Raw genomic sequence first — 57,671 nt, forward strand, 5'->3', positions numbered from 1 at the left:
GTCGACGTCTAGTCCTCATTACGATGAGGACTTTTTTTATACCCTTATTTATAACCCAAAACGAGAGAAAATCAAATCAACATGCTGCAACATTTTATGCACATCAAAGCATGCTTCGATTTCATCATTATTCATTACAGTAGCAATATCAGGATCTTTCTTTAAATTTTCCAAAAAATCTTCCCCATCAATCCAACGTTTCATAGCATTCCGTTGTACCCAACGATAGGCTTGTTCCCGTACAGCTCCATGTTCTACTAACGTATTTAACAAAATCGGACTATAAATTAATCCGCCCGTCAAATTCAAATCAGCTTCCATCTTCTCCGGATATACTAATAGCTTATCGACAACCCGCGTAAAGGTAGTTAGCATATAATCTAAAGCAATCGTACTATCTGGTAATATAACCCGCTCTACCGAAGAATGCGAAATATCCCGTTCATGCCACAAAGCCACATCTTCCAATGCCGCCTGGGCGTAACCACGAATCAGCCGTGCCAAGCCACACATGCGTTCACACGTAATCGGATTTCGTTTATGCGGCATAATAGACGAACCTTTTTGTTTCGGACTAAAATATTCTTCTGCTTCTCGTACTTCCGTACGCTGTAAATGGCGAATTTCCGTAGCGAATTTATCAATAGAGCTGGCAATAACAGCCAACGTTGTTAAAAATTCTGCATGTCTATCACGCTGTAACGTCTGTGATGAAATCAAGGCAGATGCAATCCCTAGTTTACGACATACATACGTTTCAACAAAGGGATCAATATCGGCATACGTACCTACGGCACCTGAAATTTTCCCTACAGCAATCGTTTCCTTTGCCCGTTTCATACGTTCAATATCACGTTCAATTTCAGCTAACCAATTACATAACTTCAACCCAAATGTAGTTGCTTCTGCATGTATCCCATGTGTCCGCCCAATACAAGGTGTATATTTAAATTCTACCGCACGGCGACGTAACACTTGACGAAACGCTTCTAAATCTTCCAACAATACATCCGAAGCTTGTTTTAACATTACACCTAATGCAGTATCTTTAACGTCCGTAGAGGTCAACCCCAAATGAACATATTTACCAGATGCACCTATATTTTCAGAGAGCACAGAAACAAACGCTGCAATATCATGATGTGTTTCTGCTTCAATTTCATGAATACGTGCCACAGAAAAAGCTGCTTTTTCACGAATTTCTTCTGCTGCTTGTTGTGGAATATTGCCCAGTTCTGCTTGTGCTTCACTCGCCAATATTTCAACTTCCTTTAACGTGTTCCATTCATGTTCCTCTGTCCAGATGCGTCCCATTTCTTCTCGGGTATACCGTTCAATCACTGTAAATCTCTCCTTTGCCAGTCTATTGATATAAATACTTCGTTTTTTATTATACTCCATTCTATTTTATTTCGATAGTCAAAATTTACAACTACAAAAAAGGATAAGGTCTACATAACCTTATCCTTTTTTCATATCAACTATTATTACTATCGAAAACCGATGATTTAATTGCGATGAACACTATCCTTCTTGATGCGGTGTACGGCATGTTTTGCAACTGTAATATCCTGAAATAATGAGAACTACAATAATGCCAATAATCACAGCAATCTGACCAGTCGGAGTGGCTCCGCTTACGGTAGAAGATAAAGCAAAGTTTTCCGATAAAGCAGCACCTGTAGCCATACCGATAACGGTAATAGCTGCATCCGTATCCCCTTCACCGGAACGAACCAATTGACGAATAGGATCACCACCAATAAGGGTACAACCCCATCCGACTAATACCATACCTAAGAAATTCCACAATGCATCCGTATTAGCAAATGGTTGCATATCTACGCCACTATGAAATTGATGGGTGATACCATTTACAATGAATATCGCTACTAATACACCAATCCAACCTAAAAGCATCGTTACATTCTTTTCTAAAAACAGGCTTCTAAACGTATTGGCAAAGCAAAAACGCATTTGTTGTGCAATGGCACCAATAATAAGTCCACCGATAAGAGAAATAATAATACTAGCATGAATAGCGCCAATATCTTCGCCCGAAGAAAATACGATAAATGTCGGTGCGACCAGCACTAAAATCAATAAAACAATTTTTAAAATAGGCATAAATGCACTTTCTAATACATTTACTTCCTGAACAGCGGGCAACGTAAAGCCTCGATTCAAGAAATATGCCCCAATAGCAGCACCAACAATAAAACCAACCAAGCCAACAATAGCAGCCCAGTCACCACCGCCGATACGCATAAGCATCCGGAAGGGATCCCCCATAAAGACCATAGCACCGATAGCTACAAAAAAGCCTACAACAAAACGAACTAACGGAGCAGAGCCGCCACGTGCATGATATTGTTTACGCAAAACAGCCAAAATAAGTGCACCCCAAACCAAGCCAATCAATTCAGGGCGAATATACTGAGCACCAGCAGTTTGATGAAATCCTAATGCCCCCATCGTATCTCGTAAAAAACTAATGCTATCCAATCCCATATTTGCGGGATTTCCTAATGTAACTAAAATCGTAGCAATAATACCAATAATAAGACCACTAACAATGACACAAATTTTTTTATTTTCTACGTCCATTGTACTTCCCCCTTTCATTCATAACAAACGTAGGTGTCGGTTCCCGATTACACTTGTATTATATGCCTATCATTTATAAATGTAAATCACCTTTTAGGTATACTTTAAGATGATAAAATTTATTTTCATTATTCATTTATTTGCAACATTTTATACAAGGTTGTCACATTCTCTTTAATATATTATGTTTTATGTTGTTTTTATTATTTTTTTACTTATCCTCCCTACAACAAAGAATGCAAAAAACCGATAAGGATCTATATCCTTATCGGTTTGCGTGCAAATGGTGCGCCCAAGATGACTTGAACATCCGACACGCAGTTTAGGAAACTGCTGCTCTATCCAGCTGAGCTATGGGCGCATAAGAAAGTATGCGTTAGTATCATATCACATTCAAGAGAAAAAAGAAAGAGATAGCCTCTTCCTTATCCATCACTCATCAGGGAGATACCTTCTGTTTATGAAAATAATGTGGTGAGTCACCCCACTTGCCAAAGCCTACAACATCTCCAACAGATGCCACCCGTGCATTCAAACAATGCCGACATTGGTCGGGCTTATCTTCCACGCAAGGTTTATTATCATATAACAAATACTGCGAACGAAATTTAGGTAACGTAACAATAGGCATCAAGACATTCGCCCCCGCCTTTAACCCCAATTCCCGACCTAACGGATGTAACGCCTGTAACGCCGTGGTAGCGGCAATATTGACATCCGGTAAAAATAACCGCGTCACCGCAATCATATTAAGCCCCAAACGGAACCGTCGTTCTTTTTCTTTTTCTGAATCCAGCCCTGTTTTCAATACATATTGACCAATCGGGGTATCATGATGCACCACATAAGGTCCCATTCCAATCATATCAATATCAAAATCACGATAAAAAATAATATCTTCCGCTAAATCCTCTATCGTTTGTCCCGGCAAACCGATCATCACCCCCGTACCAACTTGATAGCCAATGCGTCTTAACATCATAAGACAATCTTTACGCCGTAACCATTCATGATGACCATCTTGAGGATGCAAGGTAGCATATAAGGAAGGATTACTCGTTTCAATCCGCAACAAATAGCGATGCGCCCCTGCCTCAAACCACCGTTGATAGGTTTCTTCATCTTGTTCCCCTACGCATAAGGTAATTCCCAATTCATCGTTGCTCAATGCCTTAATATCACGAATTAACCCTTCCATATATGTGATGAATGCCGGATCTTGTCGTTCTCCCGATTGCAACGTAATGGAACCATATTGATTATCATACGTCCATTTTGCCATTGCTAAAATATCCTTACGTTCCGTATCAAATCGTTCTACCTGTGTATTATCCTTGCGAATACCGCAATACTTACAATTCTTAATACACCGATTAGAAAATTCAATCAGACCTCTATAATAAACCACAGCTCCTACTTGTCTTGCCTTGACTGCATAAGCTGCATCATATAACTTTTTGCATTCTTCCGGCTCCGTAAGTGCTAATAAAGTCATTAAATCTTCTTTAGTAAACTGATTGTGGTTTAATACATGTTCTACCCCCGACATATCATCACCTCGCTTTTTTCTGCTTTGCTAATACTATGATATATCATTAAGCATAAAAAAAAAAGACGGATTTTCTAAGAAAATCCGTCAACACATTTTTTTATTTAATGATTATTAAGCCACTTAGCACGTTTAAATAGCAAAAAGATAATACTCAGTAACATCGCAACTACCGTAGCTAACCCCATACCTTTTAATTGCACCGGTCCCAAAACAATAGTCGCACCACTAAGGCCACTAATCATCGTTACAGCCGTCAAAATTAAATTCTTAGAATGTGTATAATCAACCCTTTTTTCTACTAACATTCGCAATCCTGAAGCCGCAATAAAACCAAATAACAAAATGCATACCCCACCCATTACAGGTACAGGAATAGCATGAATCAACGCCGCAATTTTTCCTACAAAAGAAAAAATAATAGCAAAGATAGCCGCACCGCCAATAACCCATGTACTATACACGCCAGTAATCGCCATGACGCCCATATTTTCACCATACGTTGTATTGGGAGTAGAGCCTACTAACCCCGATAACATATTAGAAAGCCCATCGGCAAATAAAGATCGATGTAACCCCGGATCTTTAATTAAATCCCTACCAACAATATCACTCGTCACAAATAAATGCCCTAAATGCTCCGCTAATACGACAAAAAGAGCCGGCATAATCATCATAATCGCACTCAGATGAAAAGAGGGTTTATAAAACGTAGGGAAAGCAAACCAAGGCGTATTCGCTACTTTTGACAGATCCACCACGCCCATAAAATACGAAAGAATATACCCTGCTACAACTCCCACCAAAATAGGGATAATACCTAAAAAACCACGCCCAACAACGCTCGTAATAATCGTAATCAGAAGTGTAAATGTCGAAATAATAATGGCCGTATGATTACTCATGCCTTGTGCCGTACCAATATATCCCGACATAGTCATCGCCAAAGGAGCTAACTCTAACCCAATAATAGCAACAATCGCTCCCATCGCCGCCGGCGGAAACAACACATCAATCCATGCCGTTCCTACTTTATTAATGATAACCGCTAAAATCATAAAAGAAATACCGAAAACAATAAATCCACCTTGTGCATCACCGTATGTCATCCCAGGTATGGAGCATACCGCCAACACAGGCGAGATAAAAGCAAAACTCGATCCTAAATAGGCCGGTAACCGCCATTTACAAATAAATAAATACAAAAGTGTGCCAATCCCATTCATAAACAATGCCGTAGCTGGATCCACATGCAATAAAAATGGTACTAAAACAGTTGAACCAAACATCGCAAATAAATGTTGCAAACTCAACGGAATGGTCGGTAATATAGGCAATCGTTCTTCTACATGAATAATACGTCTTTCTTCCATTCTATTTCCCCCTTACTTTCCTGGTATAAATCGGCTTTGGGTTTCCCTCCGCAGAGACGTAAAAACTGGCTTAACTGCTTCCCTTTCAAGCTTCAACTCCGCTTCATAACTCTGATGACAAACATTTAGCAACAACGCAGCCATTACAATATTCATCACTAGCGAAGTCCCGCCATAACTAATAAATGGCAAAGGTACCCCAATAACAGGAAAAATGCCACAATTCATACCAATATTAATAATCCCCTGTCCAGAAAAATACAACACAATCCCTAAAGCTAACAATTTACCAAATGAATCGCGACAATAAAAAACAATACGAAAACCCAAAATTAAAATAATTGCAAATAATGAAATCACTAATATAGAGCCAAAAATTCCCCATTCTTGTGCCAAAATAGCAAAGGCAAAGTCCGTATGGGCTTCAGGCAAATAATTAAATTTACTAATCCCATTACCCACACCTTGACCAAAAACACCGCCCGAACCAATAGCGATAAAACTTTGCGTTGCCTGATACCCTAATGTAGCTTGGTATTTCCATGGGTCAATCCAGGAAACCAACCGTTTCATGCGATACCCTTCGGAAGCAATTGCCGCGGCAATGCAAATAATACCCCCAACGAAAGCGGCCAACGAAAAAGGAGATTTTTTAATACCCACAACCATACCACTAATCCACAACATGCAGATAGGAATCCCCAAAATAACCATAGCCGTGCCGGCATCGGGTTGGATCATGACAAAGAAAGCCATCGAAAAAGACAAGATAATCGCAGGATGTACTAAAATAGGTAATTTTTTCCACCCTTTACAATGATGGCTCTTTTTATTTATCCATATAAGACGTATTTTTTCCACTTTATCTAAAGACGGTGCAATAACCTTAGCGGAAAAAATAATGCCCGTAATCTTGGCAAATTCTGATGGTTGAAAGGTAATACCAGCTATCGCTATCCAACGCCGTGCACCTTTAACCACAACGCCCGCTCCAAGCACAATAACTAAGCAAATAAACGTAACAATAATAAGGACGCCTACGAATCTACGAATATTTTTATAACTACTATAATATGCAAAAAATCCGCCTACAATTCCGCCAGCAATTAAACCAAGCTGCTTATACAAATAGCCATGCATACTTACCTTGCCTGGTGCCGTTACAAACGTAGCACTATACACATTTACCGTACCAATAACAATAAGCAAAGCAAAGCTAACTAATAACCAAAAAAAGTACTGTTGTAATCGCTTACTCTTACTCTTACTTTTCCTCTTCACCTGTCCTCACCTCGCATGGACAAAACGCAGCACAATGAAAAATTGGTTGCCCTTTAGCACTAAACTTTTCCTCATATTCCGTCATCGCTTCATTAAGGATGTTACTATGATGTAAATCATACGTAATTTCCGTCAGCTTCCATTGCCTTTGCTGAAATTCTTCTAAGGAAAAAATAAACAACCCTTCATTATCCGACTTGAAATCTAACCGCCCTTGCGGTGATAACAACCGAGCATATCTATCCAAAAAGCTACGATGGGTTAATCGTCTTTTCGCGTGCCGTTTTTTAGGCCAAGGATCGCAAAAATTAATAAAAAAACGATCCACTTCCCCTGGTGCAAACAATTCTTCTAAAAAAGCCACATCAAATCGCAATAACTGCACGTTCGTTGCCTCTACATCAACACACTTTTTAGCGGCATAATATAAGACGCCTAACTGAATTTCAATGCCGATAAAATTAACCTCTTTATGTAGCTGGGCCATGCGAGAAATAAAATTTCCCTTGCCTGTCCCCAATTCAACCCATAAAGGTAACGTCGGATTAGCAAACAACTCACGCCAATGACCTTTATACATCTCACCACCTTGCAATCGAACAACATGCTCATATTCCGTTATCGCCTGATCAATCCAAGGCTTTCTTCGCAACCGCATTACGTTCCTCCTCCACTCTCAAAAATAGGCTGATTTCATGTGAAATCAGCCTTATTACATTTATTATAAATAATAGAAAAAAGCGTGTCAACTACCACACCCTACCCGTTCATTCTACGTCCTTCCGCGAAACAATCTTCTTCACGGATTTTTCAAATTTGGATCGTGCTAACATCACCCGATGCCCACAACCACAACACTGGATCACAAAATCCACCCCAATACGCATGACATCCCATTCTTGCGATCCGCAAGGATGCGACTTTTTCATTTGCACCCGATCCCCTACATAATAACGAATAAACTTCTCCATACCTTATCTCCCTTACACCACACCTCATCAACATAGAAACACTTATATTCATTATGATAAACTACCTATCCCTGCAAATGCAAGTACTTATGGCACTTTCTTTTCATCTCTCTCTTGTTTACCTTTTTTTACTATGATAGTATAGAATAATAAGTACATTCTCTCCCATGGAAGGAGTGCCTATCATATGTTTATCTCATTACGCTTATTATGGCGTACGTATGCACATTGGTTTTGGTATACCCTCGGCACCATTGGTTCAGCACTACTGATTTGTTTTCTACTTTGGCTTGCCTATTGTATCGCCATAAAAGCAAAACCATTAGCAGCTATTCAACACATTCCCATAGTCGGCTCATTTCCTATATTCTTACTGCTACTTGTAGGTATATTATGTATATCCATTTTTGCTTGGCAACAAGGTGCCATTGCACACGAAAAATATCATTTTTTTATCAATGAAAAAAATAGGAGAACAAATGAAACAAAATGAATTTATAGACTTATTACGACACTATTTTCGCAATAGTGACCCAGCTGATCTAAAAGGAATTTTAGCTGATTGCGAAGAGGCCTTTAACAAAGGTAAAAAAAAGGGCATTTCTGAAGAAAAAATATGCCAAAAACTAGGTCATCCCCATAATATCTATCGCTTATATATGGGCGAAGAAATCAATCCTGAAGAAAATGCCCAATTAACCTATGTCAATCCTTATACGCCACCTACTACACCTTATGCGTATAATCAAACGACACCATCTACAGACAAGTCACAACGCTTTACCTCAGAACATTCCGGAAATATCGTTGGGCGTATCCTAGGTAGGTATATTGCTCGTTTATTTTATACCCTAACAGGTATCGCCATTCTCTTCGGGATCGTTTGGAATATGCTCCCGCCCTATTGCCTTAGCGAATGGTTACCTTTACCTAAAATATCATTATTCACGTTAATAGGTGTAGTACTATCTTTTTTATTCGCCGGCTTTACGGGTTCCTCCCTAGCTTACGCCTGCCGTAAACGCAGAAGGAGGCTCTTATGATTCGGACATTCTTATTACTCATTATCTCTCTATTTTTTACCAGTTTAACCGTTATCTCATTTTACATGACTGATTACCCTAATATAGTACGCTGGATATCATATTATCAAGAATGTAAAATCATGCAACGTGATGTAGAACGAGGGCATCTTTCTCCGGAGGAAATGTTATCACGGTTAAAAATAATGCTGCCTACACAAGCAGATGAATTAGAGCAGCGTATATCTCAAAAATATGGTATTCGCAACGAAATAACCCGACCTAACAAGTTTTCTCTTTATGATGAATCAAGTGACGATTATCCCCATACAAATGATGACGACGATAAAGAAAAAACATCTCCTGAACCCGATACAGACTCGCCTTCAGACCAACCCAAACAACCAAAAAAAATGGAATCTCTGACAAATTCGAAACGGCCTGGCAAAGCAAAAACAACCGTTCCTCATCGTACTGCACCTTCACCGCAAGATCCCGATAGTGACTTAGATACTATAGATTGACCCAATCATCTATACCATAAAAATCCTATATAAAGATATATTGTAGTGAATCTTACTATAATATATCTTTATTTTGTTTTTAATAATCATTCTCTTTAAAAATAAATTATTAAATAAAAGATATTTTCTATTGATATTTTATTTTTATTGTGTTATACTAAACATGTCAAGAGGAACAGAACTCCTCTTCCCCATATATTATTTACATAATGATTATATAGATGTACAAGGATAATACAGGAGGTATGAATCATGGAATTAAAAGGAAGCAAAACAGAAAAAAATTTACAAGCCGCATTTGCCGGTGAATCACAAGCACGTAATAAATACACGTTTTATGCAGAAGTAGCTGGAAAATCAGGTTATGAACAAATTAAATCCCTATTTGAAGAAACAGCTCGTAACGAAAAAGCCCATGCTCAACTTTGGTTTAAACTACTCCATCAAGATGAATTAAATACCATTAGCGATTTAGCTGATGCTGCTGCCGGCGAACATTACGAACGAGTAGATATGTATCCGACCTTTGCTAAAGAAGCACGGGAAGAAGGGTTTAATAAAATCGCTTTTCTCTTTGAAAAAGTAGGCGAAATTGAACACCGTCATGAACAACGGTATTTAGACTTACTCGAAAATGTAAAAACAGGAAAAGTATTCAAAAAAGACGAAGACAAAACCTGGATCTGTCGTAACTGCGGATTTATTTATGAAGGCAAAGAAGCCCCCAAAATATGTCCCGTATGCAGCGTGCCTCAATCATTTTTTGAAATTCACGAAGATAATTACTAATCCCTTAGTTTCAAACTTAACGAGACGATATATTCGTCTCGTTTTTTTGTCTATATAAAAGCTCTATATATTATATGTTTATTAACATAAGTCTATACACAACTCGTAACTTTTTCAGCAAGCATCTAATGTTTTCCTCTACTAACGCCCCTATTATACTATATTATAATAGTATGACAAGGTAATAATTATGTTATTTTTATTAAGTAATATAGTCATTACATCCCCAAACAATTACTACCTCAACATCCGCCTTCGCAAGCTTACCTCCCGGTGCTTATGCTCGCAACAACTAAAGGAACCGTTCCATCGGTTATGGATATTACCAACATCACAAATAAACTATCTTCAAACTAAAGATGAATCATTTTCTTGCCCCATAAACACCCACAGAAACCACAAAAAAAAAGAGATATCAATATTATTCGATATCTCTTTTTTGTTTCTCTGCTTATATCAACAAAAGAGAAAAAGAAATACCCTTTCACCTATTTACGCAAAAGGGCATTTTCTTTTTACATATATCTTATTTAGTCAGCAACTTAGCCACTTGTCTTTTCAACCATTCTACTTCTTTTTTCATTTCTTGATTTTCCTTGCGTATAGCCTGATTATCTTGTTTCAGTTGTTGACTTTTTTCTTCTTGCTGTTTGTTTTGCAACTTCAGCGCCTGTATTTCCCGTGCCATTGCAATGCGTGACGTGCTGATACCGTCCGACCCTTTGCCCGTTTTGAAGGACAGACCTACATTGACGATGTTTTCGCCACCGAAGGTACCGCCGAGGGAAACAAGGGTGCGTTCATTCGGTCGATAGAACCCGCCAAAAGCAAAGGTGTTGGCACTACGATAATTACTATATCCCACAGCAAAATCCCATTTATCGGCGGGATCGAATTCCTGCGGATGCAAAGCAGCCAGTGCCGCCGCTGATGCCGTACCGCGTTCCATCCGGGTGCCTAATTCCGAGATAGCTTGCCGGTTCTTTTGGGAAACCGCCTGAAGTTGATCTTCCGTAGCGGCTCTACCTGATACAACATGTTTTTCATCCCACGTTTTATTGGAAAGACCCGTCACCGTACCTTTCCCTTTTTCGCCATTGATCTGCACATCGCCGATAGAAGCCTTTTCTTTATTTTCAGTACCATCTATAGAAATATGTCCCACATCAATTTTCTTGTCGAGTTTTACTTTATAAACAGTCTTGTTTTCAGCTGCCGGAGCAGGTGTCGTTCCGCCTGTTGACGGTGTCGATGTATTTTCTTTCGGATTCTTTTCTACAACTACACCCGTCTTTTGATCGCCCACAACTTCCGGGAGGACTTTAATCAATTTCTTTTCCAAGGCTTTCAGCTGTGCCACGTTGACTGCATCCGTGTCTTCACTTCCGGCAGCTACTCCCGTAATCTGACGTGAAAACCCTTTCACATCATTGCCGACGGAAAAGGCTCCCAAATTGGATTTCCATGCTGAACCGGTCTGTCCGTTTGCCAAGTATCCTGCTACACCGCTTGCTCTTTGCGCCACACTAAAAGAACCGAAGGCCGCACCGTAATCTACCGTTGCCGAAGCACTCAAACCGCCCACGGCGGTGCTTGCCGTTCCTGTCGTTTTGGCTTCGCTGCCGATTGCCGCAGACCAACCATTTACCGTTTCCGCCTGGTATCCCATGGCTATACTGTTCGTTGCATGCGTTTTAGCTTCCGAACCGATAGCAACTGTCCAATCTCCGAAGGCATTCGTTCCGGTACCTACACTGACAGCCTTTTCACCTTTAACGGTATTATTACTACCTAGTGCCAAGCCCCATTGACCGCCTCTGTTATCACTGCCGATAATCTTATTACCGCTACCGAAAGCACGTCCTCGATCTTCCACTTCCAGATCGCTACCTACTGCGATACTGCCGCCGTTTGCCGTATTGCACATGCCGACAACTACATTTTGATCGCTTCCGTCTCCCGCGGTATATATCCATTTTCTATCATCATTGGGATCTTTGACAGCCGTATATCCGACTAAATTTCCGTTACCGATAACGGTATTATGTTCACCTTTTACCTTCGTCTCTTTTTGATCGTAATTTTCATAGTTGGTACCGACAACAATGTTATGTACACCGTCTACATTCAATCCGGTACCGATAACAACACTATTATTTTGATTATTTTTTATACCGGTCAGTTTGTTGTCATTGCCGACAACCACACCGTTGATACCTTCCGACGAGGAGCGTACACCCAGTACGATACTGCCTTTTGCTTTCGCACCGTCATTCTTATAGTTGGAACCTTCACCGGTTTCCGAACTCTTCACCGACAAGTAATGCACGCTACCTTCCGCCGCCGCATTTATTACGTCATTCATATCTACGTCGAAAGTAGTATTCGTATTCGTTGTAAAGGTAAGTTTCTTTGTGTTTTTATCGTACGTTCCGCTTGTAATATGAATATCTTTGGTGGCTACCGTTACGGTTGTACCTTTATCACCGGCTTTATTGCTTTTAATGGTGACGGTGGTAGTATTATCGTTATTTTCTTTTGTTTCAACCGTATAAGCGGTACTGTTTGCAGCTACTTTGTCCACTTTCGTATTCAATACTTTGAGCTGTGCCACGTTGACCGCATCCGTGTCCTTTGTACCGGCGGCAACTCCCGTAATCTGACGGGTGATACCTTTTTCTTCATTACCTACGGAAAAAGCACCATAGCCACTTGCCGAACGATACGCCCCGAGAAGAAGATTCTCTTTCTGTTGCACTGCTTCTAAAGCTTGATATGCCTTATTTAAATCTTCTTTCTTAGTTGTATCTGCAGCGTTTTCTTTTAAGGCTTTTTTTGCCTCTTCAACAGCCTTTTTCTTTGCGGTCATTTCCGTTTGCAAAGCGTCATATTCCGTAGTCTTACCGAGATATTCCGCTACGGCTGTACCGTCTACAAAGGCTGCTCCGTTTTTCGGATTATAACCGAATAAACCGCCTTCACGTTTTGCTGTAGAATCTCTGCCCAAGGCCACACCACCAACACTATCCGCCATAGCATACGCACCGATAGCCATCGAATTTTTACCGACCGCACCGTCATTCTTATAGTTGGAACCTTCACCGGTTTCCGAACTGTTCACCGACAAGTAATGCACGCTGCCTTCCGCCGCCGCATGTATTACGTCATTCATATCTACATCGAAGGTAGTATTCGTATTCGTTGTAAATGTAAGTTTCTTTGTGTTTTTATCGTACGTTCCGCTTGTAATATGAATATCTTTGGTGGCTACCGTTACGGTTGTACCTTTATCACCGGCTTTATTGCTTTTAATAGTGACGGTGGTCGTATTATCGTTATTTTCTTTTGTTTCAACCGTATAAGCGGTACTGTTTGCCGCTACTTTATCCACTTTCGTATTCAATACTTTCAGCTGTGCCACGTTGACCGCATCAGTGTCCTTTGTACCGGCGGCAACTCCCGTAATCTGTCTTGTCATTCCGGTTTCTTCATTACCTACGGAAAAAGCACCATAGCCACTAGCCGAACGATACGCCCCGAGAAGAAGATTCTCTTTCTGTTGCACTTCTTCTAAAGCTTGATATGCCTTATTTAAATTTTCTTTCTTAGTTGTATCTGTAGGGTTATCTTTTAAGGCTGCTTTTGCCTCTTCAACAGCTGTTTTCTTTGCGGTCATTTCCGTTTGCAAAGCGTCATATTCCGTAGTCTTACCAAGATATTCCGCTACGGCTTTACCATCTACAAAGGCGGCTCCGTTTTTCGGATTATAGCCGAATAAACCGCCTGCACGTTTTGCTGTAGAATTTCGGCCCAAAGCCACGCCGCCAACACTATCCGCCTTAGCATACACACCGATAGCTATCGAATTTTCACCGACCGCACCGTCATTCTTATAGTTGGATCCTGCTCCTTGTTCGGAACTGTTCACTGACAAGTAATGCACGCTGCCTTCCGCCGCCGCATGTATTACGTCATTCATATCTACATCGAATGTAGTATTCGTATTCGTTGTAAATGTAAGTTTCTTTGTGTTTTTATCGTACGTTCCGCTTGTAATATGAATATCTTTGGTGGCTACCGTTACGGTTGTACCTTTATCACCGGCTTTATTGCTTTTAATGGTGACGGTGGTAGTATTATCGTTATTTTCTTTTGTTTCAACCGTATAAGCGGTACTGTTTGCAGCTACTTTGTCCACTTTCGTATTCAATACTTTGAGCTGTGCCACGTTGACCACATCGGTGTCTTCACTGCCGGCGGCCACGCCCGTAATCTGACGAGTTATTAATTTATGTTCATCTTCAGTACTTCCTACAGAAAATGCCGCGTGTGTCGCTTTCCAAATGGCAGAGTTTTCCGTGCTTGCTTTTCCGGTAAACGGATCATATCCGAATACTCCTTTATCTATTGAAGCAATAGAGCCGATGCCCAACGCAACGCTTCCCTCTACCCGGGCTATTGCGCCATATCCTAATGCCATAGAAGAGTTCTCTTGTGCTTGTGCTCCATTTCCCAATGCCGTGGAATAGTCTTTTGCTGCTATTGCTCCATCTCCTAATGCCATGGAAAGGTTCCCTTGTGCGTTTGCTTTACGTCCTAATGCCATGGAATAGTTACCTTGTGCTATTGCTACAGCTCCTAATGCCATGGAATATTCACCTTGTGCTTGTGCTACAGCTCCTAATGCCGTGGAAGAAGCCCCTTGTGCTTGTGCTCCATTTCCTATGGCTACCGCATCGTCTCCTGCCGCGCCGTCATTATTCCAGTTGGTTCCGTCAGGATTTTCAGGTTTACCGGATTTCACCGAGAAATAGTGTACTCCGCCTGCGGTTTTCAGTTTATCCGTTACTTTATTGTCCAGTGCTTTCAACTGTGCTACGTTGACTGCGTCAGTATCTTGTGTTCCTGCAGCTACATTGGTAATCTGTCGGCTTTCAATAATTCTATTTCCTGCTTCGTCCGAACTGTCTCTGCCTACGCTGACAGCCGCTTTGGTGGCTTTCCATGTCGCTTCCAGTTTGCTCTTCTTTTCCAAAGCATCTAAGAATTCTTTATGATTTACTTTCCATGTTTCAAGAGCGGTCTTCGCAGCAGCTTTGCCACTTTCACTTGCGTTAAAATATGCGTTTGTTAATCTGTTATATTCCGCTTTTGATTCATCGATTTTATTTTTCCAGTTATTATATTCCGTTTTTTTGCCCAGTGCATTCAGTACATCATCAAAGGTCGTACCACCGGCAGATTCCAAATAGCCGACTGTTCCTTCTTTTCTGACGGCTACTGTTCCTTTACCCAAAGCAACGCTTCCATCTACCGGGGCTTGTGCTCCATATCCTAATGCCACGGAAGAGGCCCCTTGTGCTTGTGCTCCATGTCCTAATGCCACGGAAGAGCCCCCTGTTGCTTGTGCGTTATATCCTAATGCCGTGGAAACGTACCCTTGTGCTTGTGCTCCATGTCCTAATGCCGTGGAAACGGGCCCTTGTGCTTGTGCTCCATGTCCTAATGCCACGGAAGAGGCCCCTTGTGCTTGTGCGTTATATCCTATGGCTACCGCATCTTTTCCTGTCGCTCCGTCATTCTTCCAGTTCGAACCTGCACCTTTATCCGTGCTGTTGACGGAGAAGTAGTGTACTGCACCTTTATCTACTTTCGTATTCAAAGCTTTGAGCTGTGCCACGTTGACTGCGTCAGTATCTTGTGTTCCTGCAGCTACATTGGTAATCTGTCGGCTAATTCTATCTCCGTTTTCGTTCGTACTGTCTCTGCCTACGCTGACAGCCGCTTTGGTGGCTTTCCATGTCGCTTCCAGTTTGCTCTTCTCTTCCAGAGCATTTACGAATTCCGGATGCTGTCTTTTCCATTTATCAAGTTCGTCCTTCGCAGCAGCTTTGTCACTATCCCCAACTGCGTGAAAATATTCTTCTGCTAACATGTTATATTCCGCAATTGATGCATCAATTGTTGCTTCCCATTTAGCATATTCCGTTTTTTTACCCAGTGCTGTCAGTACATCATCAAAGGTCGTAACACCGGCAGATGCCAAATATCCGACTGTTCCTGCTTCTCTGCCGGCTACTGTTCCTTCACCCAAAGCAACGCTTCCATCTACCGGGGCTTGTGCTCCAGTTCCTACTGCCGTGGAATAATCCCCTAGTGCTTTTGCGTTATCCCCTAATGCCGTGGAAGCGGTCTCTTTTGCGTATGCTTCATATCCTAATGCAATGGAAGCGCCCCCTTGTGCTTGTGCGTTATATCCTAATGCCATGGAACCGTACTTTAGTGCTTTTGCGTCATTTCCCAATGCCGTGGAATAGTCCTCTTTTGCTTGTGCTCTAACTCCTATGGCTACCGCACCATCTCCTGTCGCTCCGTCATTCTTCCAGTTCGAATCTGCACCTTTATCCGTGCTGTTGACGGAGAAATAGTGTACTGAACCTTTATCTACTTTGTCATTCAATGCTTTCAGCTGTGCCACGTTGACCGCATCCGTGTCTTCACTTCCGGCAGCTACATTGGTAATCTGGCGGGTTGCAATAATTTTGTTCCCTGCTTCGTCCTCGCTTTCTCCGCCTACACTGACTGCCCCTCTACTGGCTTTCCATGTCGCTTCCAGTTTTTCGTTCTTCATCAATGCGTCTATGAAGTTCCCATTCTTTTGTTTCCATTCATTAAGATCATCAAGCGCTTTCTTCTTAGCAGCTTTATCACGTTCATCTGCCTTTAAATATGCCTTTGTCAACTCATTATATTTCTCAATTAATGACTTGTTTGTTGTTGTCCAGGTATCATAGTCCGCTTTTTTGCCCAGCGTTTTCAGTACAGCATCAAAGGTCATATCACCGGCAGATGCTATATAGCCGACTTTTCCTGCTTCTCTGCCGGCTACTGTTCCTTCACCCAAAGCAACGCTTCCCTCTACCGTGGATTTTGCTCCTTGTCCTAATGCCATGGAAGAGGCCCCTTGTGCTATTGCATATTGTCCTAATGCCGTGGAATCGCGCCCTGTTGCTTCTGCTACACTTCCTACTGCCGTGGAATCTTGCCCTGTTGCTTGTGCTCCTTGTCCTACTGCCGTGGAATAGACCTCATATGCGTGTGCTAAACTTCCTACTGCCGTGGACCATTTCTCTTTTGCTTCCGCTCCATTTCCTAATGCCGTAGAAGATAGCCCCGTTGCTTTTGCTTTATATCCATATGCCGTGGAATCGTCTTCTTTTGCGTCTGCTTGATATCCTACTGCCGTGGAAAATTGTTTTTCTGCTTTTGATTTAGCTCCTATTGCTACGGACTGTAGCCCTGATGCGACTCCCCCCCCATATACCGTGGACTCTTTCCCGTTTGCTATGGCTACCGCACCACCTGCTGTCACGAAGCACCCGAGGAGTGCCATGACAACTAACGATTTCAGACGTTTTCCGTTTCTTTCCGGCGAAGAGCTTTTCCCGTGTCCTTTGGCAATTTCAGAAACCACCACCCAAGTGTTTCTTACTTTGCTCCAGACCAGTTTATAGATTTTGTTCATAAAACCCTCTCCTTTAACAAAAAAAATGAAATATCCCGTGTGAAAGAAATATTCCGTATCTGCGATCAAATTTACCAATTATTAATTTTACTACTCTCAAATTGTATCTGCAAATATATTACACTAATTTATAATAAAATTTTCTTAATTTCTTTTCATTTTCTTACGTTCCGGTTCTTTTATAAGACAATTACAGGTCATTTTACGGGTTTTATCTCTTGTTATCTTCATTTATTGTCTCCCCCCCCGATTTTTCTCTGCGGTTATCGTTTTTCCTTTCCCGTCCTCTGTTTTCCTTTCACAGCTTTGTCGTTTATATCGTTTTTTTCTAATATTCATGCTTTTTGGTCATACCTCAAAAAATGGCGACATCAAAGAAAGCGTATACATGCAGATGTATATAAAAACTATACTTTCATTTGTAACCGTTGCTTTTTTCGAATCCGGTGGCAAGCCTGCATACACAGGGCAGAAGTTTATATTCTTTCGTCTATCATCACCCCGACGGGGACGGCTTTTTTATATGCGTCATTTCTTCATTTTGTTTTGACTATAAAAGGAATGCCTTGTGTATCTGTCATTCTATAAGAAATTGCTTTTTCTCCTATTGGTATGGGGCAACTTTGTGTTGACAACAAAAAAGAACGATCTCTTTGATGAGACCGTTCTTTCTTGTTGATTCCTTATGCTTTTGTCTTTTCCATCATTTTCAGCTTGCTCAGAATCTCTTGCATCTGTTTTTCTCTTTGTTCTTCTCTTTCACGCAGTTCTTTGATTTCTTGTTCTTGTGCCGTTATTTTTTCTTCCTGCTGCGTCAAACGGTTTGCCATTTGTACTTTGGAAAATCCCGCATAGGTACTGCCGCTTCCCAGTTTTACGGAAACGCCGGCATTCACCATGTTTCTGGAATCACCCATCGTCCAGCCCAGATTCAGCAGGGTTCTTTCGTTAGGACGATAGAAAAGTCCCACTGCGGCGGCGGTGGCATTTTTGTAGTTGCCTACGCCTGCGGCAATACCCCATTTATCTTCCGGCTCAAACTCTTGCGGGTGAAGAGCGGCGAGAGCAGCGGCGCCTGCGCCGACTTTATTGACTCTGGTGTCCAATTCGCCCACTTTCATTCCCATATCGTACATATTATTTTGCAGGTTGTCGATGGTTTTCGTGTTCCGCTTGACATCCTGTTCCACGCCGTAAAGCTGTTTACCATTCACTGCCTCAGTACTGTCTTCGGATATCGTTCCGTCTCCTACATTAGTAATTTTATTTTTATTTGCATTGATACCGCTCTTTGTAACGGAAGGACCGTTTGCAATGGTAAGTCCGGTGTTATTTACAATAACATGGTTGTCGCCTTTACCGATTGTAATTGTTTCTTTATTTTCATTACCGTCTATAGAAATATTTCCCACATCAACTTTCTTGTCGAGTTTTACTTTATAAACGGTCTTGCTTTCATCTGTCGGAGCAGTTGTCGTTGTCGTTACACCCGTTGGCTGTGCCGTTACACTCGTTGGCGGTGCCGTTTCGCTCGTTGGCGGTGTCGTTACCCCCGTTGGCGGTGTCGTTACACCCGTTGGCGGTGTCGTTCTGCTCGTTAACGATGTCGTTACGCCGCCTGTTGGCGGTGCCGTTTCGCTCGTTGACGGTATCGATGTATTTTCTTTCAGATTCTTTTCTACAACTACACCCGTCTTTTGATCGCCCACAACTTCCGGGAGGACTTTAATCAATTTCTTTTCCAATGCTTTGAGCTGTGCCACGTTGACCGCATCGGTATCTTGTGTACCTGCGGCAACTCCCGTAATCTGACGGGTTATTAAATTATTTCCATCTACAGTACTTCCGACAGAAAATGCCGCTCGTGTCGCTTTCCAAATGGCAGAGGTTTCCGTGCTTGCTTTTCCGGTAGACGGATCATATCCAAATACTCCTTTATCTATCGAAGCAATAGAGTCGCTACCCAAAGCAACGCTTCCATCTACCCGGGCTTCTGCTTTATATCCTAATGCCGTGGAATAGGCCCATAGTGCTTTTGCGTCATTTCCTAATGCCGTGGAAGAGAACCCTTCTGCGCTTGCTCCACTTCCTAATGCCACGGAAGAGACCCCTAGTGCGTCTGCTCTATGTCCTAATGCCGTGGAATAATCTTTTGTTGCTCTTGCTCCACCTCCTAATGCCGTGGAAGAGAACCCATCTGATATTACACTATGTCCTATGGCTACCGCATCTTCTCTTGTCGCTCCGTCATTATCCCAGTTCGAACCTGCACTAGTATCCGTGTTGTTGACGGAGAAGTAATGAATTTTATTACCGTCCGCTATTTTCTTGACATCTTCTATCTTTGTGCCGAGTGTATCTACTTTACCGTTCAACACTTTCAGTTGTGCCACATTGACCGCATCGGTGTCTTTTGTACCTGCTGCCACATTGGTAATCTGTCGGCTTTCAATAATTCTGTTTCCTACTTCGTCCAGACCGTCCGCACCTACGCTGACAGCCGCTTTAGTGGCTTTCCATGTCGCTTCCAGTTTGCTCTTCTTTTCCAGAGCATCTACGAAGTCTTTATGCTCTCCTTTCCATTTGTTAAGAGCGGACTTCTTATCAATTTGGTCAGTAGGGTCTGCGTTAAAACACGCTTGTGTTAATTTGTCATATTTCGTTTTTAATTCATTAGTGACTTTGTTTTTCCATTTATCATAGTCTTCTTTTTTATTCAGAGTTTTCAAGGCATCTTCAAAGGTGGCACTGCCTCCAAGTGCTATATAGCCAACTGTTCCTTCTTTTCTGACGGCTACCGTTCCTTCACCCAAAGCTACGCTTCCCTCTACCAGAGCTTGTGCTTTACGTCCTAATGCCGTGGAAGATTCCCCTAGTGCTTGTGCTTCACGTCCTAATGCCATAGAAAAGCGCTCTTGTGCTTGTGCTTCACGTCCTAATGCCGTGGAAGATTCCCCTGGTGCTTGTGCTCCATATCCTAATGCCGTGGAATAGTCCCCTTCTGCGGTTGCTTGATGTCCTAATGCCGTGGAAGAGTTCCCTTGTGCTTGTGCTCCATTTCCTATGGCTACCGCACCATCTCCTGTCGCTCCGTCATTATCCCAGTTGGTCCCGGCAGGATTTGCAGGTTTACTACTATTCACCGAGAAATAGTGTACTGCACCTTTATCTACTTTAGCATTCAATGCTTTCAGCTGTGCCACGTTGACCGCATCGGTGTCTTCGCTACCTGCGGCAACTCCCGTAATCTGACGGGTTATTAAATTATTTCCATCTACGGTACTTCCTACAGAAAGTGCCGCTTGTGTCGCTTTCCAAATGGCAGAGTTTTCCGTGCTTGCTTTTCCGGCAAACGGATCATATCCGACTACTCCTTTACCTATCGAAGCAATAGAGCCGAAGCCCAAAGCAACGCTTCCATCTAGCAGTGCTTTTGCTCCACTTCCTAATGCCGTGGAAGAGACCTCTAGTGCTTGTGCTTCTTGTCCTAATGCCATGGAAAAGTTCCCTTGTGCGTTTGCTTTATATCCTAATGCCGTGGAAAATTCACCTTGTGCATAGGCACTACATCCTACTGCCGTGGAAGAGTCTTTTTCTGCTATTACTCCAAGTCCTAATGCCGTGGAAGCGCCCCCTTTTGCTTGGGCTCCGACTCCTATGGCTACCGCATCTTCTCCTGTCGCGCCGTCATTATCCCGGTTCGAATTTTCACCTTTCTCCGTGCTTTTGACGGAGAAGTAGTGTACTGCACCTTTATCTACTTTCGTATTCAATGCTTTCAGCTGTGCCACGTTGACCGCATCGGTGTCTTGTGTACCGGCGGCAACTCCCGTAATCTGACGGGTTATTAAATAATTTATATCGCTGGTACTTCCGACAGAAAATGCCGCTCGTGTCGCTTGCCAAACGACAGAGGTTTCCGTGCTTGCTTTTCCCGTAAACGGATCATATCCTTTTACTCCTTTATCTATCGAAGCAACAGAGCCGCTGCCCAAAGCAACGCTTCCCTCTAACCAGGCTTGTGCTTGATGTCCTAATGCCATGGAATAGTTACCTTGTGCTTGTGCTCTCCATCCTAATGCCACGGAATGGTCTTTTTCTGCGTGTACGTCATCTCCTAATGCTATGGAAGATTGCCCTTGTGCTTTTGCTTGATTTCCTAATGCCACAGCATAGTCTTTTTCTGCTGTTGCTAGATATCCTAATGCTATGGACTGGTTCCCATTTGCTTGTGCTCCGCCTCCTACTGCTACAGAAAAACCACATTTTGTTTGTGCTTCTTTTCCTAATGCAATGGAATATATCCCATTTGCTATTGCTCCTTGTCCTACTGCAATGGACAGGTCCCCTTGTGCTTGTGCTTCCTTTCCTAATGCCGTGGACTGGTCCCCTTGTGCGTTTGCTTTATATCCTAATGCCATGGAATAGTTACTTTGTGCTTGTGCTTGTGCTCCTAATGCCGTGGACTTGAGCCCTGGTGCTTGTGCTCCATCTCCTACTGCCGTGGAAGCGTCCCCTTGTGCTTGTGCATAATATCCTAATGCCGTAGAATAGTCTTTTTCTGCTATTGCATTTTGTCCTAATGCCGTGGACCAGGCCCCTTTTGCTTGTGCACTAACTCCTAATGCCGTGGAAAATTCTTTTTCTGCGTGTGCATTTTGTCCTAATGCCGTAGAAAATCGCTCTTTTGCTTGTGCTCCTTGTCCTACTGCCGTGGAACCTTCCCCTAGTGCTTTGGCACTATCTCCTGCTGCTACGGACTGGTCCCCTGTTGCTTCTGATCCACTTCCCCATGAATAGGAATTGGTCCCATCTGCTTGTACTCCTTGTCCTAATGCCGAAGAAGTCAATATCAAAACAGCCACCAATGCCGCTTTAGTACGACGTGTCGAAGCACGACTGTGTGTGTGCACAATTTCCGACACTACACAATAGGCATGTTTCGTTTCACTCCAAATGACTTTAAATATTTTATTCATATCTTTTCTCTCCCCTTCTATTGCTATACCTACCAACATCTGTATTAATTTTTTCATTATAAATTATACACTGTATATAAATTATCAATCAAGATGTCCTTAGTTTTGCTCATATTTTGAAAAATTTTATCATACAAATAATTATTTATTCTCAAGAAATCATCGTAGTATTATTTCTATCATTTTCATCCTATTTTCAAAATATACATCATATCTTCATTCCCCTGTCAATTCATTGAGTATTTTTATCGCTATTTGGGTGGAAATATCACTAAACACAAGAACCTTCTCCGCACACGGCGAGAGTCGCAATTCCGAGAGAATTAACGGTAGAAGTAAACGTATGTGTAATAAGCTTTTTATCACGCCCATGGTAACAACCTGTTATCCATCAGCATTCTCAAAATAACTAAAAACATAAAAAGTAATAGACCTAAACCGGTACAACACAAATGAACAATAAATGTATTATCTATTCTAAATCAAGTTGCAAGTACCAAATTCACACCTACCGGATACTTCTCTCTTTATAGCCATAAAAAAACAGGTTCAACGCAATGTCGAACCTGTTTTTTAATCTTTTGCTATTTCTTGAGTTCCATAACCATCGCTGTCAAATGACGTATTTGCTCTTCTCGTTGTCCATCTTTTTCTTTTAAGGCTTGTATTTCTGCTTCCTTTTTCTTTTGTACTTGTAACAGCTCCTGCATTATCCGATCTTTTGCCGCATCTTTTTCTTTCAGTGCCTGTATTTCCCGTGCCATTGCAACGCGTGACGTGCTGATACCGTCCGATCCTTTACCCGTTTTGAAGGACAGACCTACATTGACAATGTTTTCACCCCCGAAGGTACCGCCAAGGGAAACAAGGGTGCGTTCATTCGGTCGATAGAACCCGCCAAAAGCGAAGGTGTTGGCACTACGATAATTACTATATCCCACAGCAAAATCCCATTTATCGGCGGGATCGAATTCCTGCGGATGCAAAGCAGCCAGTGCCGCCGCTGATGCCGTACCGCGTTCCAGCTGAGTGCCTAATTCCGAGATAGCTTGCCGGTTCTTTTGGGAAACCGCCTGGAGTTGATCTTCCGTAGCGGCTCTACCTGATACAACATGTTTTTCATCCCACGTCGTATTGGAAAGACCCGTCACCGTGCCATGCCCTTTTTCGCCATTTATCTTCACATCGCCTACAACAACATTTTCCTTATCTTTCGTACCGTCAATCGTCACTTCGCCGGCTTTAATTTTTGTGCCTAAACCAAGGGTATATTTCGTTTTGCCAGCCGTATCCGTCTTTTTATCTACGACAACAATCCCCGTATCATTCCCCTGAATGTCAATATCTGCACCCGTACCGTCTTTACCGTCCTTACCTTTTAACGAGTCAAGAAACTCTTGTTCACTCTTATCTTTATTCGGTTGAGTTCCGTTTTCTTCATGATCTCTCCAAATTTCATAAGCAGACTTTCCGTTTGTTCCATTTTTACCGTCAGTACCATTTGTACCGTTCACACCATCTTTACCTTTTTCGCCGTCTTTACCCGCTTGTCCGCTTTCTCCTTTATCGCCTTTGAAAGCTGGATCCCCTTTAAGACTTTCTTTGTCAAGGGTGATGAGTGTGTATTTCTTACCGTCTTTTTCTACTTGTGTTGCCTTCAACCCGTCACCGAAATCCATACGGAATTCGTTAAGCGGCATACGCCAATTTTCTTTCCCCGGTGTGTATATATTGTTTTCCACTTTTCCGCCGAAGTACATATTCATCGGTAACATAGCCAACGCTTTCAGTTGTGCAACGTTTACCGCATCGGTGTCTTCACTTCCGGCGGCTACTCCGGTAATCTGACGTGTTATGCCATACTCTTCATTTCCTATAGAAAGTGCTCCGCTGTTAGACTTCCATGCAGTTAATATTTTTTTCATTTCTGTAATTGCAGACATGAAATCCGGATGCTCCATTTTCCACTTGTCCAATTTTTCTTTAGCTGCCGCTTTCTCTGCAGATCCGCCTGCGGCTTTTTGGAAAGCTCCAACTAAACTCTTATATTCATCTTTCAAGGGATTTACAACGGATTCAAGCTGATTATATTTTTCTGTTAATCCTACCGATTCCAGTACGTTATCAATTGTGCTGTTATCTCCACCCAAGGAATATCCGATACGTCTGCCTTCTCTATCTGCTACCGAGTATGCTCCCAAAGCAATACCTTTTTTAGCTCTAGCTTTACTATTTACACCGATAGCCGTTCCGTTTTCACTATTTGCCTCTGCAAAAAAACCAACGCTTGTACCCCAAGTTCCACTTGCGGTTGCCTGTGCCCCTATAACGGTAGAAGTAGCACCTATAGCCTTCGCAAAATTACCGATAGCCACTGAATTTTCATTTTGAGCTTCCGCTCTACACGCTATAGCTACAGATGTACTTGCCTGAGCTTTTGCATTTTGCCCAATAGCAATTCCCCAAATTCCGGTAGCTTCCGATTGAACGCCAATCGCTATACCTGACTGGCTTTCCGCCCTTGCCTGCTGACCCAAAGCTATCCCTGATGCACCTTTTGCCTGAGAATTTCCGCCAATAGCGACTCCCCAGCTGCCGCTCGATTCTGCGTTAATACCCATTGCTATATCTGATATATTATTTGCACTTGCTTTATAACCTACTGCCACACCCCAATTACCGGGAGATTTTGCTTGAGCACCTACCGCAATAGAACTTGTTCCTGCTGCTACCGATGAATAACCGGCCGCTATTGCAAAATCTCCTGTTGCTCCGTCATTATCATAATTTGTTCCGGCAGGTCTTCCGCTGTCATCCGCTTTCACGGAAAAATAATGCACGCCACCTTTACCGACTTTTAAATTTAAATTATTAATTGTTTCTGTATTTGTATCTACTTTCTTGTTCAACGCTTTGAGTTGAGCTACGTTGACTGCATCCGTATCTTCACTACCTGCTGCAACTCCGATAATCTGCCGAGTAGCTTTTAGCGCCGAATTTCCCACAGAAACGGCACCGCTACCTGATTTCCATGCAGACTTAAGCATATCTCGTTTTTTTACATCAGCATCATAATCCGGATGTGCTGCTTTCCATGCTTCATATTTTTCGTGTTTTTCTTTCTTCTTTATCGGATTATTTTCATGATTGAAATCATCAACCAATTGATTATGCTCAGTAATCAAAGGGGCTAATTTCTTTACCAACTCGTCATATTCCGTACCGGCTAACCTGTCTTGCAAAGAATTTGCATTCCGATCCGGCGTATATCCCAATACATTCCATTCTCTATCCGCTAAAGAACCGAAACCTAAAGCAATGCCACCACTGGCCGTTACTTTTGAATCATTTCCCAAAGCGACACCACTGCCGCCGGTAACCTCGGCACGACTGCCGACAACTACGCCATGCCATTCTCTATCCCCCGATGCCTTGGCATTCTGACCGATAACTATACTGCCGCCATGGTGTTCCGATACTGCATCCTGACCGATAACTATACTTTGCTGGCCTGCCGCACGAGCTCCTTTACCGATTGCCATGGTTTCCATCCCCGTAGCACCGTCGTTAGCTGAATTATCTGATGAAATATTCGCCGTTGGCAAATTCTCCGTCTTCGGATTGACAGAGAAATATTTAATCCCGCCTTTTTCTACTTTTGTAGTGAGATTTGTAATACTCTTTATATTATTTTCAATCTTACTATTGGCCGCCTTAAGCTGCGCCACGTTTACCGCATCGGTATCTTCACTTCCGGCGGCTACTCCCGTAATCTGACGGGTTATGCCTTTTTCCACGTCACCGACCGATACGGCTTCATAGGTTGACTGCCATGCATTTTCGAAAGCTTTACGAGCTTTTACATTTTTAAGAAAATCAGGATGTGCCGCTTTCCATTTTTCTATTTCTTGTTTAGCTTTTTCCTTTTCAGGAGAATCTTTTGCGGCATTTTTAAAAGTCATAACTAATGCATTATATGCACTAACATCTTCATCCTTAATTTTCATTTTTAATTCGTCAAAACGTGCCTTGTTGCCCGGTGCTTCCAAAGCCTTGGTCAGTGTAGAATTATCCGCACCAAAAACATATCCGACAGCTCCGCTTCCTCTATCGGCAGTCGACTTGTTTCCTAATGCTACACCGCCGTTCTTGCCTACCGTAGCTTCGGAACCTATAGCTACTCCACCGTAATTATTTACTTTCGATTGGAAACCTATCGCCACACTGCCGACAGTATTTGCTTTCGCATATGCTCCTGATGCCATAGCTCCATAAGCGGTTGCTATCGAATTGTACCCTAAAGCTGTACCGTATGCTCCGGTAACAGTAGAGTAAAATCCCAATGCCGTACCTTGACTTGCTCCCACAGTGGAATGATTGCCTACTGCCGTAGCGAATTGTACGCTCTTATTCAAGTCCGCAATAATCAAGTATCTTAGTACAGCCTCTTGATTATGACCGTCCAACCCTTGTAACTGATTCTTGAATTGTTCCTTATATTTTGCAATTTTCGGATCGTTTTTCTTTATCAAATCACTAATATAATAGCCGGGTATGTTATTGTCATTTCCTTTTTCTTCGTTATACTTCGTATAGGTATCTCTGAATGTAGTGTCACCTATATATGATCGTTGTCCCAAAGCAAGCGATGCCTGTCCCAAAGCATAACTGTTTGTACCCATAGAAGTACTGCTAACGGCAGATAACGATTGATATCCTACCGCTGTGGAACCGTTCTGGATAGCCATGGCGTTATTTCCTAACGCTGTTGTACCCATATCCATCGCTTTTGCCTGATTACCGAAAGCGGAGGATTCCTCTCCTAATGCAGCGGCTTGATTGCCTACCGCATTGGAGTTAAGACCATAGCTGTATACCATGGTACCTAATGCCAAAGAATCTTGTCCCAAAGCTTTAACACTCCAACCTAAAGCCAACGTATTTTTATCTGCCGCTTCCGCAAATGCACCGATTGCAACGCTATTTTCTCCATAGGCGCCGTCATTTTTCGAATTGTCGCTACCTTTTGCCGGTTTCGTCCGTTTGTTATTATCCGGATTGACCGAGAAATAATGCACGCTGCCGCTGGCATCTTTCAACTTTGTTTCCAGGCCTTGTAGCTGACGCAAATTGACCGCATCCGTAGCTTCTGTTCCGTCAGCCACATTAATAAGTTGTCGCAGGAATGTTTTATTCCCGACAGATACAGCCCCCAACGTATTTTGATTGGTTAATTCAAATTCACTGAACGGGGCTTTTTCAGTTACTGTCCCGCGATCGGCTTCAGAAAATGCGCCCAAAGCCACGCCCCCCGTAGCCGTAGCGGTTGCCCCAAATCCCAAAGCCGTCACGTGATGACGAGCATCTTTTGATAGCGCCATATGCCAGCCCAATTTTTGTAGTACCGATTCCCATTGGGATACTCGCGTTTTGAAGGTCGCAAAATCAGGAATCCCTATCTTTTTGAAATACGAACTATATTCAGCAAATATTTGCTGCCCCATCCGTTCGCTGCGTTCTGTCACACTCTCATTCGGCTGCGTCTCCCCAAAAATATTAGGATAGGCTTTTTGTAATTGCTCAAAATAAGGTTGATATTCATATTTATTCCTACTTATATACTTTTGTATATCCGGTGAACCTGCCACTGCCATTGTACCGATAGCTACACTGCCTTGCCCCATCGCAACCGCACCGGCGCCAAAAGCGTTCCCCATATCTCCTGACCAAGCATCGGCACCGATAGCATTAGCATAACCGGCAAAATTCTCTCCGTATTTAATAGGAAATGTCGTAGCCCCCGTCCCCATAGCAATAGAGTTTTCACCGAACGCCGACGGTTGATATCCTACAACAACAGAATTCGTACCGAAGTTATTCCCTTGCTGACCTAAGGTTGCGGCCGCATCCCTTGTATATTGATGATTACCGCCATATACAGCTCGTCCTTGTATAGAGTTACTATCAACGGCATGATTATCACCACCGATAACTTGTGTATACGTAGAATATAAGCGGATATATTGGTCCCAAGCACTAATATTGTTAAAGACTTGATTAAGTGAGTTTTTTTCTTCTTCTGTCAACGCTCCTGCGTTGTTTGCCAATAGTTTTTCCCATGCACTTTTTTGTAATTCCTCCGGTGATGCCGCCGTAACTTGTGCTGTCATAGACGCCGTATGCACATACCCGCCTGTTAAAGCCATCACAGCAAGCAGTATAGCTACTTTTTTCCCGATTCGTTTCATAATGACCTCCTTATATGTATCCCAACCACAAAACTCATTCGAACATCGATTTATTTTTATTCTCTGTATAACCTGAAAATTACATGAGTTGTACCTGATTTTTTTACATTTTAGCTATATCATTACAATGATAAATATATTTTATCGTCAAGAAAATTGTATAAATACTTTATTTTACTATAACCTAATTTGGTTTTCTTTGTCAACCAAATTGTACTAATTAACACCATACTAATCACCCATTACATATAAGCATTCCCCCACTAATGAACGGTAAAACAAAAACCCATTCCTCCCTCTATCTCCTAGAGAAAGGAATGGGTTTCATATACATGATCTTATTTCAAGCGTGCCTCCAAGGCAGCCAATCGTTGTTCCAATTGTGCAATACGATCATTAGCTGCTTCATTTTGTTTCCGCATCACTTCATTTTTACGTTGTAATTCCTGAATTTCTTTTGCCATAGCCATGCGTAACGTGCTGATATGATTCAAATTGCCCTTACCGACTTTAAAACTCAGCCCTACATTCATCGCATCGGCACCGGAACCGATCGTGCCGCCGACACTGACCATGGAACTTTCACTCGGACGATAATACGCTCCCAACGCATACGCCTGATAATGCCCGTACGTGCCGTACGAAGCGGCTACATTCCATTTCGCATCGGGATCGAAATCCAGCGGATGCAAAGCTGCCAAAGCGGCCGAACCTGCCGCCGCCGCTCCGACTTTTCCGTCCGTTGCGGCCGCCGCTTCCCGCATCATCCGATACACCTGACCGCCGTTAACCGCATCCCGACTTTGGGCGGCAATACGTCCGTCAGCCACGCCTAAAATCTTATGATCGCCATTATGCAGGCCGTCATTTTTCAAGGATACAGTATTTTCTTTACCGTCTTTTTTGGTAGTAATCGTAATACCGGCAGCGGTCGTTTCAGTCTTATTGCCGTCTTTATCCGTAACCGTCGTTCCCAGGTCATTGATGACGGTGCTTGTGGTTTCTTCTTTATCACCATTTTGAACGGTCTTAGTAAACGTAGCACTTTCCAAACCGGTGAGATTCTTGTCCAACGCAACCGTATAGTCTTTGCCGCCGGCCGTATTCGATCCTTCTGTAACGACTATATTCGTTCCTTTTGTCACCGTCGTTTGTTTCGCCGATCCGCTTACTACCTTTTCCACAGCTGCTTTCAACTGGTCTTCCGTAGCGGCACGACCGCTGACAATGTTCGCGCCGTCCCATGTCGTATTGGAAAGTCCCGTAATCGTACTCTTGCCGTCTTTACCATTATCGGCGGACGCCTCTCCATTGATGGTTACATTTCCGGCTTTTATTGTATTTCCCAATCCCACCGTATACGTAGTAACACCTGTTTTGTTATCCTTCTCCGATTTTACCGTAATACCTGTATCACCACCTTTAATATCTACTTTCGAGCCGGCATTGTCGGCAACATCCTTAATTTTTGCCGCCACACGCTTCAATTGTGCTACGTTCACCGCATCTGTATCTTCCGTACCGGCTGCAACTCCCGTAATCTGGCGAGTTATCCCCTTTTCCACATCGCCGACCGATACGGCGGCAGCTGTCGATTTCCAGGTATACAAGCTGTTATTAATAGCGGTTTGTGATTCTTCGTATGCCTTTTGTTTCTCCGTTAAAGTTGTTTTTAATTTATTTAATTCGTGTTTCAGCTGAGTCTTCTTATCCGCATTTTCACCGGCAATACACATCTTACCGCATACTTTTTCGATAGCCTCAACTTCTTGCTGTTTGGCGTCAACAGCTTGCTTCGCTTGCTCATAAGCGGCTTTAGCGGCAGTATATTTTTCTGCCAACGGTTTAAGTGCCGCACTGTTGCCAAGGGCTGCCGCCGCGCCCGCTTCGTCAAGGACTTTGCCCGTTGCCACATCGTAACCGAAAGCGCCTTTATCCCGTTTAGCAATAGCACCGCTGCCCAAGGCAACGCCGCCTTCTTTTTGCACATGTGCATTATGACCGATAGCAACGACATCGGCTACGGTCGTTTCTTTTTCCGCATCTTGCGAACCGAGCAATACGCCGTGTTTGACCTTGGTCACTTTTTGCTTGTCACCCATGACCACGGTGGATTCGCTGTCGGTTGCCGTATTTTCAGAACCGATCATGGTTACGTGCGTGCCGTTCGTTACTGTATTTTTGTAGCCATCTATCATATTAAATTCGCTGACTTTATTTTCCGTACCGGTCACGGTATTATTGACGCCGACCAATTGTGAATGACGTACATAATCCGCTACGTTTCCGCCGCCGATAGCCAGGACGGCACCGCCGGAGTTGGAATCTTTAATCGACTTTTGTAATGTCGTTACCGTATCTTCCCATGTATTCAATGTCGTAAGACCACTGGGAGCGCTAATCGTAGTAACGGAATTGGTAATCTTATTTCCGGCACCGTACACCAAGGTACCGTTGGCGTTTTCTACCGTATTTGCCACACCGACAATACTGTTGGCAATACCGGATGAACCGCTATGTCCTTTGGAACGGATACTGTTCAACGAACCAACCACATTGGCGCCGAAGTTTTGCGGTCCGTATGTCACGCTATTAAATCTGCCCTCACCGGTAAAACCGCCGGTAATCACCGAATAGGCACCGTACATATTGGCAAAGGCGCCCTTGTTGTATGTATTCGTACCGATAGTCGTCATGCCGACAATATTCGACTCACTATCATTCGTCTTGTCAGTAATGTCGATACCGCCCATTTTGTATCCGACAAAGGTATGTGCACCGATTTGAATACTTCCCGTACGGGCATACGTATTCGTACCGATAGCGATACCGCCGGGAACTTTATCCGCATTTTTCGGCAACGTATTTCCGCTACCCAAAAATCCGGGTTTATCAAAATTATCCGGCGTAAAGCTCAAGCCCCGTTCCTGTTTACCGCTGCCGTTCAAAACCTTCGCATTCTTTCCGATAGCGATACTCGCCAAATCCAGCCCGTTCGTCGTAATTAAGGTATTATCACCGATGGCGACACTGCCTTCACCGTCAGTATTACCGCCGCTGCCTAAAATTTGTGCATTTCTGCCGATAGACACGGTACCGCCTTTAGCTGCCAATGCTTTTTCGCCGATAGCTACGGCACCTTTACCCTTGGCACCGTCATTTTTGTAATTGGAATCGTTGTCTTGGCTCTCGCCTTTCACCGAAATATAGTGAACGGCACCCTTCGTTACCATATTTGCAACCGCTTTCAATTGTGCCACGTTCACCGCATCATGATCCATAATACCGCCTGCCACATTGACAATGCGACGATAATTGGCTTTTACCTCCGTCGTATCTCCTACTTTATAGGCCGGATTCCCTACCGATACAATACCGGCCGCCGCTTTTACTTCTTCATTCGTATACAATGCCTTTCCGTCCATTGCTTCTTTCGCAATGGAATTGGCACCGATAGCTACACTGTTTTCATCATAAGCCAGAGCATTACTGCCTAACGCGGTTGATCCCTTTTTAAAGGCAATACTTTTGGCCCCCAATGCCGTAGCAAATTCATCCCGTGTATCCGCCCAATGACCGACAGATGTCGTTTCCTGTCCGTATGTACGGGCTTGTTTCCCTAAAGCAGTACTGTGATGCCCTCTTGCCACCGCCGCTACACCCACTGCGGTACTGTTCGTATCATGCGCTTCCGCCGCCGCCCCGATGGCCACATTTTGATAACCGAATGCACCGGCACGCATACCGATAGCCAACGAATTTTCTTGTGCTGTTTTGTTATGCACCGCCGGATTTGTATCATCATCTGTCGGTTGGAACGGCATAACAGGCTTCCACTCATCTCCGGGTTTCGGCATAGCCGTCCCTTTATGTTCCTCCGTAACAGGCCCTACATACGCCCCGTCACCGATTGCAATGCCCCGTGCAGCCGTATCCACCACACTACTGTTCGTACCGACAGCTATCCCGCGCTTGGCGGAAGAACCGGCATTCGTACCGATACTGAGAGCATATTGTCCCGATGCACTTGCCTGCGACCCGAAAGATATGCCATCCTCACCGGATACATTCGCATTCGTACCGATACCGATTCCTCTAGTATTCGTTACTTTTGCCTGCACACCCAGAGCCAGACCCTGTGCAGCCTCCACCTTTGTAGCATAGCCGATAGCCATACCCAATTGTGCCGTATTTTTAGCATCTACGCCAATTGCCATACCCCAACCGCCGGCAGAATTTGCTCCACTACCGATGGCAATGTCACTCGAATCGGTACTTTTTGCCTTTTCGCCGATGGCAATGCCTCCATTTTGCTTTGCCCCGTCATTTTTATAATTGGAATCATTGTCTTGGCTCGTGCCTTTCACCGACACATAATGAACACCGTTCTTTGCCAACTCCTGCAAAACCGCATTATATACAACTTGTTGATCTGGCGTTAATGTCGTTGCCGCCGGCGGTTCGGCCGCATACACGGTGCTTGATACCATCAATGGTAATGCCATCACCAAGGCAGCCACAAGGCGGACTTTTGTGTTATTAAGTCGCCGTTCTGCTTTATACGTGAGCGTATTCGTTCGATTTGTTACATCATGTTTCATTGCTTTCACTCCTTTATATGTATCTTTTTTCTCAGCATGCTATAGTATTTTTCGTATTATATAATAGTATTTTTCGTATTATATAATAGTATTTTTCATATTATATATTATCATATTTTTTATTAATAACATAGTCCTTACTTTTTATTTACCTTGTCAGTCTTCTTTTTTCGTGATACAATTCACATAGAGTGGGATGTAGGCTGAATGGTAACATCGGTACGATCATCATCCTATCATACAATTTAGCATCGCTTGGATCTCATGACCGGGACGAATCAAAAACGATATTCTGATAATCTAGTAATTAGGAGTTATTATGCGTTTAGGAATTATAGGCACCGGTAATGTCGGTGCCTCTTTTTTATTGGCGTTGCGGCCCATTCTTTCTTCTATCGGAATTGTCGCTTCGCATGCGAAAAAAACTAATTTACAAGCTCGGCAATGGCATGTCACGCCCTATACGTTAGAAACGATTGCCGCCGCTTCGGATGTGCTATTGCTTACAGTCCGTGATGACGTGCTACCAACGTTAGCAGAACAAATCAGTCATCATCTTGATGGGCATAACCCTATCGTCTTGCATTGTAGTGGTGCCTTGGATACAACCGTGTTGCAGGCAGTCCAACAAAAAAGCTGCCCCATCGGCTCGTTACATCCATTACAAACGGTGTGTCGACCGCAAGCGCAAATTTGGCAAGGTGTATATTTCGCAATTGACGGCATGCCCTTAGCACAACAAGCAGCACGTACCTTAGTCCAATGGCTCGGTGGCCATTCGTTCACGCTGACTGCGGCCGCTCGCCCTACTTATCATGCGGCGGCGTGCCTTGCGTCCAACTATATCGTCACCATCTATACACTGGCACAACAGTTACTCGCACCGCTCTTATCCACGGGCGATGCGGCGACCGCCCTTGCCCCCTTACTCAACGGGACGGTACAACATCTCTGTCAAGCCACAACTAGTCGAACCGCTTTAACAGGACCCATTGCACGTGGTGACATCCATACGCTAACGAAACATCTCCACGCATTACCGCCGGAATATATTGATCTGTATATCTCCTTGGGCATACCCACAGCGGCGTTGGCTTTACAAAATAAAACTATTTCAAGCGAACAATATCAGGCGATATTATCCATTTTCCGCAATGTGAAAGGAGCTAATCATGCAAAAAATAACACATCTGACCATTCGTAAACAAAAACAAGAAAAGAAACCCATTACCATGATCACCGCTTATGACGTACTCATGGCAAAAAATGTCGATGAAGCTGGCATTGATATGATTTTAGTCGGCGATTCTTTAGGTAATGTCGTCATGGGTTATGATTCTACTTTGCCCGTTACCTTAGACGACATGATCCATCATACGGCATGTGTCGTCCGTGGCACCAAACACGCCCTTGTTGTCGGTGATCTCCCCTTTATGAGCTATCAAGAAAGCCCTCTCCAGGCCTTACGCAGTGCCGGTCGCATGATGAAAGAAGCACGCTGTGATGCAGTCAAGTTTGAAGGCGGACAACACGTATGCGATGCCGTGTACAAAATCACCCAAAGCGGTATTCCCGTTGTCGGTCACCTTGGCCTAACGCCGCAATCAGTACATCAATTAGGCGGTTTTCGCGTGCAAGGTAAGGACGAAAAAACCGCCCAAACCTTGCTCGATGACGCCCTCGCTCTTGAGGCGGCCGGGGCCTTCGCTATCGTCCTCGAATGCGTGCCAACAACCGTTGCCACTACTATCACTAATGCACTAACTACGGCTGCTACCATCGGTATCGGTGCCGGTAACGGTTGTGACGGGCAAGTCCTCGTATGCACGGACCTCCTCGGTATGACAACGGGTTTTCGCCCGTCCTTTGTCAAGCCCTATGCGGACTTGCATCATGTCATTACGACAGCCGTACAAGCATACATTCACGATGTTACTGAACGCACCTTCCCTGATGACGAACATAGTTTCACATAATGCAGCAACAAGCGGTTACAGCAACGCAGGTAAAACAAACGCACCTTATCTATGCTAAAAAATTAAACGCTCGAAAAAAGCAACTCGTCCTATGGGCGGGTTGCTTTTTCGTTCTTCACACCTCTCGCTGTCTATGGTTTGTTCGCAGCGAAATAGTGTTGAATATAACAAGTCATCTTATCTATCGTTTGTTGCTCTGTTTTCGTATTACAGATACAAGCATCGCCATATTGGCGATATAACTCATATCGTTCTTTATATAAGGTTCGTAATCTTGTCTTACTTCCTTGTAATAACGGTCTATTTTCTCCTTGCAACGTCCGCATCAGTTGATATAACGGACGATATAGCCACAGAATATGCCCTGCTCGTTGCAATAAGGTCATATTCTGTGCTCGTAAGACAACGCCACCACCAGTTGCCACAAGGGTGTGTTCATAAGTAGACACCTGTTGACACGCCTTGCTTTCCCAATCACGAAAATAGGTTTCTCCCCGGGCAAATAAAGAGGGAATGTCATGGTGGCTATGTTGCTCAATCCATTCATCTAAATCAACAAAGGAAAGTTCCGTTTGTTGTGCCACTAAACGGCCCAATGTCGTTTTCCCAACGCCAGGCATGCCGATTAAAATGATATTATGTTTCACCATTAATTTGCTCCATCTGCTTGACAAGGTATTGAATATACGCGGTATGCCACGTTCGTTTTTGCCAGATTTCTTCTGCCCGTAGGGCCTGTGCAACTAACATGTACATACCGTTAATCGTTTGTTTTCCCTGTTGGCGTGCCTGCTGTAAAAGCCGTGTTTCTTGCGGACGATAAATAATATCGATAACGACATCACCCGTTCCTACCGGCAAAGTCATGAGTGGACTTGCCTCTATCTGTGGATACATACCGACCGGCGTGGCATTGACGAGAATATCGCAAGTAGGCCGGGCATATAGTTCCGCATAGGATTCAATATGTCCACCCCATTTTTCTGCATATAGGCAATCTGCTTTTTTTTGCAATGGTTGTCGCGAGATAAGACGGATATTTTTTGCCCCTTGTGCATGTAACAGGGCAACGATTGCTCGGGATGCACCGCCTGTTCCCAAGACGACACAGGTTTTGCCGGAAATATTCACCCCATGTGCCTGTAATGCCAGGTGAAAACCGTCATAATCGGTATTATATCCATACCGCTTTCCCGCTGCGAAAACAATGGTATTGACGGCACCAATAGTTTGTGCGGCCGGCGAAAGCTGATCTAAAAAAGGGATGACCTCCGTCTTATAGGGAATCGTCACATTGATACCTGCAAAACCCGCTGCTTCTATCTGCTGTAAAAGCACGTCCATATCGGTTGTGGCATAAGCAAGTAAGGTGTATGTATCATTTGTCCCCAGGTCATCAAATATATGTTGATGAATCTGTGGCGATAGGCTATGGGTATTATTTCCTAATAAGCCGAATTTCATATGTGCCCTCCTCTTATCCCCTCACTATCTTCCCATAGGTCTAGTAAACTCCACGCCAAAGCGGCTTCTAAAACAGGAACAACGCGAGGTACTATACACGGATCATGTCGTCCTCGTATCGCCAGGGTAATGTTCTTTTCGGCGTGTACATCAATCGTTTCTTGCACTTTGCCAATAGAAGGGGTTGCTTTGATTGCAACTTGGCAAATAAGAGGCATACCATTGGTAATACCGCCGTTAATGCCTCCATTATGATTGGTCCGCGTATATACAGTGCCATTTTCATAGTAGAATGAATCGTTGCTTGCAGATCCCTTCATCGTCGCCAAAGCAAATCCACTACCAAAGGAAACCCCCTTCACCGCGGGAATGGAAAAGAAGAAATGACTAAGAACGCTTTCGACACTGTCAAAAAAAGGAGTTCCTAGACCGGCGGGAAGACCGCTTGCCATTAGTTCGACTATCCCTCCTAAGGAATCGCCCTCGGCTTTCACATTACCTATGGCTTCTTCTATGCGTGGTCGTAGTGTACTATCTAGTAAGGGCAATGCTTGCGTTGTCAAGGTACGCAAGGTATCTTTGCTTTCACCGAGAGCTGAAAAGGGACGATCGCTAATGTTCCCCACTTGTAAAATGTGACCTCCCATATATACACCACGGCGTTGTAAGATTTGCTTAGCAATGGCACCGGCAAAGACGAGCGGTGCCGTTAAACGTCCCGAAAAATGCCCTCCGCCACGATAATCGTGGCAACCGTGATAGCGTATATATGCGGTATAATCTGCGTGACCGGGACGAACTACACCAGCTTGATAGTCCTGTCCTTGACAATCTTCATTGTAAATGCGTATACAAAGAGGTGTGCCTGTCGTCTTGTCTTGAAAATATCCGCTTTCAATCGTATAGGCGTCTGTTTCTTGGCGAGAAGTCGTCCATGGACCTTGTCCCGGCCGACGCCGTGCCATTTCACGTTGCACGGCTGCCCAGTCAATCGTTTCGCCTGGTGGCAACCCATCCAATACAGCCCCAATGGAAGGGCCATGTGATTCGCCAAAAAGGGTTAAACGCACACGCGTGCCAATGGTATTCATATGGTTTCCTCCTGTGTTAATAGACCTCCTACTTTCTGTATGTCCTGCCAAAAACAGGGATATGATTTAACAACGGCTTGGGCGTCTTCAATTTGTAACGCGTGCTGACAAAAAGGTGCTAATATGGCCAACGCCATGACAATGCGATGGTCACGACTACCCGATACCGTTCCGCCGCGGAGCGGTGTCGGACCGACAATACATAACTGATCGGCTCGTTCCGTCACCGTTGCACCTAATGTTTGCAAGGCCGTTGCCATGGCATGAAGACGATCGCTTTCTTTGTATCGCAATCGTGCCGCATGATAAAGTCGCGTAACGCCTGTCGCTTGTGTGCCTACGGCAGCTAATACGGGAAATAAATCGGGACAACCCGAAACATCTATGTCTATCCCCTGTAAATTCGATTGCCTAGCCGTAAGTTTATCCCCTTCCCAACCTACGTGTCCGCCCATTTGTTGTAAAAGGGCAAGTATCTGTCGATCGCCTTGCAAGGAGTTGCGATTTAACCCACTGCAAGTAAGGGTGCCACGCAAAACGCCCGCAGCCAACCAAAAGGCAGCTTGTGAATAATCTCCTTCAACGTGATAGGTACCAGCCCGATAGGTTTGACCGCCGCGAATGAAATAGGCAGCATTTTCTTTCGCTTGAATCGCTACGCCGTGTTCTCGCAAGCACGCACATGTCAAATTAACGTAACCGGCCGATTCAAGCGGCGTTGTACTTATAACCGTGGAACTTTCTTTTAGCAGCGGCAAGACGAATAATAAGCCCGAAAAAAATTGAGAACTAATGTCCCCTCGTAAAGCCATAGTTCCTGCCGTCCAATGACCTTGTACCGTAAGAGGGAATGTGTGTTCACTTTGTTGCCAATATATTCCTTGTTGCATACATAAGGCTTGATAAGGAGCCAATGAGCGTTGTGTCAATCGTCCTCGCCCCGTAAATAAAACTTGATTATCACTATATATAGCTAGAGGTAATAGCAATCGCAACGTTGAGGCCGATTCACGGGCATCACATACTATCGGGTGGGAATAGGACTGCATACCGCCCTGTACCGAATAGGTGTATCTATGAGGACGCACTTCCGCCTGTCGTTGGATGTCTACGCCCAAACTGCGTAAAACTTCAATGGTTGCTTCGATATCATCGGACGGTGTTATTCCCTTAATATAACTAGTATCCCGACTTAACGCAGCAGCAATCAAGTGCCGGTGCCCCATACTTTTCGAGGAAGGCACATCAATTTCACCTTGCCACCGTGCTGCCATAATTTGTAATTTCATATTGCCGTTCCTTTCAAATAAATTCCCACCGCGGAAAATAAAACAGGATATAATACGGCTTGTCCCATACGAGAAAGAACGACCAACGTGATCTTGTCACCTCGTCTTTTTTTATCTTGTTGCAAAAAAGGTGTCATTTTCTCCCACGGAATATCCGTGGTGATGGGCAAATGATATTGTTGTAACAGTTGTCGTAAGCGTTCGGTTACGCCTGCTTCGGTGAGGTGCAAGGTTTCTGTCTGTGCTGTCAAAAGGGACATGCCAATGGCAACGCTTTCGCCATGCGTATAGCACTGAAATTGACCTGCTCCTTCCACTGCATGACCAAGGGTATGACCAAAATTCAATAGTTGTCGTTCCCCTCGGTCGTAGGCATCATGTTGTACAATTTCCCCTTTTATTCGACAGCAAGTCGCAATAATCTCTTCCCAATGAGAATAAATACGTTGTTCATCTAAGGCCTCAAGCTGTGTAATTAAGCGTTCTTCACGAATACAACCGTATTTAATGACTTCCCCCATGCCATCACGAATAAACCGCTTCGGTAAAGTACGTAATAAGTCGGGATCAATCCATACACCATGAGGTTGATAAAAGGAGCCAACTTGATTTTTCCTGCCACATACATTAATCGCAACTTTTCCCCCAATACTGCTGTCAACCTGTGCTATAATCGTCGTTGGTATCTGGATAAAGGGAATTCCCCGTAAATAGGTAGAAGCAACAAAACCGCCTAAATCTCCCGTCACACCACCGCCTAAGGTAAGGATGCAATCTTGCCTTGTAATACCCGCATCCATGCATTGACGATAAATATCCATCGCCATATGCATGGATTTGCTTTGTTCTCCCGCTGGAAAAACAATCGGTTGTACGACTAAGCCCATGTTGTTAATACTACGTTCCAACCGTTTCCCATACCGGGCATACACATTCTGATCACTAATAATAACAACCGTCTTAGGTGCTAAGGACGTAGGAAAATAGTTTTCTACCTTATCGAGGATTCCCCTTTCAATATGAATGGAATATGTACGTTGCTCCGTTTTAATTGGAATCTCTATCATATGTGCCTCCTCTATCATCTATTGGCTATATTTCACGTCCTACTAACGGTGCTAACTGACGTAAATCATCAACTAACTGGCCAAAGGTTTCAGGTGTAATCGATTCTTCGCCATCGCACCATGCTTCTTCCGGCCGGGGATGTACTTCTACCATAATACCATCGGCACCACATGCAATAGCTGCCTTGGCTAAGGCCGGTACCATCCATCTTTTCCCTGAAGCATGGCTAGGATCAACAATAATAGGCAAATGACTTTGCCGTTTTACCGCTAGCACCGCACTGAGGTCTAAGGTATTACGCGTATACGTTTCGTACGTACGAATCCCCCGTTCGCACAATATCACATGCGGATTTCCCGCAGCCATAATATATTCTGCCGCCATAAACCATTCTTCAATAGTCGCACAAAGTCCTCGTTTTAAAAGTACAGGTACCTGTGTTTTGCCTACGGCCTGCAAGAGGTCAAAATTCTGCATATTTCTCGCACCAATTTGAATTATATCCACTTTTTTTTCCAAAAAGATATCAATCATATGCGGTGCCATGATTTCCGTTACAACGGGTAAATGGGCTGCCCTTGCCGTACGACATAACATATCAAGGCCTTTTTCTTTCAATCCTTGAAAAGAATAGGGCGATGTCCGTGGCTTAAAGGCCCCACCACGCATAACCGTTGCCCCTAACGTTGCCATTTTTGTTGCCAAATACTGCATTTGTTCCATTGTTTCTACGGAACATGGACCAGCCATTATAGCGAGTTTTTTACCGCCAATGGTACTACCATTTTTCAACGTAATAATCGTATCATCTGCATGAAAAGCACGGGCCGCTTGTGTATAAGGAACTTCTAGTGGAATAACTTGCTCAACGCAAGAAAATTGTTGCCACTGTTCGTAATTTCTTTGTTTTGTATTCCCCATAACGCGAAGCACCATTTTTGGTTTTTCTTCAATGCGTTCTATTTGTAACCCTTGTATTTGCAATGTATCTGTTAATCGTTTTATCTCCAATAAAGAACTACTTGATTTTATGATGATTATCATATTCCCTCCCCCTTATAACAAATGGTAAAGCAGACTCCTATGAGCCTGCTTTACCATTATTATAAGGTTTTTACCATAAACCATACTTGTATATCATCGGCTTAAAATGGATATAGCTATATCTGCTGTAACAACCTTATATTTTCATCCTATCAGTACATTCAAAAATAGAATTATATGCAATGCCCTGATATTTCGTTTATCATATGCTGTTTTGAATACATTTGTCAATATTTTTTTTACCATGCGGGAGGTATTGCCGGTGTAATCACCCGAAATGTATAGCCTTGCTCTTTAAAATAATGGATAATTTTCGGCAATACGGCCACCGTTTCACCATGCCCAGCGGAATCATGCATTAAAATGACTAAATGGGTATGTAAGTAGGGTTGCTGTTGTATTTGCGATACAATATTGCGATATGCCTTATCTGCCGTTTTACCCGTGCCGTCCGCATCCCCCGTCAAGGAATTCCAACCTACTTCAATATAGCCATAGCGTTTTATCGTATCCCAATAAGCTTTCGTAAAATGTCCAGCCGTACCGCCAGGAGCCCGTGTAATAATCGGTCGTACTTGTAAAATACGATATATGACATCTTCCGTCATCATCATTTCATCCATATAATTCTGCGGTGATGCATATAGTTTCTTATAATTGTGCGTATAAGAATGCAAGCCAATGGCATTTCCCGATTCAAAAATAGCACGCACGATACTAGGATGTTTGACAACATTCAAACCAACTAAAAAAAAGGTTCCCTTAATATTTTCCTGCTTTAAAATACGTAAAATTGCCGGTGTATTTTGTTTATCCGGTCCATCATCAAAGGTTAGATATACGACTTTTTTACCGTAATAATAATCTCGTTTTGCCCCATACGTAAGCGGTAAGCCCTTTTCTTGGCGTTGCCGTATGGTATATCTATCATAAACAGGTCGATTTTCATGCGGATCCGGAAGCGTAAAGGCATCATCAAGATAGGTTACTTGATCATTCTTAGGTGTAACAGGTTGAACCATCATGGGTTCTTCCGTAGGTTGTTCTTCTTTAGGCGTAATGGGCGTTTTTTCTTGTGGCGATGTAGCCGGTTGTGTTGAAATAACACGCTGTACTACTGATTCGTCTTTTAACCCCGATGTAGTAGATTCCTGCATAGCTTTTTCCAAATGGTAAAAAGCTAGACTGCCACTAATTCCCAATAAAATAATGACACACAAACTAATAATAATAATATGTTTATTTTTTCTCATTACTCATTCCTATCTCGACTCACACCATAACATACGTATTGTCGAATTATACATGTATCTCGATAACCATCAGCAAGTACGCTAGCTTCTAAGTCAAGATCTGTTAAATCGTCTAATAAAGCTGACGTCATGCGATGTTGTACTGCATTATACCCCGTGCAAAAAAGGATTTTCGCACAGGCGGCTCCACGAAATAAGCCACGTGGATGCATAAGCAAGGTTGCCAGCATCGACGGGGTTACGATAGCCCCGTGTGCACGGCCCATGATAGCGGTTGCCGTTTCAATGCCTGCAACTTTATCTGCCGTCAACGCCATACCCAACATTTGCAAATTGACTACGCCAATCACCAAATCGCAATCTACTGGTAAGGGAACATCATTAGGTAACGGTGCTTTGAGCCATTTATTTTGCGTATAATCCCCTTCAATGAGAATGTACCATGCCGGATGATGGTGTTTTATCTGATCAATAAGAGTAGGACTTAACCCTTCATAACAATCCTCTTCGTTTAACCGACTAAACCAAGCGGGCAAATGTCCCGTAGCAATGCGTTCCTCACAAAAAGCCATCCCTTTTTCTATATCGTCCGTACAAATCACATCAAATGGTTCTACATTATCTACTCTTGCACTGTCTACCGGCACGGTACTACTCACCAACAATGGATATTTATTTGCATGGCCAAACGTTCCCAAGCGTTCTAAAACAGTTGTTTTTCCTCCTGCACCTAAAATCATTGTAATCCCCGGTCTTAACATACGTAGCCACCGATTATCTGCTGTCATAGCTATATCTCCCTTCTATTCTACCACACGACTATATCCGTGCCATGCCTTTTGTACCAATGCTCTTACGATCTGCTTAATATATTCCCGACGTGTTTGCGCGGTGCATAACTCGTCATCGCTAACAGCCATTTCTTCTGCCGCCAAGTGGGCAACGTTTTCACAAACGGTAACCCCTTTTTCCGTCAATTCGATGCTCGCATTATGGGCTACTAATGCACCGCCCGGTCTTGCACCAATAACGACTCGCCAGCCTTCTTCTCGTACGGCCACCGCCGCTGTAATATAAGGTATTTGCGTTTTTTCTTGTCGTATCGCCGCATAAGCAGCATATACTTTTTCTTTAGCAATGCGTATTTCTAAAATATCTTCTCCCAAGGGTGGGCAAGATATATAATCACGTACACACATACGGCCTTTATGCCGTAAAACCACATCTACCTTTAAGGAAATTAAAAAGGGGATGAGCAACGATTGAGGATTTTTAGAGGCAATAACTTCTCCTATGGATAGCGGATCTGTTTCCAGTGTATCTTGTATATCTTGTAAAAATTGAACAAACGTTCCACCGGCTATATCTTGTAAAAGGGTATTATTTCGCAACACTTGTAATGTTGTATTCGCCCCAATGGCAATTTCTTCCACACAATCAGAAATATATACACCTGCTTCGCATTCGCTTTCACAAGGCGTAAGCACTGCTGCTATTTCCTGTTCTTCGTACATGTACGTATTGTGTCTTTCTTTCATAAGGATCGCTCCTTCCCTACTATATAAGAATAAATTCCATATCCGCTACATTCGGACGTTGCCGTTGTAGCTGAAAGGAATCATTATTACACGCAATGACCGACTCTACCAAGTCATCCGTACTAATATCTGATAATAAAGATAATTCTTCTTGATATACTAAAATAGGCATAAATAACTCTACCTTTCGACCGTCTTGCATAGTATATGCCGCCAGTTCACCAGATAGCTGCGACATGATCACACCGGATAAAGGCATTTGTTTCAAAAAGGGTACCGCCACTTCCCCCTGAGATAACACCCAGCCATTTGTCACCTTTACCTGATAACGATGAAAAAATTCAGCAAGACATAGCAGTAATCGCAACGGCCACGCCGCTGTATCATCTAATTTTATCGGAAACTTTGAAAAAGGCCATGACACCGTAACCATCAACCATAATTCAGCTCCGCCTATATCCTGATGTTGCCCCTTCGTCACCATAGAAGGGTGATTCATCCCAATAGTGTGAATGATATAAAATGGCTCTATGGCACAGGGATACAATACTTGTAAAGAAATTCCCGTATCCTTGCTTTTGTTCTCTATATATGCCGCTTGATGTTGAGGAAAACGAGCACGAAAAAATGCACCGATGTCTGCTTCATATGTACTTTTCTTTATATTTTTGCTGAAAAAAGAACCTTTCTTTTCCCATTTATTCTGCACTCGCATCATGGTTCTCCTCTTTTCTAGTATCTATGATTATTATACCATATACCTTTTACTTAGCCTATAAAAGGTATGTTAATATCCTTTTATCAGCCTCACATGTAAATAATCTTATCTATATTGTAAAGTTGTACATTCTATAGTACACTACTTGTGTAGAGAACAAAATCCTCTCTTTGACACCATAACAAAAAACGAGTCACTTCTATAAGAAGTGACTCGTTTTATCTTTTATTTTCCCCTTATGCATTCATCGCTTTTTCTAAGCGTGCCGCAATAGCTTTTCCCGTTTCCGTTTGTGCTAAGCCACCTTCGGATGTTTCTTTTAACGCGACTGGCATCAATCTACCAATTTCGCCCATCGCTTCAATAACTTCGTCTGGCGGAATAACACTTTCAATTCCAGCAAGTGCCATTTCTGCTGCCGTCAATGCAAGTACGGCATAACAGCCATTTCGTTTGACACAAGGTACTTCTACTAACCCTGCAACAGGATCACAAGCTAAGCCTAAGGTATTCTTCATGCACAAGGCAAATGCATGTAAAATTTGGGTCGTTGTCCCTCCACAGAGATAGGCCGCCACCGCAGCTGCCATCGCAGCCGCACTGCCACATTCGGCTTGGCAACCGCCGACAGCACCGGCAACGGTCGCTTTATGTGATACCACCGCACCGACACCAGCAGCAATAAACATAGCTTCGCCTTGTTCTTTCTTGCCAATATGTCTCTCTTCTGCTACGGCTAATAAGACAGCTGGCACAATGCCGCAACTACCCGCCGTAGGACAGGCGACAATTTTAAACATTTTCGCATTGGCTTCGGCTATGGCAACCGCATAACTAAGTGCTTTATTAGCTAAACTTCCCAGGAAAATAGCCGGATGTTGTTGTACCCGTGCCGCATCACCACCAACTAAACCGCTAACAGAACGGTCTGTATCGTTCAGACCGGCTTGCACGGATTCATGAAATACGACAATACGTTCCTCCATTAATTGCCGTATTTCGCCTTCTGATTTTTCCGCTTGTTCCATTTCATGACGAATAATGATATCTGCCAAAGTTGTTTGATATTGCTGTGTTAGTTTTACTAAATCTTGTATTGATTTATATTCGTATTGAAACATGTATCTCCTCCTACAACGGTAATAATGTAACAACGCTGTCAATCGCCTGAATTTTCCCTATCGCCTGTACCATTTCTTCCGGTACAGGACTATCTGTACATACAATCATCACGGCCATGGCATTTTTACCACTACGAAATACACGCATATTCGATACATTGATATTGCCCGTTGCCATAATTGTCGTGGCTTGAGCAATAATGCCGGGCAAATCTCGATGCACCGTAATGAGCGTATGTTCTTCTCCACTCAACGCTACGGCCGATCCATTAATTTCACGGATTTCAATTTTCCCGCCACCTAGCGAAACGCCCATAACTTCCATTTGTTTGCCCGATCGTCCCGTCATGGCAATCCGTACCGTATTAGGATGATTCGGTTCTATATCGCTACGCTGCAAAGTAATATCCACCCCTTGTTGAGCAGCAATTTCAAAGGAATTGCGTAAGCGTACGTCATCTGCCATAAATCCTAATAAACCTGCCACGAGTGCACGGTCCGTGCCATGTCCTTTATACGTTTTCGCAAATGAACCGTATACGGTAATCTCTGCTTTTATTGGTTCTTCTTTTAATATATTTCGTGCCATGAGGCCAATCCTTGCTGCACCAGCCGTATGCGAACTTGATGGCCCAATCATAACGGGACCAACTACATCAAATACACCCATATATCCTCCTTAAGGTACAATAATCGCTTGTTGTAAATAAAAACTAAATAAGTACATTTCTTTTACCCGTTTACCTGTAACTTGTTCAATCGCTTCTTTATAGATATCTAATTGTACGCGATATCGTTTAATAAACGCCTCTTTATCGGGTAGGAAATCATTTTTATAATCTAATAAAATCCATTCATCCTGGTCAAGAAACAAGGCGTCAATAATCCCTTGTACCAAAACAGCTTCGCCTTTTTCTAAGGAAGGCAAGTATGTATTTTGTTTCAATAAAACGCTAAAAGGATATTCTCGATGCACTTCTGGTGACCTTGCCATGCACTTACCTATGTCAGATTGCAAAAAAGCCTGTAAATGTATTATATCCACCATTTCACTTTCTTCACTCGTAAGATGACCTTTTTGCGTTTGCTCTACAAGATATGCCCGAATATCCGCTAAAGATAAATCAACTTGCAAGGGAATATACTGCATGGCTTTATGCATAGCCGTACCTCGCATAGCCCCACTCACACGGTCTTGTTGTAGACGTTCCCACGCAGGCGGTATCATAAAAGGATTTTCTTCCGTTAATGGCTTAATCAACGGTTCACTTAGTTCTTCATTGTCAGCCTGCTGTATTAGCGAATGTTGTCGTTTAATTTCCGATACGGAAATTTTCGCTGACATATGCACAGCTTCAGGAAAGGGGTATTGCCACCGTAAAGCAGAAAGCAACCATCTTGGTGCTGGTGTTTGGGTCAATATACCTTGACGAACCGCTTCTATCCGTGCGTCAGCGGTCTTAGCACATGCTTCCCCTGTTTCTGGTGAAACGGCACCACGAATTTGCACCTGCCATATATCGTCTTCCCATATTTTACTGTTTTCCAGCGATTCCATCAAGAAATTATCGACTTTATTTAATACGACCGACATCACCCAATCCAAATACGATTTTGCTTGTGCCGGATGTACCCGATGTCGCCAACATAACAAATCGTGCTTCATCTTATTCGTATGTCCTACAAGGATTAATTTATCTCTTGCTCGTGTCATTGCAACATATAAAATACGTTCTTCTTCAGCTGTACTCTCCCAAGCCAACTGCGTTCGCACACCATTCCATGCCAAGGTAGGATAGAGCATCCGCCAGAGTGAATCGTATTGTTTAATGCCGATGCCCAACGTGTGATGACATAAAATCAATTCATTCGTATCACGACGATTAAAGGTTTTGCCCATATCCGCAACAATAACGACAGGGAATTCTAACCCCTTACTTTTATGAATACTCATAATGCGCACGACATTTTCATGTTCTCCCAACACGTTAGCTGGTGCTAAATCAACGCCATCTTCTTGCATTTTTTCAAGCAACCGAATATAGCGAAATAGACCACGATACCCTACCTTTTCATAAGCTTGAGCCCGATCATACAAGGCCTTCAAGTTACCTTGTCGCACGCTACCACCCGGTAAGCCCCCAACATAATCGTAATATGAGGTATCTGTAAAGAGCCGCCAAATTAGCTCTGCAATACCATGTCTACGACCGTACGTACGCCATTCTTCAAATTGTCGTAAAAATTGTTGTACCCGTTTTTGCTCTTCTCCCTGTGCTATCTGACTAGCAAAATACGGCAAATTTTGCCACAAAGAACCGGTTTGGCAAGTCCGTAAATTAGCTAAGGCGATATCGTTTATCCCGACAATTGGCGAACGTAAAACAGCTGTTAAAGGAATATCTTGTTCAGGGTTATCAATACATTGTAGTAAGGATATCATAACCTGTACTTCAATGGCTGCAAAGTATCCACCTCGCTGTTCTGCCACAGAAGGAATACCAGCTTGTTGTAAACATTGGGTTAACGGGGCCGTTTTTCCTGCCAAAGAACGTAATAAGATAACAATGTGCCGATACGTCAATGGCTCTAATGAGCCATCTTTATTAGCAATTTTTTTACCGCTAGCAAGTAGTGCTTGTATACGTTCTGCTATAAGCGTGCACTCTTTTTCAAACGCCGTCTGTTCGGGCAAGAGTTCCTCTTCCGCCGGTTCTGCCAACCGTTTTTCCTCATCAGCATCTGTCACCAAAATATGTATTTCCGTCTTACCACCAACCCACGCTTCGTCATCCAGTTTTTCGCGTCCAGCATAAAGACGTTCTCGCGAACCATATGAAAGACCCGTTGTTTCTTCGGTCATTACCTGTTCAAATATTTCGTTTACCGCTGCTAATACACTCGGAGCACTACGAAAATTACGACACAAGTCGATACACCGTTCCGTTGCTGCTTCTTCTCGACTAAATTGGGTGTATTTCTGCAAAAAAAGCGTTGGATCGGCTAAACGAAAGCGATATATACTTTGCTTAATATCCCCGACCATAAAGCGATTATCTTTTCGCGATACTAATTGTATGATCGTTTCTTGTACGCCATTCGTGTCTTGATATTCATCCATTAAAACTTCACTATATTTTTGTTGCAGCTCTAACGCCACAGAAGAGGGAATAATCTGTTCGGGTGTAGATGCCGGATCCAATAAAATCTTCAGACACAAGTGTTCTAAATCGCTGAAATCAATCCATTGCTTTGCTTTTTTCGCCTCTCTATACGCATTAAAAAAATCAGTAGTGATGTCAACTAACCCCGATATAATGGGATACATCGTTTGCATACCCGCAAGCCACGAGTCTTCTGATACAGAAAAATAAGTAGGCACGGCCTGATCTTGAATATATTTCTTTATATCCGTACGAATTTTTTTACACTGTTCCCACACAGCTTTATCCACTTCATCCAGTTTACGAAATGAAGGCAAGCGTGAAAATTCTATGGCAACAAGGGCTTTTTGTAACCCTTGCCATGTCGTTTTAGATGCAGCCGTAATAAAGACTTGTTGTTCTTGCTGAAACAGCAATAATCCTTTTTCTAACGCCGGATATTCACTAAGTTTTTCAATAAGTTGTCCATATAACCGGATGTTTTCGCGTAGCATCCGTTGTATTTCCATGATAATAGGTTTGCTCCAAGCTAACTTATCTATACCTGTACCGTTCGGAATATCATAGGCTTTGGCCGCCTCTTGCAACCAATGCAAAGGCCAAGGCATGCTGATAGCATATTGATACAAGCGTTCAATCGTTTGCATACAAACATCATCACCACGAGCAGTGCCAAACATATCGACAATCGGATAGAGTATATTCGCCTTCGTTTCCGATTCATAATAGGATAACAAAACCTCTTCCATTACTTGTTTTCTAAGTAGACTGAGTTCTTCTTCGCCCGCTATTATAAAAGACGGATCTAAATCAATTGTATAAAAATAATTACGAATAACATCCTGACAAAAGGAATGTAATGTCGATATCGAAGCAGCCGGCAACAACGCCAATTGTCGTTCAATATCTGTTCTACCTGTCTTTTCTGCAACATCCGCCAAGGCAACGGCAATACGATCTCTCATTTCTGTTGCTGCAGCTTTCGTAAACGTAACGACCAAAACATCAGTAATATCCGGCGAAGACGGCGAGTCGATAATACGTTGTACAATCCGTTCAACCAATACAGCCGTTTTGCCTGAACCCGCTGCAGCAGATAATAACAACGTTTGACCACGGCTCATAATCGCTGCTTGTTGTTCGTTAGTCCATGCCATCTTCTTTTTCTCCCTCTTGGCGAATTTTATCTCGCACGACATCATTGCTTTCTTGCTGCCACACATGATAGGCATTGCCACATTGCGTGTCAAAACGGCAAACTGCTTGATATGGGCAATATACACAAGGCGATGAGATTCCTTGCCGTAACGGAGCAATATCTATATATCCATCCGTAATGCGTAATGCCGTTTCATATAAACGTCTGCGTACCATAGAAAGCATATACGCCCACCCTTGTTCTGTATACATTTGATTGCCTGCATTACTAAGCGTACCATCTTTTTTAAGCCGTAAATTAAGAAATGCCGAATAATCATGCATCGAAATATCTAAGGATTTCATAATTTCACCATCATCTAAAAAGAAACCATTCATTTTATTACTTTTATAAAATAAATCAGCCTTCTCCTCTTCCGATAGACAATGTTTCAACGATTGTTTATCATCTCGCACATAACAATACAATACGGCCGCTGGTAATGCATCCCCCTCCATTTGTAATAGCGCTACATACATATATGTCAGTAATTGTAACTCTATGCCCATAAAAACGGACTGCAATGCCAACTCTTTACGCCCTGATTTATAATCCATAACAACAAGATAGAATTTATCATTTCGTTTCATGACATCCACTCGATCAATTTGTCCTATTATAGCCGCTTGAAAGCCGTTCGACAAAGAAAGATCCAAGGATGGCCATGAATTAGGCATGCGCCCAAAAGATTGTTCTAAGGCATACATGTTAAAATCAGAGGTGCTACTAAATGCCTTCAATTGCTCTACCGTACGAATCAACGTACGAATAAGCCGTTCTTTAATATGCAAAAAATAAGCATTAGACATCAAAATATCTTGACGTACCAACGGAGCGACAACTTCTGTTGCTTGTCTACATATATCAGGAATCGCCGTTCGGTCTAAATCTCGCCATTGTTTCCCCTGCGTTAATAAATCATCACCGATATATTTCAATGCTCCGTGAACTAACATACCTAAATCGGGTGCGGCAAATTGATATTTTTGTCTTTCTTGCAGTTGTAACCCATAACGTGAAAAATAGGCAAAAGGACAAGCTCGATATTGTTCAAACTTAGTCACGGAACCACGCAACACGCCATCCGGTGCAAATACCTTGCGGACCATTTCCGGTGACAACGTGACAGGGGTATTCTGATGAAATAATCCCCGTACGATACGGCATACATCGTCATGATAACCGAGCAATATCGCTTGATCATATACGGCCCACCAAATAGGTGAAACGACTTCCCCCTGGGTCGACGGTTGCAATTGAGATGGCAATAACTGTAACGCCGCCGGAAAACCCGTAATGAGACGTTCTTCTTCCCCTTCTTGCAAGGTTCCATCCATATAGCGATATGTTTCTACATATCCCCGTTCTTTTAATTGCTTGATCCAAAGAGATGGTTCTAACGCACTGTTATCCGTATCAGTCAAAGCATACGTAAGATATATTTTTTCTTCTGCCCGCGTCAATCCCAAATAAAACAGAAATTTTTCTTGTAAGGAGCGAATTCTTTTTCCTGGTGCTAGTAAAAGCCCAGCATCTTCTAGTTGCTGGCGATCCCGTTCGTGAAATACACCTTCTTCACCATTACGTTTAGGAAATTCACCATCATTCATGCCACATAGGAAAACTACACGCCCTTGCATAGTATATCCTCGTTCTATAGAGGTTAAGGTGACGTGATCTAAGGTCGGCGGAATTAAACTAAATTGTAAAGTTTCAATTCCGTCTTTGATAAAAGTCAAAAATTCTTCTAACGATACGATATCATCTCCACAGAGAGTAACTAATTCATGCAAAAAGGACATCCACTTTTTCCATACTTGTTCATGCTCTTTGGCTTCCATTGCATGCCCACACGTTTGTTCTTCTTCTTGCCACTGCTGCAAAGTCTGAGGTACTTCAAGCTGCTGCAACCACTGATACAATAACGTACACCACTCTTGTAAGGTATGCGATGTCCGCGAAGCTTGCCAACAAGGCCATAAGCGTTGACGAATATCCTGACGAATAAGATTAATCTCTTGTAACGTTTCGTCAGCAATCCCTTTCGTTTTCATCCCATCTATACCCACGATGGCTCTACCATACGACCAATCTTTTTCTTCTAACCAATGATACCCTTGAATACCATAGGCCAAGCAATAATTTTCTAACTGATCAACTTGCTCACGAGCAATGGGAAATAAATCGCTTTTTAGCAATTGGAACAACGGTTCATACGCCCAAGCGCTCTGTAATACAGACAATAGAGAAAGTACCGTTTCGACAATGGGATGCGACGTCATCGGCCTTTGATAATCACTAAATACAGGCACACCATAGGTAGCAAAAATACGCTCTACCATTTCATTATACATTTCACTAGAGCGAACAACGATTAAAAAATCTTTATACCGATATCCTTTTCGACATAAAGATTGAATTTCTCCAGCAATACTAGCAATTTCAGTTTCTTTTGACGTACATTCCCATACAGATAACCCTGGAATTGTTTTGATTTGATTGCGTGGTTTCGCCTGAAAAAACGAATACACTAATTCTGATAATGCTTTTTTATTTATCGGAGATAAAACGACTGTTTCCGCATGAGGAAATTTCTTTTGCATATTTCTGTAATCGACATAAGAGCGATGAAATAAGGCTGTTTCTCGATGTTGCCAGGCCATTTGCTCCGGTTCCATCGGTAACGTAATCCATATATCAGATGCTACTGCTTCTAACGCCATTAATACTTCTATTTGTTTAGGTGTAAACCATTGAAACCCATCTACACCTACCCAAATATCTCGCAAAAAAGGGATCCCTTTTATTTCTCTAATGGCAGCGGATAATAAATCATCCGTACTTCCTAGATGTGCTTGTAAGAATTGTAAATAACATTCATAGATGAGAGCCATATCTTGTAATTTATGTTGTAGTAATGGCTCCGCAACATGGTTTGCCGCTTGTTGCAAATGGGTTGGCTCGATACAGAAAGAGCGGCATTCTTCAATAAACTGGCGTGCCGTATCCGCAAAATTAGGTTGTAACGCCGCTTTACGCAAAACAGAAAAAGACGCTTTCTTTTCACGCAAAATCCGTTGCAATGCAATTTTTTTTCCTAAATCAGATATGGATACTTGTGTTTTTCCTCGTTCTTGTAATATCCAATAAGCTAGCCGTGAAAAGCCTAGTACTTGAACTCCCATGTACCCCTGCTTGGGCATATATTCAGCAAAACGGCGTTCCATAGTATACGTAGCCTGATCGGGAACAATAAAAAGTGCTTTTTTACCTTGCTCAATATGCTTATGTAAGGCGTCAAAACAATATTGTGTTTTCCCACTGCCACTCCTTCCTATGATAATCTGAACTGCCATTTTTTACCTCCTATTAGTGCTTATTCTACACCATTCCTTATGCTACTGTAATGCCATCGTAATTTCTTTTGCCGTTTGCACAATCGCCTGTATATATCTCTTTTCGCCATCATCGGAAAAGCGTGCAATCGGGGCAGAAATACTAATGGCAGCTTGAATTTTTCCTTGTTGAAAAATAGGGGCCGCAACACAGGCCATACCCAATTTTACTTCTTCTTTTTCTACGGCATATCCTTGTTTTTCTATTTGTGCTAACTCGCGCTCCAATACATCCCAATCCGTACAGGTATAGGCCGTAAATTTTTGTAATCGACACCCCCGATAAGTATTTCGATAAGTCGGGGAATATGCGAGCAAGCATTTACCAGAAGCAGAACAGTAACTGGCTCGTATCGCACCGACAGGTGGTGCTAAATCAATCGTTTGTGGTGCTTTAATCTTTTCTAAAATTACATGTTGAGGATATTTCATGGAAATATGGGCAAAGGTGGTTAAATGCACACTTTCTCGACACGTTTCTACCAACGCTTGTGCATAGGGATATACAATATTCTGTAAGGTTGCTTTTTCTTTATACAACATCCCTAAAGAATACAACGGTAACCCTAGCCAATATTTTCCCGTAGCTTGTTTATAAACAAAACCACGTGCTTCCAGTGTTTCAATCGTCCGACTAACCGTGCTTTTTTGTAAGTCTAATTGACTACTGATGTCCGTAATACCCAATGGTCGTTCTTCTTGCAAAAATAATTGTAATATAGCTAATGCCCGATCTATTGATTCAATCATATGTGCCCCCCACTATAATTCCGTTATCATCTGCCATATCTTTTTTCATTATACGTATAATCAATATTCTGTCAATCTATCTTGAGATAAGAAAAAACGGCATGTTTCATGCCGTTTTTTCTTGCTGTGCCTCACATAGAGCCTGTGCCAATGTATCTAATATATCATGGCACTCTAAATTCTTCTTCCAATGTGCTGGCACTGCTTTTTCTCCATACAACGTACCGGCAATGCTACCACATACGGCACCACACGTATCACTATCACCGTCTTGATTGCATGCCATAATGACCGCTTCTCGTAAAGAATTATTTTTTAAAAGGCAATACAATGCAATAGATAGGGCTTCATCAGCAGACCATCCTAAGCCCAACGTTTGTATCGAATGAATCGGATTGTGATCCGATACGGCCTCATCCACAGCATGCAACAATTGCTTTAATAAGGAAACCCCTTCGGGCTTTTGTTGTAACAGTCTAAATCCCTCTGCTAAGGCGATACGCAATTCGCCTCCTTGTGCCAAAGAAGCGATCAAAGCACTCAAAAAACCAGCCGCTAAATATGCAGTCGGACTGCCATGGGTAATCCAACCAGAGCAACAACCCACAGCAAATGCTTTTTCTATATCATCAGAAAAATACAAGCCAATAGGAGCTGAGCGTAATACGCTGCTACCTTTGCACGTATTCTTGGCCGCTTTTCCCGGGGTAAAGGCACCTGCCGCTAACGTAACCAAACAATTTTTTCGCGGATAGCGGCGAGCAAATACTTTTTCTTCGCCCATAATATCATAATTCCACCGATTTTCATGCTGTTGCCGTTTCATCCAGTCAGCTTGTTCTGGCGAAATGATTCTTTCAGTCTGTGTATAATACCAACGCATGTAGGACTGATACAATCCTTGTTCAAAAGAAATATCTTCATGGGCGGCCCATAAAATACCATCCGCCGTAAAAAGAGATAAATGTGTATCATCAGAAATAATGCTCTTGTTGCCATGCTCAGGTAAGGCTAATACTGTTCTTAATCCATGTGTTCCATAGCGTTGATGAATCGTGTTGAGATCTAATTTTTCCAATAAATACCCCAACGCGTCCCCCACAGCACCGCCAAAAAAACAACCTCTAAACCGCTCTGCTTTTTCCATGATACACGCCACCTCCTAAAAATAATTATACTACTCCGTCATTATCATAATCCCGTGCCATCCATTTAGTAGTCGTAGTAAATGTAATGGTTACCCATTTTTCATAAGAACGATACCCTAAGGCTGCATCAATTTCTCCTCTTATTTCATCAAAATCAGACACGCGCTGAATCGGATAATCCAACGGTAACAATACATCTATTTCAATGATTTTCGCTCGTCCAAACACTTGCACGCTCGACACATAATCTTGAAAACCGTACTTTTTCAAAAAGCCATCCATAACCTGTTGGACATGTTGATGGAGCTCCAATGGTGCAATCCCTAATAATTGTTTAACCGATGGAATTAAAATTTTCAATGACGGTGATACCATTTGTATGCCTAACACAATCATAATAAGTGGATCTACATAAATCTGCCAATACACATATGGTGTAAATTGTAACATCCAGGCTGCGCTGAAACTAATCAATAACCCCGTAGCCAATACAGCGTCAATTAACCAACTCAGATTGTCATAATGGACAAGATAAGATTTTACTTTTTTATTCGCCTGATAAACATACGCATAAAAGCTCCAATCACCAATCGTAAAAAAGATTGCATAATATACGGCTAATCCAAATTCAACTTCTCGACCACCGTGCAATAATCCCCATATACCGACGCTCAAAGCATAAGCTACGATGAAAAGGGTAAAAACACCTTCCATCAACATCACAAAAGACTCACATTGCCAATACCCAAATTGAAATCGTCGACTCGATTCTTGTTTTGTCAACATGGCCGTAAACATCATCAATAATTTAATAACAATGGCCACTAAAGAAAAAATACCGTCTAATAAAATCGCTTGTGAATGGCTCCATATGCCCATTACCAAACCGCCAACAGCGACTACACCCATCATTAATGCGGATAATAATAATAATCGCGTTTCTCTATTTACTAATATACTGCTATTCATGTTATATCCTCCTGATAGTTTTTTTATCTATCAGGAACAGCTCAAATACGCACTATAATACCGTACTTCCGCTAAAAAAAGGATTCTACAAAAACATCGCTCGTCTACATCACTTTCTTCACGGGAAGGTAACAACTCAGAGCCAGTGTTATTCAAAATATGCATTATATACCCTCCTTTTAAATTAAGTGTTTACAAAATATAATTATTGGTATATTATATAAATTTTAGCTTTATTTATAGTATATCAAAAACTGGTATGCTAGTCTACTATGTATATGTAAAGCTTATTAAATAGCTATAAATAAGCACTATTTAAAAATTTACCGTAACCGCACATATTCCATTCTATCCACATATTTATTTTGACAAGCGGTTAATCCGCTACTATTCAATTTACTATGTTACACATGAAAAGAAAGTTATTTTTAATAAAAAATAGATCGCTCGCAAAACAACTTAATGATATGATTATAAAAAACAATATAATATCATAACGTTATGCAGGTAATTATGATAAAAACATCAGATGTTATGAATAGTTTACAAATAGTCTCCTTTTCTTTCCGTTTTTGCTCTATACACTACCGCTGTTACAAGATACAATAAAAAAAAACAAGAGAAAGGATTTTGCTTATGAATTCAACCACTACTGCTTTATCGACGGAATTCACAAAAACACTATTTTCCCTCGATACGATTTCCCATTTTGTATTAATGCACGGACCTAACCTAATATATGCATTATTCATCTTAATCCTCGGTCGTTATGTCGCTAAATTTTTCAAAAAAATAGTCAGTCAAATGATGCAACATGCCCATTATGACCATACAGTCAACACCTTTATTAGTCAAATTATTTATTATGGCCTAATGGCTTTAGTCCTGTTATCAGCAATCAATAAAATCGGAATTCCCACTAGTTCCTTTATTGCTGTATTCGGGGCCTTCGGTTTAGCCGTTGGTCTATCCATGCAAAGCAATTTAGCGAATTTTGCTTCGGGTATTTTAATCTT

Annotated in this window: 35 protein-coding genes and 1 tRNA gene (1 of these 36 running past the window's edge); 7 read left to right on the top strand and 29 right to left on the bottom strand. The window is 42.7% G+C overall.

Features of this window, described 5'->3' with window-relative positions; genetic code table 11:
• Nucleotides 1-48: 48 nt before the first annotated feature.
• The 8 genes from purB to HMPREF1040_RS07285 all read right to left on the bottom strand — a co-directional run bounded on the left by purB (nt 49) and on the right by HMPREF1040_RS07285 (nt 7,781).
• Nucleotides 49-1,341 (bottom strand): adenylosuccinate lyase, encoded by a 1,293-nt coding sequence (gene purB, locus HMPREF1040_RS07250; RefSeq protein ID WP_007393335.1) that lies wholly within the window; start codon nt 1,339-1,341, stop codon nt 49-51.
• 183 nt (nt 1,342-1,524) lie between these two features.
• Nucleotides 1,525-2,607 carry a YedE family putative selenium transporter gene (gene yedE, locus HMPREF1040_RS07255; protein WP_007393302.1) on the bottom strand — a complete coding sequence of 361 codons (1,083 nt, stop codon included), beginning with the start codon at nt 2,605-2,607 and terminating at the stop codon, nt 1,525-1,527.
• 284 nt (nt 2,608-2,891) lie between these two features.
• Nucleotides 2,892-2,968 (bottom strand) — tRNA-Arg (locus HMPREF1040_RS07260).
• 78 nt (nt 2,969-3,046) lie between these two features.
• Entirely contained in the window at nt 3,047-4,156 is a 1,110-nt protein-coding gene (gene hydE / locus HMPREF1040_RS07265; RefSeq protein WP_007393326.1) for a [FeFe] hydrogenase H-cluster radical SAM maturase HydE, read from the bottom strand.
• Nucleotides 4,157-4,260: 104 nt separating this feature from the next.
• Nucleotides 4,261-5,529 (bottom strand): uracil permease, encoded by a 1,269-nt coding sequence (uraA, locus tag HMPREF1040_RS07270; protein WP_007393342.1) that lies wholly within the window; start codon nt 5,527-5,529, stop codon nt 4,261-4,263.
• A 12-nt stretch (nt 5,530-5,541) separates the two neighbouring features.
• Nucleotides 5,542-6,810, bottom strand: coding sequence for an FtsW/RodA/SpoVE family cell cycle protein (locus HMPREF1040_RS07275; protein WP_007393329.1), 1,269 nt, complete (start codon nt 6,808-6,810; stop codon nt 5,542-5,544).
• On the bottom strand, nt 6,794-7,468 hold the full coding sequence (gene trmB, locus HMPREF1040_RS07280; RefSeq protein WP_007393319.1) for a tRNA (guanosine(46)-N7)-methyltransferase TrmB: 675 nt from the start codon (nt 7,466-7,468) through the stop codon (nt 6,794-6,796). Before trmB ends, HMPREF1040_RS07275 begins: the two co-directional genes overlap by 17 nt.
• A 109-nt stretch (nt 7,469-7,577) precedes the next feature.
• Nucleotides 7,578-7,781 carry a DUF951 domain-containing protein gene (locus tag HMPREF1040_RS07285; RefSeq protein ID WP_007393308.1) on the bottom strand — a complete coding sequence of 68 codons (204 nt, stop codon included), beginning with the start codon at nt 7,779-7,781 and terminating at the stop codon, nt 7,578-7,580.
• A gap of 187 nt (nt 7,782-7,968) precedes the next feature.
• Between HMPREF1040_RS07285 and HMPREF1040_RS07290 the strand changes: the two genes are divergently transcribed.
• The 4 genes from HMPREF1040_RS07290 to rbr all read left to right on the top strand — a co-directional run bounded on the left by HMPREF1040_RS07290 (nt 7,969) and on the right by rbr (nt 10,116).
• The gene (locus tag HMPREF1040_RS07290) at nt 7,969-8,274 is read left to right on the top strand and encodes a hypothetical protein (RefSeq protein ID WP_007393337.1); all 306 of its coding nucleotides are present in this window, start codon (nt 7,969-7,971) and stop codon (nt 8,272-8,274) included.
• Nucleotides 8,261-8,824: a DUF1700 domain-containing protein gene (locus HMPREF1040_RS07295; RefSeq protein ID WP_007393333.1), complete on the top strand. Its 564-nt coding sequence runs from the start codon at nt 8,261-8,263 to the stop codon at nt 8,822-8,824. Before HMPREF1040_RS07290 ends, HMPREF1040_RS07295 begins: the two co-directional genes overlap by 14 nt.
• Nucleotides 8,821-9,327, top strand: a complete 507-nt coding sequence (locus tag HMPREF1040_RS07735) for a hypothetical protein (protein ID WP_007393330.1) — start codon at nt 8,821-8,823, stop codon at nt 9,325-9,327. Before HMPREF1040_RS07295 ends, HMPREF1040_RS07735 begins: the two co-directional genes overlap by 4 nt.
• A 252-nt stretch (nt 9,328-9,579) precedes the next feature.
• Nucleotides 9,580-10,116: a rubrerythrin gene (gene rbr, locus HMPREF1040_RS07305; RefSeq protein ID WP_007393324.1), complete on the top strand. Its 537-nt coding sequence runs from the start codon at nt 9,580-9,582 to the stop codon at nt 10,114-10,116.
• Nucleotides 10,117-10,642: 526 nt separating this feature from the next.
• Here rbr and HMPREF1040_RS08355 read toward each other — a convergent pair.
• From HMPREF1040_RS08355 to HMPREF1040_RS07325, 4 genes are all read right to left on the bottom strand, one after another.
• On the bottom strand, nt 10,643-17,641 hold the full coding sequence (locus HMPREF1040_RS08355) for an ESPR-type extended signal peptide-containing protein (RefSeq protein ID WP_050791374.1): 6,999 nt from the start codon (nt 17,639-17,641) through the stop codon (nt 10,643-10,645).
• Nucleotides 17,642-18,324: 683 nt separating this feature from the next.
• The gene (locus HMPREF1040_RS07315) at nt 18,325-22,620 is read right to left on the bottom strand and encodes an ESPR-type extended signal peptide-containing protein (RefSeq protein ID WP_036257957.1); all 4,296 of its coding nucleotides are present in this window, start codon (nt 22,618-22,620) and stop codon (nt 18,325-18,327) included.
• 584 nt (nt 22,621-23,204) lie between these two features.
• Nucleotides 23,205-28,868, bottom strand: a complete 5,664-nt coding sequence (locus HMPREF1040_RS08385; RefSeq protein WP_007393303.1) for a YadA-like family protein — start codon at nt 28,866-28,868, stop codon at nt 23,205-23,207.
• Between the two features lie 338 nt (nt 28,869-29,206).
• Nucleotides 29,207-33,469 (bottom strand): YadA-like family protein, encoded by a 4,263-nt coding sequence (locus HMPREF1040_RS07325; RefSeq protein WP_007393340.1) that lies wholly within the window; start codon nt 33,467-33,469, stop codon nt 29,207-29,209.
• A 319-nt stretch (nt 33,470-33,788) separates the two neighbouring features.
• On the opposite strand from HMPREF1040_RS07325, the gene HMPREF1040_RS07330 reads away from it, so the two are divergent.
• Nucleotides 33,789-34,673 (top strand): Rossmann-like and DUF2520 domain-containing protein, encoded by an 885-nt coding sequence (locus HMPREF1040_RS07330; protein WP_007393362.1) that lies wholly within the window; start codon nt 33,789-33,791, stop codon nt 34,671-34,673.
• Nucleotides 34,642-35,445, top strand: coding sequence for a 3-methyl-2-oxobutanoate hydroxymethyltransferase (gene panB / locus HMPREF1040_RS07335; RefSeq protein WP_007393312.1), 804 nt, complete (start codon nt 34,642-34,644; stop codon nt 35,443-35,445). The genes HMPREF1040_RS07330 and panB overlap by 32 nt, the downstream gene beginning before the upstream one ends.
• Before the next feature lie 131 nt (nt 35,446-35,576).
• Here the strand turns inward: panB and HMPREF1040_RS07340 are convergent, their stop codons facing one another.
• The 17 genes from HMPREF1040_RS07340 to HMPREF1040_RS07420 form a co-directional block, all read right to left on the bottom strand.
• Complete coding sequence (locus HMPREF1040_RS07340) at nt 35,577-36,095, bottom strand: shikimate kinase (protein WP_036257971.1); 519 nt, start codon at nt 36,093-36,095, stop codon at nt 35,577-35,579.
• A complete protein-coding gene (locus tag HMPREF1040_RS07345; protein WP_007393298.1) occupies nt 36,082-36,909 on the bottom strand; it encodes a shikimate dehydrogenase in 828 nt (275 codons plus the stop codon). The genes HMPREF1040_RS07340 and HMPREF1040_RS07345 overlap by 14 nt, the downstream gene beginning before the upstream one ends.
• Complete coding sequence (aroC, locus tag HMPREF1040_RS07350; protein WP_007393295.1) at nt 36,906-38,000, bottom strand: chorismate synthase; 1,095 nt, start codon at nt 37,998-38,000, stop codon at nt 36,906-36,908. The genes HMPREF1040_RS07345 and aroC overlap by 4 nt, the downstream gene beginning before the upstream one ends.
• The gene (gene aroA, locus HMPREF1040_RS07355; RefSeq protein WP_007393292.1) at nt 37,997-39,289 is read right to left on the bottom strand and encodes a 3-phosphoshikimate 1-carboxyvinyltransferase; all 1,293 of its coding nucleotides are present in this window, start codon (nt 39,287-39,289) and stop codon (nt 37,997-37,999) included. Before aroA ends, aroC begins: the two co-directional genes overlap by 4 nt.
• Nucleotides 39,286-40,356, bottom strand: coding sequence for a 3-dehydroquinate synthase (gene aroB, locus HMPREF1040_RS07360; RefSeq protein WP_007393349.1), 1,071 nt, complete (start codon nt 40,354-40,356; stop codon nt 39,286-39,288). Before aroB ends, aroA begins: the two co-directional genes overlap by 4 nt.
• A gap of 25 nt (nt 40,357-40,381) precedes the next feature.
• Nucleotides 40,382-41,401, bottom strand: a complete 1,020-nt coding sequence (gene aroF, locus HMPREF1040_RS07365) for a 3-deoxy-7-phosphoheptulonate synthase (RefSeq protein WP_007393294.1) — start codon at nt 41,399-41,401, stop codon at nt 40,382-40,384.
• Nucleotides 41,402-41,640: 239 nt separating this feature from the next.
• Nucleotides 41,641-42,654, bottom strand: coding sequence for a polysaccharide deacetylase family protein (locus HMPREF1040_RS07370; RefSeq protein WP_007393356.1), 1,014 nt, complete (start codon nt 42,652-42,654; stop codon nt 41,641-41,643).
• On the bottom strand, nt 42,654-43,442 hold the full coding sequence (gene yqeC, locus HMPREF1040_RS07375; protein ID WP_007393323.1) for a selenium cofactor biosynthesis protein YqeC: 789 nt from the start codon (nt 43,440-43,442) through the stop codon (nt 42,654-42,656). The genes HMPREF1040_RS07370 and yqeC overlap by 1 nt, the downstream gene beginning before the upstream one ends.
• A gap of 15 nt (nt 43,443-43,457) precedes the next feature.
• Nucleotides 43,458-44,192, bottom strand: coding sequence for a hypothetical protein (locus HMPREF1040_RS07380; protein WP_007393354.1), 735 nt, complete (start codon nt 44,190-44,192; stop codon nt 43,458-43,460).
• A gap of 19 nt (nt 44,193-44,211) precedes the next feature.
• Entirely contained in the window at nt 44,212-44,910 is a 699-nt protein-coding gene (locus HMPREF1040_RS07385) for a suppressor of fused domain protein (RefSeq protein ID WP_083818379.1), read from the bottom strand.
• A gap of 236 nt (nt 44,911-45,146) precedes the next feature.
• Nucleotides 45,147-46,031 (bottom strand): L-serine ammonia-lyase, iron-sulfur-dependent, subunit alpha, encoded by an 885-nt coding sequence (gene sdaAA / locus HMPREF1040_RS07390; protein ID WP_007393296.1) that lies wholly within the window; start codon nt 46,029-46,031, stop codon nt 45,147-45,149.
• Nucleotides 46,032-46,041: 10 nt separating this feature from the next.
• A complete protein-coding gene (sdaAB, locus tag HMPREF1040_RS07395) occupies nt 46,042-46,701 on the bottom strand; it encodes an L-serine ammonia-lyase, iron-sulfur-dependent subunit beta (protein WP_007393293.1) in 660 nt (219 codons plus the stop codon).
• A gap of 9 nt (nt 46,702-46,710) precedes the next feature.
• On the bottom strand, nt 46,711-50,352 hold the full coding sequence (gene addA, locus HMPREF1040_RS07400; protein WP_007393334.1) for a helicase-exonuclease AddAB subunit AddA: 3,642 nt from the start codon (nt 50,350-50,352) through the stop codon (nt 46,711-46,713).
• The gene (locus tag HMPREF1040_RS07405; protein ID WP_007393344.1) at nt 50,339-53,749 is read right to left on the bottom strand and encodes a PD-(D/E)XK nuclease family protein; all 3,411 of its coding nucleotides are present in this window, start codon (nt 53,747-53,749) and stop codon (nt 50,339-50,341) included. Before HMPREF1040_RS07405 ends, addA begins: the two co-directional genes overlap by 14 nt.
• A gap of 42 nt (nt 53,750-53,791) precedes the next feature.
• A complete protein-coding gene (locus HMPREF1040_RS07410) occupies nt 53,792-54,538 on the bottom strand; it encodes an IclR family transcriptional regulator (protein ID WP_007393310.1) in 747 nt (248 codons plus the stop codon).
• A gap of 106 nt (nt 54,539-54,644) precedes the next feature.
• Nucleotides 54,645-55,685 (bottom strand): ADP-ribosylglycohydrolase family protein, encoded by a 1,041-nt coding sequence (locus HMPREF1040_RS07415; protein WP_007393311.1) that lies wholly within the window; start codon nt 55,683-55,685, stop codon nt 54,645-54,647.
• A 25-nt stretch (nt 55,686-55,710) separates the two neighbouring features.
• A complete protein-coding gene (locus HMPREF1040_RS07420) occupies nt 55,711-56,655 on the bottom strand; it encodes a cation diffusion facilitator family transporter (protein ID WP_007393339.1) in 945 nt (314 codons plus the stop codon).
• Between the two features lie 636 nt (nt 56,656-57,291).
• Here HMPREF1040_RS07420 and HMPREF1040_RS07425 point away from each other — a divergent pair.
• Nucleotides 57,292-57,671: the beginning of a mechanosensitive ion channel family protein gene (locus tag HMPREF1040_RS07425; RefSeq protein WP_036257976.1), read on the top strand. The gene runs 484 nt beyond the window's last position; 380 of the gene's 864 nt are visible here — the first part of the coding sequence; its start codon is at nt 57,292-57,294; its stop codon lies beyond the right edge, outside the window.

The organism is Megasphaera sp. UPII 135-E (assembly GCF_000221545.1).
GTDB lineage: Bacteria > Bacillota > Negativicutes > Veillonellales > Megasphaeraceae > Megasphaera > Megasphaera hutchinsoni.

What these genes read in the sequence shown, in the direction of transcription:
- HMPREF1040_RS07325 (WP_007393340.1), bottom strand. Translation starts at nt 33,469, where the DNA reads ATGAAACATGATGTAACAAATCGAACGAATACGCTCACGTATAAAGCA.
- HMPREF1040_RS07285 (WP_007393308.1), bottom strand. Translation starts at nt 7,781, where the DNA reads ATGGAGAAGTTTATTCGTTATTATGTAGGGGATCGGGTGCAAATGAAA.
- aroA (WP_007393292.1), bottom strand. Translation starts at nt 39,289, where the DNA reads ATGAAATTACAAATTATGGCAGCACGGTGGCAAGGTGAAATTGATGTG.
- uraA (WP_007393342.1), bottom strand. Translation starts at nt 5,529, where the DNA reads ATGGAAGAAAGACGTATTATTCATGTAGAAGAACGATTGCCTATATTA.
- aroB (WP_007393349.1), bottom strand. Translation starts at nt 40,356, where the DNA reads ATGATAGAGATTCCAATTAAAACGGAGCAACGTACATATTCCATTCAT.
- HMPREF1040_RS07385 (WP_083818379.1), bottom strand. Translation starts at nt 44,910, where the DNA reads ATGATGCGAGTGCAGAATAAATGGGAAAAGAAAGGTTCTTTTTTCAGC.
- addA (WP_007393334.1), bottom strand. Translation starts at nt 50,352, where the DNA reads ATGGCATGGACTAACGAACAACAAGCAGCGATTATGAGCCGTGGTCAA.
- HMPREF1040_RS07315 (WP_036257957.1), bottom strand. Translation starts at nt 22,620, where the DNA reads ATGAATAAAATATTTAAAGTCATTTGGAGTGAAACGAAACATGCCTAT.
- HMPREF1040_RS07420 (WP_007393339.1), bottom strand. Translation starts at nt 56,655, where the DNA reads ATGAATAGCAGTATATTAGTAAATAGAGAAACGCGATTATTATTATTA.
- HMPREF1040_RS07405 (WP_007393344.1), bottom strand. Translation starts at nt 53,749, where the DNA reads ATGGCAGTTCAGATTATCATAGGAAGGAGTGGCAGTGGGAAAACACAA.
- HMPREF1040_RS07345 (WP_007393298.1), bottom strand. Translation starts at nt 36,909, where the DNA reads ATGAAATTCGGCTTATTAGGAAATAATACCCATAGCCTATCGCCACAG.
- HMPREF1040_RS07415 (WP_007393311.1), bottom strand. Translation starts at nt 55,685, where the DNA reads ATGGAAAAAGCAGAGCGGTTTAGAGGTTGTTTTTTTGGCGGTGCTGTG.
- trmB (WP_007393319.1), bottom strand. Translation starts at nt 7,468, where the DNA reads ATGCGGTTGCGAAGAAAGCCTTGGATTGATCAGGCGATAACGGAATAT.
- panB (WP_007393312.1), top strand. Translation starts at nt 34,642, where the DNA reads ATGCAAAAAATAACACATCTGACCATTCGTAAACAAAAACAAGAAAAG.
- HMPREF1040_RS08355 (WP_050791374.1), bottom strand. Translation starts at nt 17,641, where the DNA reads ATGAACAAAATCTATAAACTGGTCTGGAGCAAAGTAAGAAACACTTGG.
- yqeC (WP_007393323.1), bottom strand. Translation starts at nt 43,442, where the DNA reads ATGACAGCAGATAATCGGTGGCTACGTATGTTAAGACCGGGGATTACA.
- HMPREF1040_RS07330 (WP_007393362.1), top strand. Translation starts at nt 33,789, where the DNA reads ATGCGTTTAGGAATTATAGGCACCGGTAATGTCGGTGCCTCTTTTTTA.
- sdaAB (WP_007393293.1), bottom strand. Translation starts at nt 46,701, where the DNA reads ATGGGTGTATTTGATGTAGTTGGTCCCGTTATGATTGGGCCATCAAGT.
- HMPREF1040_RS07290 (WP_007393337.1), top strand. Translation starts at nt 7,969, where the DNA reads ATGTTTATCTCATTACGCTTATTATGGCGTACGTATGCACATTGGTTT.
- HMPREF1040_RS07295 (WP_007393333.1), top strand. Translation starts at nt 8,261, where the DNA reads ATGAAACAAAATGAATTTATAGACTTATTACGACACTATTTTCGCAAT.
- HMPREF1040_RS07410 (WP_007393310.1), bottom strand. Translation starts at nt 54,538, where the DNA reads ATGATTGAATCAATAGATCGGGCATTAGCTATATTACAATTATTTTTG.
- HMPREF1040_RS07370 (WP_007393356.1), bottom strand. Translation starts at nt 42,654, where the DNA reads ATGAGAAAAAATAAACATATTATTATTATTAGTTTGTGTGTCATTATT.
- HMPREF1040_RS07340 (WP_036257971.1), bottom strand. Translation starts at nt 36,095, where the DNA reads ATGGTGAAACATAATATCATTTTAATCGGCATGCCTGGCGTTGGGAAA.
- rbr (WP_007393324.1), top strand. Translation starts at nt 9,580, where the DNA reads ATGGAATTAAAAGGAAGCAAAACAGAAAAAAATTTACAAGCCGCATTT.
- yedE (WP_007393302.1), bottom strand. Translation starts at nt 2,607, where the DNA reads ATGGACGTAGAAAATAAAAAAATTTGTGTCATTGTTAGTGGTCTTATT.
- HMPREF1040_RS08385 (WP_007393303.1), bottom strand. Translation starts at nt 28,868, where the DNA reads ATGAAACGAATCGGGAAAAAAGTAGCTATACTGCTTGCTGTGATGGCT.
- HMPREF1040_RS07735 (WP_007393330.1), top strand. Translation starts at nt 8,821, where the DNA reads ATGATTCGGACATTCTTATTACTCATTATCTCTCTATTTTTTACCAGT.
- aroF (WP_007393294.1), bottom strand. Translation starts at nt 41,401, where the DNA reads ATGATAATCATCATAAAATCAAGTAGTTCTTTATTGGAGATAAAACGA.
- HMPREF1040_RS07380 (WP_007393354.1), bottom strand. Translation starts at nt 44,192, where the DNA reads ATGAAAGAAAGACACAATACGTACATGTACGAAGAACAGGAAATAGCA.
- sdaAA (WP_007393296.1), bottom strand. Translation starts at nt 46,031, where the DNA reads ATGTTTCAATACGAATATAAATCAATACAAGATTTAGTAAAACTAACA.
- aroC (WP_007393295.1), bottom strand. Translation starts at nt 38,000, where the DNA reads ATGAATACCATTGGCACGCGTGTGCGTTTAACCCTTTTTGGCGAATCA.
- hydE (WP_007393326.1), bottom strand. Translation starts at nt 4,156, where the DNA reads ATGTCGGGGGTAGAACATGTATTAAACCACAATCAGTTTACTAAAGAA.